This window comes from Shewanella psychromarinicola, assembly GCF_003855155.1.
GTDB lineage: Bacteria > Pseudomonadota > Gammaproteobacteria > Enterobacterales > Shewanellaceae > Shewanella > Shewanella psychromarinicola.
On the sequence record NZ_CP034073.1, the window covers coordinates 1,384,114 to 1,441,784 of the forward strand.

Annotated in this window: 43 protein-coding genes (1 of these 43 running past the window's edge); 32 read left to right on the top strand and 11 right to left on the bottom strand. The window is 43.0% G+C overall.

Annotated features, from left to right (window positions below):
* Nucleotides 1-53 precede the first annotated feature (53 nt).
* The 8 genes from ampD (at nucleotide 54) to EGC80_RS06090 (ending at nucleotide 16,343) form a co-directional block, all read left to right on the top strand.
* The gene (gene ampD / locus EGC80_RS06055; RefSeq protein WP_124013428.1) at nucleotides 54-608 is read left to right on the top strand and encodes a 1,6-anhydro-N-acetylmuramyl-L-alanine amidase AmpD; all 555 of its coding nucleotides are present in this window, start codon (nucleotides 54-56) and stop codon (nucleotides 606-608) included.
* Between the two features lie 138 nt (nucleotides 609-746).
* Nucleotides 747-1,598, top strand: coding sequence for a beta-lactamase regulator AmpE (gene ampE, locus EGC80_RS06060; protein ID WP_124013429.1), 852 nt, complete (start codon nucleotides 747-749; stop codon nucleotides 1,596-1,598).
* 452 nt (nucleotides 1,599-2,050) lie between these two features.
* The gene (gene pdhR / locus EGC80_RS06065; RefSeq protein ID WP_101033779.1) at nucleotides 2,051-2,803 is read left to right on the top strand and encodes a pyruvate dehydrogenase complex transcriptional repressor PdhR; all 753 of its coding nucleotides are present in this window, start codon (nucleotides 2,051-2,053) and stop codon (nucleotides 2,801-2,803) included.
* Nucleotides 2,804-2,872: 69 nt separating this feature from the next.
* The gene (gene aceE / locus EGC80_RS06070; protein WP_124013430.1) at nucleotides 2,873-5,539 is read left to right on the top strand and encodes a pyruvate dehydrogenase (acetyl-transferring), homodimeric type; all 2,667 of its coding nucleotides are present in this window, start codon (nucleotides 2,873-2,875) and stop codon (nucleotides 5,537-5,539) included.
* Between the two features lie 11 nt (nucleotides 5,540-5,550).
* Complete coding sequence (gene aceF / locus EGC80_RS06075; RefSeq protein WP_124013431.1) at nucleotides 5,551-7,551, top strand: dihydrolipoyllysine-residue acetyltransferase; 2,001 nt, start codon at nucleotides 5,551-5,553, stop codon at nucleotides 7,549-7,551.
* Nucleotides 7,552-7,751: 200 nt separating this feature from the next.
* A complete protein-coding gene (gene lpdA, locus EGC80_RS06080; protein WP_124013432.1) occupies nucleotides 7,752-9,182 on the top strand; it encodes a dihydrolipoyl dehydrogenase in 1,431 nt (476 codons plus the stop codon).
* Between the two features lie 328 nt (nucleotides 9,183-9,510).
* On the top strand, nucleotides 9,511-13,974 hold the full coding sequence (locus tag EGC80_RS06085; RefSeq protein WP_124013433.1) for an EAL domain-containing protein: 4,464 nt from the start codon (nucleotides 9,511-9,513) through the stop codon (nucleotides 13,972-13,974).
* Nucleotides 13,975-14,078: 104 nt separating this feature from the next.
* Nucleotides 14,079-16,343: a patatin-like phospholipase family protein gene (locus EGC80_RS06090; RefSeq protein ID WP_124013434.1), complete on the top strand. Its 2,265-nt coding sequence runs from the start codon at nucleotides 14,079-14,081 to the stop codon at nucleotides 16,341-16,343.
* 221 nt (nucleotides 16,344-16,564) lie between these two features.
* Here the strand turns inward: EGC80_RS06090 and hxpB are convergent, their stop codons facing one another.
* Entirely contained in the window at nucleotides 16,565-17,224 is a 660-nt protein-coding gene (hxpB, locus tag EGC80_RS06095; protein ID WP_124013485.1) for a hexitol phosphatase HxpB, read from the bottom strand.
* A 401-nt stretch (nucleotides 17,225-17,625) separates the two neighbouring features.
* Here hxpB and acnB point away from each other — a divergent pair, with 401 nt between their 5' ends.
* Nucleotides 17,626-20,223, top strand: coding sequence for a bifunctional aconitate hydratase 2/2-methylisocitrate dehydratase (acnB, locus tag EGC80_RS06100; protein ID WP_124013435.1), 2,598 nt, complete (start codon nucleotides 17,626-17,628; stop codon nucleotides 20,221-20,223).
* 131 nt (nucleotides 20,224-20,354) lie between these two features.
* Here acnB and EGC80_RS06105 read toward each other — a convergent pair whose 3' ends face one another.
* The 10 genes from EGC80_RS06105 to priA form a co-directional block, all read right to left on the bottom strand.
* A complete protein-coding gene (locus EGC80_RS06105) occupies nucleotides 20,355-20,660 on the bottom strand; it encodes a helix-turn-helix domain-containing protein (protein WP_124013436.1) in 306 nt (101 codons plus the stop codon).
* Entirely contained in the window at nucleotides 20,653-20,874 is a 222-nt protein-coding gene (locus EGC80_RS06110; protein WP_124013486.1) for a type II toxin-antitoxin system RelE/ParE family toxin, read from the bottom strand. Before EGC80_RS06110 ends, EGC80_RS06105 begins: the two co-directional genes overlap by 8 nt.
* Nucleotides 20,875-21,297: 423 nt before the next feature.
* Nucleotides 21,298-21,555 (bottom strand): type II toxin-antitoxin system RelE/ParE family toxin, encoded by a 258-nt coding sequence (locus EGC80_RS06115; RefSeq protein WP_233768600.1) that lies wholly within the window; start codon nucleotides 21,553-21,555, stop codon nucleotides 21,298-21,300.
* A 267-nt stretch (nucleotides 21,556-21,822) separates the two neighbouring features.
* Nucleotides 21,823-22,575: a hypothetical protein gene (locus EGC80_RS06120; RefSeq protein ID WP_206191866.1), complete on the bottom strand. Its 753-nt coding sequence runs from the start codon at nucleotides 22,573-22,575 to the stop codon at nucleotides 21,823-21,825.
* Between the two features lie 952 nt (nucleotides 22,576-23,527).
* Complete coding sequence (locus EGC80_RS06125; RefSeq protein WP_101033787.1) at nucleotides 23,528-23,914, bottom strand: gamma-butyrobetaine hydroxylase-like domain-containing protein; 387 nt, start codon at nucleotides 23,912-23,914, stop codon at nucleotides 23,528-23,530.
* A gap of 134 nt (nucleotides 23,915-24,048) precedes the next feature.
* The gene (hslU, locus tag EGC80_RS06130) at nucleotides 24,049-25,374 is read right to left on the bottom strand and encodes an ATP-dependent protease ATPase subunit HslU (RefSeq protein ID WP_124013437.1); all 1,326 of its coding nucleotides are present in this window, start codon (nucleotides 25,372-25,374) and stop codon (nucleotides 24,049-24,051) included.
* A 26-nt stretch (nucleotides 25,375-25,400) separates the two neighbouring features.
* Entirely contained in the window at nucleotides 25,401-25,925 is a 525-nt protein-coding gene (gene hslV / locus EGC80_RS06135; RefSeq protein ID WP_101033789.1) for an ATP-dependent protease subunit HslV, read from the bottom strand.
* Nucleotides 25,926-26,093: 168 nt separating this feature from the next.
* On the bottom strand, nucleotides 26,094-26,696 hold the full coding sequence (locus tag EGC80_RS06140) for an SPOR domain-containing protein (RefSeq protein ID WP_198554833.1): 603 nt from the start codon (nucleotides 26,694-26,696) through the stop codon (nucleotides 26,094-26,096).
* On the bottom strand, nucleotides 26,696-28,441 hold the full coding sequence (gene argS / locus EGC80_RS06145; RefSeq protein WP_124013438.1) for an arginine--tRNA ligase: 1,746 nt from the start codon (nucleotides 28,439-28,441) through the stop codon (nucleotides 26,696-26,698). The genes EGC80_RS06140 and argS overlap by 1 nt, the downstream gene beginning before the upstream one ends.
* A 182-nt stretch (nucleotides 28,442-28,623) precedes the next feature.
* A complete protein-coding gene (gene priA, locus EGC80_RS06150) occupies nucleotides 28,624-30,819 on the bottom strand; it encodes a primosomal protein N' (protein WP_124013439.1) in 2,196 nt (731 codons plus the stop codon).
* Nucleotides 30,820-30,901: 82 nt separating this feature from the next.
* Between priA and EGC80_RS06155 the strand changes: the two genes are divergently transcribed.
* From EGC80_RS06155 to EGC80_RS06265, 23 genes are all read left to right on the top strand, one after another.
* Nucleotides 30,902-31,699, top strand: coding sequence for a FimV/HubP family polar landmark protein (locus tag EGC80_RS06155; RefSeq protein WP_124013440.1), 798 nt, complete (start codon nucleotides 30,902-30,904; stop codon nucleotides 31,697-31,699).
* A gap of 308 nt (nucleotides 31,700-32,007) precedes the next feature.
* Entirely contained in the window at nucleotides 32,008-33,258 is a 1,251-nt protein-coding gene (locus EGC80_RS06160; protein WP_124013441.1) for a FimV/HubP family polar landmark protein, read from the top strand.
* Between the two features lie 145 nt (nucleotides 33,259-33,403).
* Nucleotides 33,404-33,616: a 50S ribosomal protein L31 gene (gene rpmE / locus EGC80_RS06165; RefSeq protein WP_101033796.1), complete on the top strand. Its 213-nt coding sequence runs from the start codon at nucleotides 33,404-33,406 to the stop codon at nucleotides 33,614-33,616.
* Between the two features lie 662 nt (nucleotides 33,617-34,278).
* Nucleotides 34,279-35,526: a malic enzyme-like NAD(P)-binding protein gene (locus tag EGC80_RS06170; RefSeq protein ID WP_101033797.1), complete on the top strand. Its 1,248-nt coding sequence runs from the start codon at nucleotides 34,279-34,281 to the stop codon at nucleotides 35,524-35,526.
* Between the two features lie 216 nt (nucleotides 35,527-35,742).
* Nucleotides 35,743-37,653: an RNase E specificity factor CsrD gene (gene csrD / locus EGC80_RS06175; RefSeq protein ID WP_124013442.1), complete on the top strand. Its 1,911-nt coding sequence runs from the start codon at nucleotides 35,743-35,745 to the stop codon at nucleotides 37,651-37,653.
* A 301-nt stretch (nucleotides 37,654-37,954) separates the two neighbouring features.
* Entirely contained in the window at nucleotides 37,955-38,836 is an 882-nt protein-coding gene (locus tag EGC80_RS06180; RefSeq protein ID WP_164839428.1) for a biogenesis protein MshI, read from the top strand.
* Nucleotides 38,833-39,453 carry a fimbrial assembly protein gene (locus EGC80_RS06185; RefSeq protein WP_124013444.1) on the top strand — a complete coding sequence of 207 codons (621 nt, stop codon included), beginning with the start codon at nucleotides 38,833-38,835 and terminating at the stop codon, nucleotides 39,451-39,453. Before EGC80_RS06180 ends, EGC80_RS06185 begins: the two co-directional genes overlap by 4 nt.
* The gene (locus EGC80_RS06190) at nucleotides 39,450-40,106 is read left to right on the top strand and encodes an MSHA biogenesis protein MshJ (protein WP_124013445.1); all 657 of its coding nucleotides are present in this window, start codon (nucleotides 39,450-39,452) and stop codon (nucleotides 40,104-40,106) included. Before EGC80_RS06185 ends, EGC80_RS06190 begins: the two co-directional genes overlap by 4 nt.
* 4 nt (nucleotides 40,107-40,110) lie before the next feature.
* The gene (locus tag EGC80_RS06195) at nucleotides 40,111-40,413 is read left to right on the top strand and encodes an MSHA biogenesis protein MshK (protein ID WP_164839429.1); all 303 of its coding nucleotides are present in this window, start codon (nucleotides 40,111-40,113) and stop codon (nucleotides 40,411-40,413) included.
* A gap of 13 nt (nucleotides 40,414-40,426) precedes the next feature.
* Nucleotides 40,427-42,097 carry a pilus (MSHA type) biogenesis protein MshL gene (mshL, locus tag EGC80_RS06200; RefSeq protein ID WP_124013447.1) on the top strand — a complete coding sequence of 557 codons (1,671 nt, stop codon included), beginning with the start codon at nucleotides 40,427-40,429 and terminating at the stop codon, nucleotides 42,095-42,097.
* Nucleotides 42,098-42,180: 83 nt separating this feature from the next.
* Entirely contained in the window at nucleotides 42,181-43,125 is a 945-nt protein-coding gene (locus EGC80_RS06205; RefSeq protein ID WP_124013448.1) for an ExeA family protein, read from the top strand.
* Nucleotides 43,122-44,558, top strand: a complete 1,437-nt coding sequence (locus EGC80_RS06210; protein ID WP_124013449.1) for a tetratricopeptide repeat protein — start codon at nucleotides 43,122-43,124, stop codon at nucleotides 44,556-44,558. The genes EGC80_RS06205 and EGC80_RS06210 overlap by 4 nt, the downstream gene beginning before the upstream one ends.
* On the top strand, nucleotides 44,555-46,315 hold the full coding sequence (locus EGC80_RS06215) for a GspE/PulE family protein (RefSeq protein ID WP_124013450.1): 1,761 nt from the start codon (nucleotides 44,555-44,557) through the stop codon (nucleotides 46,313-46,315). Before EGC80_RS06210 ends, EGC80_RS06215 begins: the two co-directional genes overlap by 4 nt.
* A gap of 2 nt (nucleotides 46,316-46,317) precedes the next feature.
* Nucleotides 46,318-47,532 carry a type II secretion system F family protein gene (locus EGC80_RS06220; RefSeq protein ID WP_124013451.1) on the top strand — a complete coding sequence of 405 codons (1,215 nt, stop codon included), beginning with the start codon at nucleotides 46,318-46,320 and terminating at the stop codon, nucleotides 47,530-47,532.
* A 32-nt stretch (nucleotides 47,533-47,564) separates the two neighbouring features.
* A complete protein-coding gene (locus tag EGC80_RS06225) occupies nucleotides 47,565-48,137 on the top strand; it encodes a hypothetical protein (protein WP_124013452.1) in 573 nt (190 codons plus the stop codon).
* 108 nt (nucleotides 48,138-48,245) lie between these two features.
* On the top strand, nucleotides 48,246-48,860 hold the full coding sequence (locus EGC80_RS06230) for a pilin (protein WP_124013453.1): 615 nt from the start codon (nucleotides 48,246-48,248) through the stop codon (nucleotides 48,858-48,860).
* Nucleotides 48,861-49,129: 269 nt separating this feature from the next.
* Nucleotides 49,130-49,645: a type II secretion system protein gene (locus tag EGC80_RS06235; RefSeq protein WP_124013488.1), complete on the top strand. Its 516-nt coding sequence runs from the start codon at nucleotides 49,130-49,132 to the stop codon at nucleotides 49,643-49,645.
* A gap of 236 nt (nucleotides 49,646-49,881) precedes the next feature.
* Entirely contained in the window at nucleotides 49,882-50,361 is a 480-nt protein-coding gene (locus tag EGC80_RS06240) for a pilus assembly FimT family protein (protein WP_124013454.1), read from the top strand.
* On the top strand, nucleotides 50,351-50,980 hold the full coding sequence (locus tag EGC80_RS06245) for a type II secretion system protein (RefSeq protein ID WP_233768601.1): 630 nt from the start codon (nucleotides 50,351-50,353) through the stop codon (nucleotides 50,978-50,980). The genes EGC80_RS06240 and EGC80_RS06245 overlap by 11 nt, the downstream gene beginning before the upstream one ends.
* Complete coding sequence (locus tag EGC80_RS06250; protein ID WP_124013455.1) at nucleotides 50,980-51,807, top strand: PulJ/GspJ family protein; 828 nt, start codon at nucleotides 50,980-50,982, stop codon at nucleotides 51,805-51,807. The genes EGC80_RS06245 and EGC80_RS06250 overlap by 1 nt, the downstream gene beginning before the upstream one ends.
* A complete protein-coding gene (locus tag EGC80_RS06255) occupies nucleotides 51,797-52,258 on the top strand; it encodes an MSHA biogenesis protein MshP (RefSeq protein ID WP_124013456.1) in 462 nt (153 codons plus the stop codon). Before EGC80_RS06250 ends, EGC80_RS06255 begins: the two co-directional genes overlap by 11 nt.
* On the top strand, nucleotides 52,248-56,525 hold the full coding sequence (locus tag EGC80_RS06260; protein WP_206191867.1) for a DUF6701 domain-containing protein: 4,278 nt from the start codon (nucleotides 52,248-52,250) through the stop codon (nucleotides 56,523-56,525). The genes EGC80_RS06255 and EGC80_RS06260 overlap by 11 nt, the downstream gene beginning before the upstream one ends.
* Before the next feature lie 192 nt (nucleotides 56,526-56,717).
* Nucleotides 56,718-57,671, top strand: partial view of a rod shape-determining protein gene (locus EGC80_RS06265; protein WP_124013457.1) — the 5' portion only. Its footprint extends 96 nt past the window's final position; only the first 954 of its 1,050 coding nucleotides appear in the window; its start codon is at nucleotides 56,718-56,720; its stop codon lies beyond the right edge, outside the window.

Genomic DNA, 57,671 nt, shown 5'->3' on the forward strand with positions numbered 1-57,671 from the left:
TTTAATACTGTTAAGTTTATTTTCTGGTTAGATAGTTATGTTTAAGGAGGCGTATGCCAAAAGGCTTATTACAACAAGGTTGGTTGGCCAGCGCGAGACCATGTATTTCGCCACATTTTAATCCACGACCCAACAATGAGGTCAGCTTGTTGGTGATCCACAATATTAGCTTGCCTGCGGGGTGTTTTGGTTTACCGCATATTGATGAACTATTTCAAGGTTGCTTGGATATTGATGCAGACGACAGTTTTGCTCAGTTGGCTGGCTTGCAAGTCTCGGCGCATTTTTTAATTAGGCGCGATGGTGAAGTGGTGCAGTATGTTGGTTGTGATGACAGAGCATGGCACGCTGGGGTTTCTGAGTTCAAGGGGCGGAAGGGCTGTAACGACTTTGCCATTGGCATCGAACTGGAAGGCACAGATAGTAGTGGCTATACCGACGAGCAATACCAGCAATTAATCCTGTTAACATTGGAGTTAATGGCGCAGTATCCTATGATTAAGGTAAATAATATTGTTGGCCATTGCGATATCGCTCCTGGGCGTAAAACAGACCCTGGTTTCAGTTTTGATTGGTCGCGATATCAACAGGCCATTGCAACTGTTTAAGTAAGCATTTGTGGCATAGCTTGTGTTACTCGTTATGTGTTTCGCTATGCGTTACAGGGTACTTGCAGGCTCCGCCCACTTACACCACAGTCCTTCAATGATGACAGCTGTAACTGAATAGAAGTAAAAAGGATATTCATGGCGTTATTTTCATTATTAGTGGCAATTTTAGTTGAACGTTTGAAGCTGCTGCCAAGTGGTTGGCAGTTCGATAGCGTTATGACGCGTTACCAAAAAAAGTTTTGGGATAGCCAATCACTTAAATCAGCATTTAGCGTTGCGATGGCGATTGTGCTGCCGGCTTTATTGGTGTTTGTGATCAGTTTTCTACTCGATGGTATATTTTTTGATATATTGAGTTTGTTATTTTGGGTACTGATATCCATTATTTGTTTTAGTCACCAATCATTACGAGGCGTGTTTAAACAGTATATCCAGGCGGCATGTCGTGGCGACGTACAAGCTTGTTATCGTTATGCCGGCGAGTTGGATTGTAGTGACTGTTTAGACGTGGTGGATGAACAGGATTTAGGCTGTAAAGTGGGGCAAACAGTTGCTTGGCTTAATTACCGCTATTACGGTGCCGTTGCATTGTATTTGATATTTTTAGGGCCGGTAGGTGCAATATTATACTGTACTGTGCGTTTTTACAGTGAGTACAACAGTAAGAATAAGCTTGAAATGCCATTGGTCGATCATTTACAGATGTTATTTGATTGGTTGCCAAGTCGGGTGTTTAGTTTTGGCTATGTATTAAGTGGCCAGTTTAGCGAAGGCTTAAGTGCGTGGCGGCAATATGGTTTAAGTGTCAATATTGATGCAAAAACCATAGTGACCAATACAGCGGTGGCGGCTGAGTCTTTACCTGAAGCAGGGGATGCGCCACTGAGTGTGCAGTCCACATTGGCATTACTGGCATTGAGTAAACGTAATTTTGTGTTGCTGCTGACGTTGGTTTCTGTATTAACCATTTTTGGTGTTGTTAGCTAGGTTTTAGGCCGCTACGCGGATAGTGCGCTGCGCTTCTAGGGCGGACTACGTCCTGCTAGGGTCGCTGCGCTTCTAGGGCGGACTACGTCCTGCTAGGGTCGCTGCGCTTCTAGAGCGGACTTCGTCCTGCTAGGACAGCTTCGCTGCTAAGATTTTATAGCCTCTAGCAGCGTAGCGCTCTAGTATCTAGGCTTTTAGCTTTTATAGCATCTAGGCTTCTTTAACGATTTATCCCAACGCTTATCCAGTATTGAGGCTAATATGGATAAATAGTCTGACCCTTAGAACAGAAATATAGGTTATGCTCTAGGCATGAGCGTTTTAAACGACGCAGCTCTCTTTTGTCAGTATTCTGATAACTAGACATGGCTTGTATGATTTGATAAAGTGCGCTCTCTCATATTAATTGGTAAGACCAATTGACAATTGCTTGTTAAGGAACTGAGCGCAAAATGGCTTATATTAAGATCAACCAGCCAAAAATTTCTGATGTGATCATGGAACAATTAGAGCGAATGATCCTCGAAGGCAGTTTGCAGCCGGGTCAAAAACTACCTCCTGAACGCGAACTCGCGGTGCAATTTGAAGTGTCTCGTCCTTCATTACGTGAAGCGATTCAAAAATTAGAAGCTAAAGGCTTGCTCATGCGTCGTCAAGGCGGTGGCACCTACGTTAAAGAACAACTTTGGCAAAGTCTTGCCGATCCTATTGTTGAATTAATGCATAACGATTCTGAAAGTCAGTATGACTTACTCGAATTTCGTCACGCCACTGAAGGCATGATGGCGTATTATGCTGCGCTGCGCGGCAATGATGCGGATATGCAAAATATCCAAAATCGCATTATTGAGCTAGAAGCGGCAACTAATGTTGAAGCGAAAGCGGCTGCTATTGTGCGTTTTTATCGCGCAGTTGCTGAGGCGTCACATAATGTTGCCATGCTGCATTTAGTATTGAGTTTAACCCCCGTGCTGCACAAAAATGTGGCACAAAATTTGGAGCTTTTAAGCAAAAGCCAAGACGCTTCCACCATGGCAAATGATCACAGACGCGCGTTACTGGCTGCGATTATACGCCGGGACCCCGACGCCGCGCGCGAAGCTTCGAATGAGCATTTAAGCTATATCGAAGAAATCATGTTGTCGGTAAGAAAAGAAGACAGTCGGTTGCAACGTAGTTTGCGCCGTTTAAAGAGCGGCGCGTAACTGAGTTGCTGTGTCAACAAGCAGCAACTAAAGCCGAAATATAACCCGTATATAGAGAAGGACTGCGATATGTCTGAAGATATGCTTCAAGATTTAGATCCATCAGAAACCCAAGAGTGGGTTGATGCTCTGCAAGCTGTACTAGAGCAAGAAGGGTCTGAACGAGCACACTTTTTACTCGAAAAATTAATCGATAAAGCGCGTCGTAACGGTACTCACTTACCTTACAATGCAACAACTGCTTACTTAAACACCATTCCTGCAGGCCAAGAGCCAAATATGCCCGGCAACCAAGAAATGGAACGCCGTATTCGGGCGATTATCCGTTGGAATGCCTTGGCGATGGTGTTACGTGGTTCTAAGAAAGATTTAGAGCTTGGTGGCCATATTTCAAGTTTTGCTTCTAGTGCGACGATTTATGATGTGTGTTTTAACCACTTCTTCCGCGCACCTAATGAGCAAGATGGTGGTGACTTGGTGTATTTCCAAGGTCATATCGCACCCGGTATTTATGCGCGTTCATTCCTTGAAGGGCGTATTACTGAAGAACAAATGGCTAATTTTCGTCAAGAAGTCGATGGCAAAGGTCTTTCTTCATACCCGCATCCTAAGTTAATGCCTACTTATTGGCAGTTCCCGACGGTATCGATGGGCCTAGGTCCTATTCAAGCGATTTACCAAGCGCGTTATTTGAAGTATTTAACTGACCGTGGTTTAAAAGATTGCTCTAAGCAAACGGTTTACTGTTTCTTAGGCGACGGTGAGTGTGATGAACCAGAAGCATTAGGTGCTATTAGTTTAGCGGCACGTGAAGAATTAGATAACTTAGTGTTTATTGTTAACTGTAACTTACAGCGTCTTGATGGCCCTGTCCGTGGTAACGGTAAAATTATCCAAGAACTTGAAGGCGAATTCCGCGGCGCAGGCTGGGAAGTCGTTAAAGTGATTTGGGGTCGTTATTGGGATCCATTATTGGCCCGTGATACCAGCGGTAAGTTATTACAGTTAATGGAAGAAACCGTAGACGGTGAATACCAAAACTGTAAAGCCAAAGGCGGCGCATGGACCCGTGAGCATTTCTTTGGTAAGTACCCTGAAACGGCCGAAATGGTGGCTAACATGTCAGATGATGACATTTGGCGCTTAAACCGTGGTGGTCATGATCCGGTTAAAGTTTACGCTGCCCTTGAACATGCACAAAAAACCAAAGGCCGTCCAACGGTTATCCTAGCCAAAACGGTTAAAGGTTACGGTTTAGGTGACGCGGGTGAAGGTAAAAACATCGCTCACAACGTCAAGAAAATGGGTGTCGATTCTATCCGTCATTTCCGTGACCGTTTCAATATTCCGATCCCGGATGACAAGTTAGAAGATCTGCCTTTTTATCATCCAGGTCCAGACTCTGAAGAAGTGAAATACTTGAAGAGTCGCCGTGAAGCGTTATTAGGTTATTTACCACAACGTCGTGAAAAATTCACTGAAGAGTTAGAGATCCCTTCATTGAAGATTTTTGATTCGATTTTGAAAGGCTCAAATGGCCGTGAAATTTCATCAACTATGGCGTTTGTTCGAGTATTAACGGCGTTATTAAAAGACAAAAAAATCGGTAAGCGCATTGTGCCGATTATTCCTGATGAAGCGCGTACTTTTGGTATGGAAGGTTTATTCCGTCAAGTGGGCATTTATGCTCATGAAGGCCAAAAATATATCCCACAAGATTCTGATCAAGTTGCTTACTACCGTGAAGATAAAACCGGTCAAGTATTGCAAGAAGGGATCAATGAATTAGGCGCGATGTCATCTTGGGTTGCTGCAGCAACAAGCTACTCTGTTAACGATATGCCAACCATTCCTTTCTACATTTATTACTCAATGTTTGGTTTCCAACGCATTGGTGATATGGCGTGGGCCGCAGGCGATATGCGTGCGCGTGGATTCTTAGTGGGTGGTACTTCAGGCCGTACAACATTGAACGGCGAAGGTTTACAGCATCAAGATGGTCACAGCCACGTGTTGGCGAACACGATTCCAAACTGTATTTCTTATGATCCTACTTATGGTTATGAAATTGCGGTGGTAGTACAAGATGGTATTCGTCGTATGTATGGCGAAAATCAAGAAGATATCTACTACTACTTAACCACCATGAACGAAAACTACGTGCAGCCAGAAATGCCAGCCGGTGCTGAAGAAGGTATTGTCAAAGGTATTTATAAGCTTGAGTCTGTTGCTGGTAGTGGTAAAGGTAAAGTTCAGTTAATGGGTTGCGGTACTATTCTTGAAGAAGTTCGCAATGCAGCACAAGCATTAGCCAAAGACTTTGGTGTCAGTGTCGACGTATTCAGTGTGACCAGCTTTAACGAGTTAACCCGTGACGGTCAAGCTGCTGAGCGTTGGAACATGTTGCACCCAACCGCAGAGCCTAAGCAAGCGTATGTCAGTCAAGTGTTATCGTCAGATGCGCCTGTAATTGCGGCTACCGACTATATGAAAATATACGGCGAGCAATTACGTGCTTTTGTACCAACAGATTATAAAGTGTTGGGTACCGATGGTTTTGGTCGCAGCGACAGCCGTGCAAACTTACGTCATCACTTTGAAGTGGATGCCAAGTTTATTGTTATTGCGGCGCTGAAGTCACTTGTTGATCGTAATGAAATGCCTGTTGATGTGTTAACGAAAACCATCGCTGAATATGGCATTGATGCTGATAAGATCAACCCACAGTTAGCGTAAGGGGATACAAAATGGCTGAATTAAAAGAAATTTTGGTTCCTAATATCGATACTGACGCCGTACAAGTTATTGAAATTTGTGCTGCAGTGGGTGATTTTCTTGAAAAAGAAGCGTCAATCATCACAGTTGAAAGCGATAAGGCAACCATGGACATTCCAGCACCTTTTGCTGGCACCTTGGCAGAATTAAAGATTGCTGTAGGTGATACTGTGTCTGAAGGCACGTTAATCGCGATGATGAGTGCTGCTGACGCCGCGCCTGTTAAAGCAGAAGCACCTAAAGCAGAAGCGCCAGTTGCCCAAGCTGCGGCTCCTGCACCTGTAACGCCAGTGGCAGCTACTCCAGTAACTGCGCCAAGTGCTGGCAGTTCAGAAGTGATTGAGGTCAAAGTACCTGATATTGGTGGTGACACCGATGTGTCTATTATTGAAGTTCTGGTTGCTGTTGGCGATAGCATTGATGTTGATACGGGTCTGATTACCTTAGAAACCGATAAAGCCACCATGGATGTACCGTCACCTAAAGCAGGTGTGGTTAAATCTGTGACAGTGGCCTTGGGCGACAAAGTGTCTGAAGGTTCATTGGTTATCACGCTAGAAGTGGCCGGTTCTGCGCCTGTTGCAGCAGCACCTGTTGAATCTGCGCCACAAGCAGCTGCACCGGTTGCTCAAGCGGCTCAGGCTCCTGCAGCACAAGCCGCAACGACAACTCAAGTACAAGAAATTCATGTACCTGACATTGGCGACGCTAGTGATGTTGATATTATCGAAGTGTTGGTTTCTATAGGTGATGACATCACTCTAGATCAAGGCTTAATTACCCTTGAAACTGACAAAGCGACCATGGAAGTACCGGCCCCATTTGCCGGTAAGTTAGTGTCGTTAACCGTTAAAGTGGGCGATAAAGTGTCTCAAGGTAGCTTAATTGCTACGATTGAAACCACAAGTACTGCGCCAGTAGCCCAAGCGGCTCCAGTGCAAGCTGAACCTGCACCCGCAGCGCCAGCGCCAACCATAGCGGCAAGTCGTCCATCAACTCCGCCAGTGCCGTATCATCCAAGTGCAGCGAAGCCTACGTCAACAGGTGTAGCACATGCATCACCTGCGGTACGTCGTTTAGCGCGTGAATTTGGTGTTGATTTAAGCCAGGTGTCTGGTACTGGCCGTAAAGCGCGTATTTTGAAAGAAGACGTACAAGCGTTTGTTAAGTACGAGTTGTCACGTCCTAAAGCTTCAGCTGTTACGGCGGTTGCTGGTGGTGCTGGCAGCTTAAACGTGATTGCTGCGCCTAAGGTTGATTTCAGTAAGTTTGGTGAAGTGGAAGAAGTGCCATTAAGCCGGATCCAGAAATTATCGGGTCCTAACTTACATCGCAACTGGGTTACCATTCCACATGTTACCCAGTTTGACGAAGCTGATATCACTGAGATGGAAGCCTTCCGTAAGCAACAAAACGAGCTTGCTGCGAAGAAAAAAGCCGATTACAAGATCACCCCATTGGTGTTCATGATGAAAGCGGTTGCCAAAGCATTGGCTGAGTTCCCTGTGTTTAACTCGAGCTTAAGCAGTGACGGTGAGTCACTTATCCAAAAGAAATATTTCCATATTGGTGTGGCTGTAGATACCCCAAATGGCTTAATGGTTCCTGTGGTTCGTGATGTCGATAAAAAAGGCATTGTAGAATTGTCGCGTGAATTAACCGATATTTCTATCCGCGCTCGTGATGGCAAGTTAAAGTCGGCTGATATGCAAGGTAGCTGTTTTACTATTTCAAGTTTAGGTGGTATTGGCGGTACGGCGTTTACGCCGATTGTTAACTACCCAGACGTGGCGATTTTAGGGGTGTCAAAATCTGAAATTAAGCCAAAGTGGAACGGTAAAGAGTTTCAACCTAAATTAATGTTGCCCTTATCCTTGTCATATGACCATCGCGTTATTGATGGGGCGATGGCTGCACGCTTTAGTGTGACCTTATCTGCAATATTATCAGACATTCGCACATTGATTTTATAACCCCAAAGGTCGCTCATAAGAGCGACCTTTTTATTGTGATCGGTTTCAAACAAATTGATTTGAGTATAAAATGCGCCCATCCCAATTTTTTAGTTAACAACTGAATGGAAATTGGACGTGAAACGTAAGTTTCAAGCTGGCGACATCGACATTTGGGCCGATCCGTCTTTCACACGGAATGAACAAGATTAGAGGAAATCATGAGTAACGAAATTAAAACTCAAGTAGTCGTACTAGGGGCAGGCCCAGCAGGTTATTCTGCGGCGTTTCGTGCTGCTGACTTAGGCTTAGACGCCATAATTGTTGAGCGTTTCAGTACCCTTGGTGGTGTGTGTCTGAACGTTGGCTGTATTCCTTCAAAAGCACTATTGCATGTAGCAAAAGTCATTGAAGAAGCCAAAGCGGTTGCTGATCATGGCATCGTTTTTGGTGAGCCAAAGATTGATTTAGACAAATTACGTGGCTTTAAAAATAAAGTTGTTGGACAGTTAACCGGCGGATTAGGCGGAATGTCTAAAATGCGTAAAGTTGATGTGGTTAATGGTTTTGGTAAATTTACTGGCCCTAATAGCTTAGAAGTCACTGCAGAAGATGGCACAGTGACAGTGGTTCAGTTTGAACAAGCCATTATTGCTGCCGGTTCACGTCCCATTAAATTACCGTTTATTCCCCATGAAGACCCACGTATTTGGGATTCGACTGATGCACTAGAACTGAAAGAAGTTCCAGGTAAGTTATTAGTGATGGGTGGCGGTATTATTGGTCTAGAAATGGCCACCGTATACGCTTCTTTAGGCAGTGAAATTGACGTGGTTGAAATGTTTGACCAAGTTATTCCCGCTGCAGACAAAGACGTTGTTCGTGTATTCACTAAGCAAATTAAGAAGAAGTTTAACCTTATTCTTGAAACGAAAGTGACTGCGGTTGAAGCCAAAGATGACGGTATTTACGTCACAATGGAAGGCAAGAAAGCGCCTGCAGAACCTGTACGTTATGATGCAGTATTAGTCGCCATTGGTCGTTCACCTAATGGTAAGTCTCTGGCTGCTGAAAAAGCCGGTGTTAATGTTGATGAGCGTGGCTTTATTAATGTTGATAAGCAGTTACGTACCAACGTACCGCATATTTATGCTATCGGTGATATCGTTGGCCAACCTATGTTGGCTCACAAAGGTGTGCATGAAGGTCATGTTGCCGCTGAAGTGATTTCGGGCTTGAAGCACTATTTCGATCCTAAAGTTATTCCATCAATTGCTTACACAGACCCTGAAGTTGCATGGGTCGGCCTCACTGAGAAAGAAGCGAAAGAGCAAGGCATTGCTTACGAAACGTCTACGTTCCCGTGGGCAGCAAGCGGCCGTGCAATCGCATCAGATTGCAGCGAAGGTATGACTAAGTTAATTTTCGAGAAAGAGACTCACCGGGTGATCGGTGGTGCTATTGTCGGCGTTAACGGTGGTGAATTATTAGGTGAAATTGGCCTAGCCATTGAAATGGGGTGTGATGCTGAAGATTTAGCATTAACGATCCATGCTCACCCGACATTACATGAATCAGTTGGCTTAGCGGCTGAAATGTATGAAGGTTCAATTACTGATTTACCTAACCCTAAAGCGGTTAAGAAGAAGTAATTAATACTTGACGACATAAGGCGCCCCTATCTAGGGGTGCTTTTTTTTACCTACAATTTGACTTTGTGGAGGAGTCTTAGCTGAAAGTATTACTTTATAAACATAATCATGTTAAAACATTAATATTGTTTATAAAAAAAAGATAGATAAACTCGCTAAAAAATAACTTGTCAGACGTTATACAGGATTATTTTTGTTTCCGTTTAAAAGATTATATTGTTTGTTCCAACTGCAGAGCCGTTAAATAATAATGCTGGCCGCGGTAGTCTCATCGGCTGATGTTGACGATGAGTACAAATATTTTCTTTTCGAGGTATAGGCTTAATTTATGATAAAAGCGGTAATCTGTTGCTTTGTTAGTGTGATTTTTTACTTATTCAGCGCTGCTCCAGCGAGTGCAGCAGATATCGTTCAGCGAGTGTTTACTGCGCGCGATGGGTTAGCCAATGCCACGATCCAAGATATAAGCTTTGACCATTATGGATTTGTTTGGTTGGCGACTCAGCAAGGTTTGTATCGGGTTAGTAATAATAAAGTTAGGCGCATCGATAAAGTCGGTTTTGATTCAGTTCTTGATGATGAGCTCATCTCTACCGTCGTTAATTCTGGCCAAGACCATTTACTTATTGGCACCAATTCCTCGTTATATTTATACAGTATTTTAGATAATCAGTTTAGCTTGTTGCTTAAGCCTAAAGACAATGATGTCACTAATATTAATAACAGTATTCGCGTGGCAGCGACTCAGCGTCAGCTCGATGGACGGCTGTTAATATTAGCTTATTCTGGCCAAGTTTATTATTTTGATGATACTTCTCAGCAATTGTATTTATCCCCTAGTCATTTATTAGATCACAATTTACCTTGGCGCAACGCGCTTGAATTAAACAACGCGCAATATTTGTTTTCCACTGATCATGTGCTGCAACTTCATCAGGCTGACGGGACCTTCATCGGCGTATTTCCATGGTCGGATAAAAACGGTTCCATTAGAAAGCTGTTTCAAGATAAACAACAGCGGGTATGGATGCTGACATCGAAAGGGTTATTTAAGGTCAATACCAATACGCTCACACTGCAATCGGTGCCTGAAATTCCTTATTATGTTGAGCAAATGGAGCAAGATCTTAATGGTGATTTATGGATTTCAAGCCGTGCAGGATTGATTTTTTGGAGCCAAGAAAACAACAAGCTAATCGTATACCGTGACGAACTTAAACAAAGAGCTAATATTGATTACATTCATGATATGGCGGTTGATGCAGAGGGGTTGTTGTGGGTTGGTGGTTCAGGTGATGGTCTTGCTGTGATTGCGGGCAAACCTGAATTTTTAATTGATGATTACTCTAAAAAACCGCCTTATCAACTTGATAATGAAATGGTGTGGTCGGTATACAGTGAAGGCGACAAGGTGTGGTTAGGTACCGATGGTGGTTTGTCTGTGGTTAATACACTTGACCAAACATCAACCATGATAATCCCAGCCGGGTTTGAACTTAATGACAGTATTTATCGGATTGGATCCCTAGACGCACAGCACCTTGTGTTAGCCACCACCAGTGGCTTATATGTGGTCAATAAATTAACCAATACCAGTACTGATTTTGCTCAGTGGAGTGGTGGCAAAGCGTCGCTGAGCGATAGGATTGTCATGGGTATTTATCGTGACGAATTGTTTAACGATATGATTTGGTTTACCACCAATAAAGGCTTGTATTATTGGCAAGAGGGTAATGATGATTTGACCTTACAAGCGCTATCAAATGGTAAGCAGTCATTAAGTAATACGCTATATAAAGCCTTATTAAGGGATGATGCGGATCATTTATGGATTAGTGGCAGTAAACATTTTGGCTATTTAACCACTGCTGATGAATATGTTTCTAAAGTGGATGTATTTGCCGATTTTACTAATCTCCCAACGATGAATAGTATTATGCAAGTGGCCCCAGGCGTTATCTGGTTAGGCACTTCCCAGCAAGGTATTTATCAATTCAATACTCAGACCGATGAGATTATTTCGCTTGATCAACAGTGGAAGATCGACTGTAAAGTGGTGTTCTTTTTTCAAGAAACGGCTACGGACCATATTATCGGTTGTGCTAGCGCCATCATTAAAGTCAATAAAGCGTCAGGTAAAGTCAGTTCATTTAGCCATAAAGATGGATTCATTTCTGATGAATTTAATGAGTCGGCAAAATTTTATGATCCTGATAAAGGATTTTATGTCGGTACGCCAGACGGCGCGATGTTAATCGATCTTGATAAACTGGCCCCACGTACTGTCAATGACAAGGTGATACTTGAATCTGTGTCAGTATATTATGAGAATAATACCGCGGTTTTTTTGATCCCAAGCCAATTGTCGCAAGTCGAACCTGGTGCCAACTTAATTAGCTTTCAAATTGCCATTCTCGATTACCTTGATAATAAGCCGATGACCTTACAGTATCGTCTGGTTAAGAATGGCGCCGACGCTGGGAATTACGTGTTATTAGAAGGGCAGTCACAAATTAATATTACCGGTTTAAGTGCAGGGGCGTATGTGCTTGAACTGTTATATAAAAGAAATGGTGTATGGTCGAGCGAACCCTTTCAGTATCCCTTTATGGTTAAGCAATTTTGGTGGCGATCGCAACAATTCAAAGGTGCATTAACCTTTAGCCTATTACTTATTGTATTAGTGATATTGGTGTTTAGGCAGCGACAGATCAATCGCTTTAAAAAAATGAACGTTGCATTGCTGCAAAGTGATGACCGTTTGCGCCAAGCGTTGAAAGGCAGCGATTCAGACTTATGGGAGTGGCACGGCAATACGCGACTTTTATCATTAGATAATCGAGGTGGTGTACTGGGTCCTATACCGTATATCGAAATGAAACTAGAAGAAATTCCCATTCATCAAGATGACATTGAGCTGATCACTAAAGCCTGGAATAAGTTGCTGTTATCTGCAACAGACATGATTGATATTGAGTACCGATATCAAAATGAACATGATCATCAATGGCATTGGCTGCGGATTAAAGGCCGCGCCATTGAGGTTGATCAAAATAGTGGAAGGTTAATTCACGCTGCAGGGATGTATACCGATATCACTCAGCAAAGAGCACTTGAAAGTGAGGTCAATTTATTAGCTCAAGCGTTTGAGAATACCTCCGAAGGCATGTTGATTTTAGACGTGAATAAAAATATCAAAATTAGTAATGCTGCTGCTAATTTAATTCTAGCGGCTAAAAAGAGTGATTTAGCTGGCAAACCTTTTTCCGACTTAGTGTTTGAGACTGTAGAGCCTTTTGACATGGATGATGTGTTTGATAAGGAGCTCTTTTGGACCGGAGAATGTGAATTTAATTGTAGTGATGGTAGCCGATGTCCTGTATGGATAAATGTGTCGACCATGTTTAATTTAAATGGCTCTGCATTACATTATGTGGTGGTATTTTCAGATATCACTGAGCGTAAACATAATGAGCTTCATCTGCGCCGCTTAGCAAACAATGACATGTTAACTGGCTTAGCTAATCGGGCGATGTTTTCGCGTCGATTAGGCCAGGTTATTGAAACGGCAAAACAACAGAACGAAACCTTAGCGCTACTGTTTTTAGACCTCGACAGATTTAAACATGTTAATGACTCATACGGTCACAGTATGGGTGACGCATTGTTAGTTGAAGCCGCAAGTCGACTGCAGTCTTGTTTGTCTGAAGAGCATTTGTTGTGTCGTTTTGGTGGTGATGAATTTGTTATTTTGCTGCGTGACGCCAAAGATGTCGATACCATTAATCACATTGCAAAACAGCTATTAAAACAAATCGAAACGCCCTTTAAATTGTACGGGCGGGAATTCTTTATTTCGACCAGTATTGGCATTAGCATTTGGTCTGGTGATGATCAAACCCCCGAGACCTTGATAAAAAATGCCGATTTAGCCATGTATCATGCAAAAGAAGAGGGCCGGGGGAATTTTCAATATTATTCCGCTGAGCGCAATGCAGAAGCATTATACCATTTGCGCTTAGAAGCTGATTTGCATCGAGCGATACTGTGCAATGAGTTTGAAGTGTATTACCAGCCCCAGATCGATGTTCACCAACAAAATAGAATCGTAGGCGTTGAAGCTTTGATCCGTTGGAAACACCCAAAAGATGGCATGGTCAGACCCGATGTGTTTATTGGTATTGCCGAATCCTGTGGCTTGATTGTTGAGATCGATCGCTGGGTGCTGACTCAAGCTTGTCTCGACGGTGCTCGATGGCATCAACAGTATCAAAGTGAGATAAAAGTGTCTGTTAACGTATCGGCAATGCATTTTAGGCAGCCAGATTTTATCGACTTTTTAACCGCAACACTGCATCAAACGGCAATGCCTGCAAGGTGTTTATCGGTAGAAATTACTGAAGGTGTATTGATGAAAGAGATCGATATTGCCAGCCAACACTTACTCGCACTTAAGCAGTTAGGTATTAATGTTGCCATAGATGATTTTGGCACCGGTTATTCATCACTTGCCTATTTGCGGTCATTCCAAGTGAACACCCTAAAAATTGATCGCTCGTTTTTAATTCATATTGATTCCAATCAAGCCGATCAAGCTATTGTGAGCAGTATTATTGAATTAGCGCGAAACCTATCCCTTGACGTTATCGCCGAAGGCGTTGAATCGGAGCAGCAATTGGATCAAGTGGTTAAGCGAGGATGCCATGTTATTCAGGGGTATTATTTTGCCAAGCCGATGCCCAAAGCCGAACTTGAACTCGACATTAAGCGAAAAATGCTGATTAATGAGTAATGTGCACTTTTGTCTGGTTGGTGTCATCTGCTGCTATCCATTAGTATGGCTATTGGTCAAATTTTGTTAGAATGAGTTGTTTTTACTTACTTTCGGAATGATTTATGCAACAAACTTTGCGCCTTAACCTGACGACTTGGTTTTTGGCTAGCTGTATTTGCTTTAGCTTAGCGGTGCAACCAGTCTATGCTGCCAAAATATCTACTAAAGAAAGACCGACCATTGGCTTGGTGCTCAGTGGTGGCGGCGCCAAAGGTACTGCCCATATTGGGGTGCTGAAAGTACTTGAAAAACATCATATCCCTGTAGATTATATCGCTGGCACCAGTATTGGCGCCTATGTCGCCGGCATGTATGCGCTTGGTTATAACGCCGACCAAATCGAAAAAATTATGCTTAATGGTGAATGGTCTAAAGGCTATTCAGATACGATTCCGCGAGATAAATTAAGCTACCGTGATAAACAGCAACGTGATCAGTTTAATATTCCACTCACTGTGGGTTATAGCAATAATAGCTTAACCTCACCCAGCGGCTTGTTGCGTGGCCAGAGTATGTCGCAGTTGCTGCGTAAATCGACAGGATTAGTTGAACAGTTTGGTGACTTTGATGAACTTGCCATTCCTTATCGGGCGGTAGCGACTGATTTAGCGACCAGCGAAGCCGTAGTGTTATCTAGCGGCAGTGTAGTACAAGCGATGCAAGCCTCTGCCACTGTACCGGGCGCGCTGCAGCCTGCGCTTATTGACGGTCGTTTACTCGTTGATGGTGGCATTGCTAACAATATGCCTGTTGATGTAGTCAAAGCTATGGGTGCCGATATTATCATCGCGGTCGATATTGGATCTGCCCTGACCAAACAAGAAAACTTAGACAGTACCCTTGCCGTATTAGAGCAACTCTCAACCATTTTGACTCAAGCGAGCACGGCGCGCCAAAAAACCTTACTGACTTCAAGCGATATTTTAATTCGTCCTGCTATTGATAGTTTGAGTACCACAGATTTTTCCATTATGCCGTTGGCACTTAAATTAGGTGAAGATGCCGCCAATTTAGCGTTGGTGAAGTTAGCGCCTCTTGGCATTAGTGAATCAGATTATTTGGCTTATCAAGCGAATAAATTACAACAAAGTCTACTTTGGTTAGATCCGCTTAAAAAACCCATTTACAAAATTGCTTTTGATAATCAATCAAAAGTCAGTGAGAAATTATTGCGTGAGCGTTTAGGGATTACCGAAGGTATTGTGCTCAGCAAAGAGGATTTAGATTCAGCCCTAAACCGAGTGTATTCGCTGAATAAATTTGAGCGTGTCGATGCGGAGTTTGAAGATGTTGAACAAGGGCGAATTTTAACCATCACCACCAAAGCCAAATCATGGGGGCCGAATTATTTCCAGGCGGGATTTAATTGGGAGGATGACTTCACCTTAGATTCAGCGATTACCCTTAGCTTAGCTTATACCATGACCGACTTGACTGAAAATGGCGGCGAGTGGCGTAATGAATTAGAACTGGGATATAGAAAGTTAGTGGCTACTGAATTTTATCAACCATTAGATCGTGACCAAACATTTTACAGCCTAGGAAGATTCCAATATGAAATGAAAGATTGGGATTTGTTTGATCAAGACAGTCGTTATGTTGAACTTGAAAATAGCGTGGCTCAAATCGTTTTAGGTGTAGGCTATAACTTTGACCCTGATGGTATTATTGAATTAGGTTTTATTACTGAAGATGGCCGCGTGAGTAGTGAGTTTGGCTCGGTTGACTCGCTTAACTATCATTCAAGCGGCGGCTATTTTAAAGTGGCCTATGATAATCTTAACAGTATTAGCTTCCCGACAGAGGGTAATCGAATCACCTTTGTCAGCTATTTAAGAGATGAGTCTTATAAGGGCTTAAGTAACGTTGGCAACACTTCTAGTGATGATTTAGCCTGGCAATTTGAGGCTGACTGGAAAGGCGCGTTAAAGCTCGGTAATCATGCCATTGTGGGTAAAATGGAATTGGCTACGGTTGAGAATGATGGTGACTTTACCTTACATGTTGCTGATTTAGGCGGGTTTTTAAACTTGTCTGGTTTTCGCAAAGATACCTTAGTCGGGGCGCATAAAGTCTTTGCGGCGGTGATCTATCAGTATGATCTCGGCCGTGATGTACTAATCACCGACTTACCTTTGTACTTAGGGACGAGCCTTGAAGCGGGTAATGTATGGTTTGAGCGAGATGATGTCGCTTTAGATGATTTGATTTTCGCCAGTAGTATGTATTTAGGTACCGATACCGATTGGGGCCCCGCGGCATTAGGCTTTGGTTTTACTGACCGCGGTGAAACGGCTTTCTATTTATTTGTCGGTAAAAACTTTTAGGCAGTCTATCTAAGCCAAAAGTCTAGAGCCTTACGAGCTAAAAAGCCTAGTGGCTAGAGCGCTTCGCTGCTAGATGCTATACAAGCTAAAAGCCTAGAAGCTAGGACGCTGCAGAGGCTATTAAATCTTAGCAGCGAAGCTGTCCCTAGCAGGACGAAGTCCGCTCTAGAAGCGCAGCGCACTATCCGCGTAGCGGTCTAGGACCTTAGCAGCGTAGTGACCTAGGCCCCTAGCAGCGCGGGTAATAATCCTGCGTGAGCTAACTGATGATGGGCAATAACCCATTTCGTTTGAGTTGCGGTATGAGGCGCAGGGATCGCTACCGTTTGCATGCTTGCTGCCCGAGCCGCAATCAAACCATTAAACGAATCTTCAATAGCGATGCATTGACTCGGCGCTATGCCCAGCCCTGTGGCACAATTTAAATACACCTCGGGATGGGGTTTGCCGTAAGCTAGATTTTCAGCAGATTCAATCGCATCAAAATAATGACCAATAGTGAGTTTATGCAAAACAGCCTCAATAATCCGTGATGACGACGAGGTGGCTAAACCGATTTTAAGCCCTAGGCGTTTACACGCGTCCAGCGACTCAATCACGCCGAGCATGGGCTCACCATTGGCGTTGATTTGGGCTATCACTTCATTGACTATTTTTGTCGCCGTGGCGGCATTATCATAATTTGGCCAAGGAAAGCGTTGATACCAATAACTGACAACATGGTCGATCCGCATGCCTGTCGTTTGCTCCACTTCTTCGCGGCTGAGGTTTAGCCCACAACCATTCAGTACAGTTTGCTCGGCTATCTGCCAAGCGGGCTCAGAATCGATTAAAATTCCATCCATATCAAAAATAACGGCTTTTACCTGGGTTGACACAATATTGGTTCCATAAAGGTGGCGATAGTCAGGGCTAATTATTGCCTTGTTGTTGATAGGGCACAATCAGAACCGTGTTTTATAAAAAATATTTAATCGACAGCGTGGAATATAACTTTGTGGATAGTTTAATCATTGGTTCATTGTAAGTTCATGTATCTAATGAAATTTAAGGCTGTTTAAAACTATTGTCTAATTTTATTTTAGTAAACTTGTCGGTAAATTGATTTCTGGGCTGATAAATCGCGTTGATTTCATCTCGCTAATAGTGTGAGCTGATTCATACTTTTACAAAGCTGTAGTATACTGGAGGTCGGATTTCAAGCCCGAACCAGTGGAATTATCAGCGTATCATAATGACGCTGAGTTTTGCCGTTAGGCGTCAAACAAAGAGGAATGTTGCCGTGCTAGAAGCATATCGTAAACACGTCGCAGAACGTGCTGCAGAGGGCGTAGTCCCTAAGCCATTAAATGCACAACAAGTGGCTGAACTGGTTAAGTTAGTTGAAACACCTCCAGCAGGTGAAGAGGCATTCGTCCTCGATTTGCTAGAACATCGTATTCCACCTGGAGTAGACGAAGCTGCTTATGTTAAAGCCGCTTTCCTTGATGCCGTAGCTAAAGGCACTGTGTCATCTCCGATCTTAAGCGCTGAACATGCTGTTAAACTACTTGGCACTATGCAAGGTGGTTACAACATTGACCCGTTAATTGACCAATTAGATAATGCCGCATTAGCACCTCTATCTGTTAAAGCACTCTCCAATACATTGTTGATGTTTGATTCATACCACGATGTTGTTGAAAAAATGCAAGCGGGCAATGAATCGGCTAAACAAGTGGTTGAAGCTTGGGCCAATGCCGATTGGTTTTTAAACCGTCCTAAATTGACTGAAAAAGTCACATTAACCGTATTTAAAGTGTCTGGTGAAACCAACACTGATGATTTGTCGCCTGCGCCAGATGCATGGTCTCGCCCTGATATTCCACTGCATGCATTAGCGATGTTGAAAAATGCTCGTGACGGTATTGTGCCTGATGAATCAGGTGTTGTGGGACCCATCAAAGAAATCGAAGCGTTGAAAGGCAAAGGTCATCCATTAGTTTATGTGGGTGATGTTGTTGGTACCGGTTCTTCACGTAAATCTGCCACTAACTCAGTGTTATGGTTCATGGGCGATGATATTCCTTATGTGCCGAACAAGCGTGCTGGTGGCTTCTGTTTAGGCAATAAGATTGCGCCGATCTTTTTCAACACCATGGAAGATGCGGGTGCATTACCGATCGAACTCAACGTTGATCAGATGGACACTGGTGATGTCATTGATATCTACCCTTATCAAGGTGTCGTTAAGCGTCATGGCACAGATGAAGTGATTTCAACATTTGAATTAAAAACCGAGGTGTTATTAGACGAAGTCCGTGCTGGTGGTCGTATTCCGTTGATTATTGGCCGTGGTCTTACTGACCGTGCGCGTGAGACTTTAGGTCTTGAAGCATCGACAGTATTCGTTCGCCCACAAGACATTGCCGCGTCTGACAAAGGTTATACTTTAGCTCAGAAAATGGTCGGTAAAGCGTGTGGTGTTGATGGGGTGCGTCCTGGTCAATACTGTGAACCTAAGATGACTTCAGTGGGTTCACAAGATACCACTGGCCCTATGACACGTGACGAGTTGAAAGATTTAGCCTGTTTAGGCTTTAGTGCTGATTTAACTATGCAGTCTTTCTGCCATACAGCGGCTTATCCAAAGCCTGTTGACGTGACAACTCATCACACATTACCGGATTTCATTATGAACCGCGGTGGTGTGTCATTACGTCCAGGTGACGGGGTTATTCACTCGTGGTTAAACCGGATGTTATTACCCGATACCGTTGGTACGGGTGGTGATTCACATACTCGTTTCCCTATTGGTATTTCGTTCCCTGCAGGTTCTGGCTTAGTGGCATTTGCTGCGGCAACAGGTGTGATGCCGCTTGATATGCCTGAGTCAGTGTTAGTACGCTTTAAAGGCAAAATGCAACCCGGTATCACCTTACGTGATTTAGTCCATGCTATCCCATTAAAAGCCATTGAAATGGGTCTGCTAACGGTTGAGAAAAAAGGCAAAATTAACGCTTTCTCTGGCCGGGTATTAGAAATCGAAGGTCTTGAAAAGCTTAAAGTTGAGCAAGCATTCGAATTATCTGATGCCTCTGCTGAGCGTTCCGCTGCAGGTTGTAGCATTAAGCTAGACAAAGAGCCGATCATTGAATATCTCACCTCTAACATCGTGATGTTAAAGTGGATGATTGCTGAAGGTTATGGCGATCGTCGTACGATTGAACGTCGTATCGTTGCAATGCAAGAGTGGATTGCTAATCCTGAGTTGATGCAAGCGGACAGTGATGCTGAATACGCAGAAGTGATCGAAATCGACTTAAACGACATCAAAGAGCCAATTCTTTGTGCACCAAACGATCCTGATGATGCAGTATTATTATCAAGCGTTGCCCAAACTAAGATTGACGAAGTGTTTGTCGGTTCTTGTATGACCAACATCGGTCACTTCCGTGCGACCGGTAAGATGCTAGAAAAGTTTGCTACCACGCTACCAACCCGTTTATGGATTGCACCACCGACTAAGATGGATCGCGATCAATTAACGGAAGAGGGTTACTACGCCATCTTCGGCCGTGTTGGTGCTCGCATTGAGATCCCTGGTTGTTCTTTGTGTATGGGTAACCAAGCACGTGTAGAGGCAGGTGCAACGGTTGTATCAACCTCTACGCGTAACTTCCCTAACCGTTTAGGTACGGGGGCAAACGTTTACTTAGCCTCTGCAGAGCTTGCGGCAGTAGCGGCGTTATTAGGCCGTTTACCTTCACCTGAAGAGTATCAAGATTACGCTAAAGAATTAGATGCCTCTGCAGCTGATACTTATCGTTACTTGAACTTCGACCAAATCGATTCTTACACTAAGAAAGCTGACAGCGTGATTTTCCAAGCCGCGCTTTAAGCTTTAACTAGTTAATTGTTGAACAAAAAATGCCAGCAGAAATGCTGGCATTTTTATTGGTGGTTTAGTTATGTAGGATTAGATATTGCTTTGTTAGGACAACGTTAAGCTTATCTTGTCTCAAGTAGTCGCTATGCTTTAAGTAAATCAAAACCATTTTTTTGCACGAGATTTAGCAGTTTTAAAGCGGGCCCTTCTGGATGCCGTTTTCCTTGCTCCCATTTTTGCACACTCGATACCGAGACATTAAGACCTCTAGCAAATACGGGTTGGCTAAGCCTATTTGAGACACGGATATGTTTAATTTCAGCAGCAGATAATACGTTAACTTCAGGCAAGCATAGTTCATCAAGCTCACGCATGGTGGCTGTTTTCATGATCCCTGCATCATGTAAGCCTTGTGCTGTGTTATGAAGTGATTTTAATAATCTACTCATCTCGTATTACCTCAAATAGTGCTTTGTGTTTCAATGCTTTTGCTAATTGCTTATTATCGTAAGCGAGTAACTCTTTGGCCATAATCTTTAATGCAGTCTTTTCTTTTGTCGAAATATTCGCTTTTTCATTCTTAGAAAAACCAAATATAAAAAATGATTTATCATCGACTTTAAAAGCAATAATGGTTCTAAAACCGCCACTTTTACCTTGAATTTACTAAATTGGCACTATTTCAGTTTATAACTTATGGCCTGCGGCCACTAACGTCGTGGCGCTTCACCCACACCAGACCAAGAGGAAACCAACGGCAGCTCCCTCTTTACTCTTTTTAAAAGAATTGGCCCAGCCGCCCCGCAACATTTTCAAACAGCGAAAACGTCGCCACGGGGATTTATCCAGCTTTTGACTTCATCTGTAACCGTCTTCGGCCCATCTTGTAATAAAGAGTGAAAATGCTAACACTTCCGATGGTACATCCTGTACCGCGAAAGCTAGCGGGCCATCCATGGCCAGCTCACGCTATTTTCTTCAACGGCCTCAAGTTCAGAGTTGAATTTAGGCATTTTCAAGCAGAAACTAGCTCGTTTTTGGACAAAAGTGCGTTAGAGCTTCGGATTTAGTGCAATGACATAAAGTTTACACTGACCCCACTAAATTTTTATCATCGACTTTAAAAGCAATAATGGTTCTAAAACCGCCACTTTTACCTTGGCCAGTACGGGCAACACGTTTTTTAATGACATTGCCACCAAGTTTGGCATCTATTAGCCCACCTTCAATTTCTTTAATCGCAGTCAATAAGGCCGAATCATCTAAATTTTCATCTTTAGCCCAAGATGCAAAGTCAGGTGTTTTAAATATTCTGCCCCACTTAGCATCCTTTAAGTGTATCACTGTGTCCTATAGAACATGTTAGCATTTGAGTGTTTTCTAATCAAGAATAGGGTTGTTCAGAACAAGCTTAGGTTTTGTACTGTAGTAAACGTTAGGTGAGTGAAGCCTTAAAAAGTGATAGCTAACGAGGCTTTCTAAGCAGCCGTTTAGGCTTGATCTCGAGAATTATTGACCGAAATGTCAGCATTTCTATTGGATTAAATTATTCTGTCGTCGTTTGCTTTATCTGAATAAAGCGTGAGTTCGGCCTTTGCTTTGTTATACGCATTAGTAATGAGGAGCAATATTTGGACTTCCTTCCCATTTAAAGCTTGCTAACAAATGATTTGTAATTTGCACCAATACATCTAAAACGGGCTGACTTATTTCAACACGTTGATAACTACCGTCGTCGATTGTGTAACAAAGCTGATTGTTTTCAAGGTTACTCAAACCAAGAAAGCCTTCTGTTTCCATTTTTTTACCTTTTTTCTTGTCTTGCCAAGTTCCATATCCTCTTGAACGATCTTCAATATGTAATGCGGAATTTCTAATTTTCCTGACAGAAGGAAGTAAACGATTAAATTCATCACGACAGTGCTGTACCTGTTCAGGCATACCATCATAAATACAGAGTTCTTCTAAAAATTTACCAAAAGAGTCAACCGCAAAAACAAATGTATGGGCATGTATAAATGGAATTTTATGGATATAGGATCTAGGCAGTATTCCCAGTTCAGCTTTTTTAAATCTTAATTGCTTTTCAGAGAGTATTCGATATTTATCGAAATCTTGGTAATAGTCTTCACCTGCCTCTTGGCGAATTCTTTCATCTATTTCTCGCCTCAGTTCAGCATCTCTTTCCCATTCATTCTTGGTGTTAGGCCTTTCATTTCTACACGCTTCAAACATTGATAGTGAAATTGCAGCTTCTGTAACAATCCCCTCAATACTTCTAAACATACTTTCAATTTCACGTTTGATTTCTTCATCTTCAAATTGAAGCCAAGTGCCTGGATAATTTAACTCGAAAATGTACATTTTCATCCTTGCGTAGAACGTCTATTGAACGGCTCGCCAAATAAAGTCGGCCGCTTAAGTTATTGATTAATATCATCCTACATTTGCTATGTCGTTGATGTAAAGTGATAAGTTATTCGCAAAACCCAAAACAAACCGAGGTGGCCAAAATAAAGTGTTCATAAAATCGCCGTAGAAATTTATTTATTCAAATATCAACAAGTTAAGCTTAATCGCATAATTGACACTTACTACTTTAGACTTACTTATTGGGTTGTTTGATTTAAATTAAGCTAAAACTCATTATAACTGTATATAAAACCAGCTCATTAGATTAAGCAATCTAGCCAGTAAAAAATGGTCTCTTTAGAAGAGCAATATCGATTAACTTTTGTATGGAAAACGAAGGCAAGCATTGTTAAATAGAGCTTTGGTTCTAACAAACTTTGGGCAAAATGAGTTAGTTTGCTTGATTTGGAAATGGACAAATTCAACATTTAAATTGAGGACGTTGAAGAAAATGACGTGAGCTGGCCATGGACGGCCAGCTAGCTTTCGCGGGGAAGGGACGCCCCATCGGAAGCGTTAGCATTTTCGAATAAGTCCGAAGACGGTTACAAATGAAGTTAAAAGCTGGATCAATCCCCATGGCGACCTTTTCGCTGCTGTTATTTAAGCCAATAGGAAAAATGTTGCGGGGCGGCTGGGCCAATTCTTTAACAAAGAACCAAGAGGGAATAGCCGTTGATTTCCTCTTGGTCTGGTGTGGGTGAAGCGCCACGACGTTAGTGGCCGCAGGCCATATCTTAAAAAGGCTTTGGGGCAGAAGTGTGCCAGCCATACTAGCTTAAAGGGACTAATTCAACTCTGAACTTGATCCCCTTTTGGTCCCGTGCAGGGTGGAACCTTGCGATGTTAATTCAAACGAAGTTTGAAAAAGCAGGTGTGGCCGTAGGCCATTGTTAAAACAAGGCTATGAATACTTAATATTCATATCAATCATTGGTTCTCGAGAACCTTTCTCAGCCCGCAATCTGGCTAAATACTGTTGCCATAATTCAGTTTGATTACTGCATAAGTTATGTAGCACCTTCCAAGAATACAAGCCTGTATCATGACCATCATCAAAGATGATTTTAACGGCGTAATGTCCAACCGGTTCGAGGGTTGTGATATTGACGGCTTTCTTATGGGTAACCAATATTGGGTTGCCATGACGCTGCACTTCTGCTGAGGGTGAGAATACCCGTAGCATTTCACAGCTGATGTTGTAGGTTTGGCTGTTATCGAAAGTGACTTCTAATAACTTGGATTGACGTTTAAGCTTAATGCCGGTCACAGTGGGCGTTGATTGAGTCATGGTATTTCCTGCACAAAAAAAATGATTAGTCCATTGTGGCACTAATCACTCAATAGTTGCTATGGCAAGAGGGTGATAACAGGCAAATATAGCGTGATTTATCACACTTACTGACGGTTAACTATGGGCCATCTCTATAAAATGAAGCGGCTTAAGTCTTCATCTTGTATCAAGGTATCAAGATGGTCATTAACATACTTAGCGTCAATGACAAACGTCGAACCTGATTTTTCAGAGGCATCATAAGAAATCTCTTCCATCAATTTTTCCATCACGGTATGCAAACGCCGAGCACCAATATTTTCAGTGCGCTCATTGACCTGCCATGCGGCTTCTGCGATTCGTTCAATACCCGACGCTTCAAACGTAACGGTTACACCTTCCGTCGCCATTAAGGCAATATATTGCTCCGTAAGCGAAGCATAAGGTTCGGTTAAAATACGCTTGAAATCAGCAGCGGTAAGGGCGTCCAATTCAACTCGAATCGGTAAACGGCCCTGAAGTTCTGGGATTAAATCAGACGGTTTTGACATCTGGAATGCACCAGAAGCAATAAACAAAATATGGTCAGTTTTTACCATGCCATGCTTAGTGTTAACAGTGCAGCCTTCCACTAATGGCAGTAAGTCACGTTGTACCCCTTCACGTGATACATCGGGGCCAGTGCTTTCGCCGCGCCGACAAATCTTGTCGATTTCGTCTAAAAACACAATGCCGTTTTGCTCAACAAGCTCGATGGCTTGCTCTTTTAAGTCTTCTTGATTGACCAGCTTAGCGGCTTCATCTTCAACTAACTGTTTGTAAGCATCTTTAATTTTAAGCTTTTTATGCTTAGAAGTACTTTGACCAAGATTTTGAAATAAGCCTTGTAACTGATTGGTCATTTCTTCCATGCCTGGCGGTGCCATAATTTCAACTCCAACTTGAGGAGCCGCAATTTCTATTTCAATTTCTTTGTCGTCGAGTTGACCTTCGCGTAGTTTTTTACGGAAAACCTGACGGGTGGTAGAGTTATCTTTTTTGTCAGTATCCCAGTCATCTTTTACCTTAGGTAATAGCGCATCTAGAATACGTTCTTCGGCCATTTCTTCGGCGCGATGACGGCATTTTTTCATTTGTCGTTCGCGGGTCATTTTCACTGCGGAGTCAGTCAAATCTCGGATGATTTGTTCAACTTCTTTACCGACATAGCCGACTTCAGTAAATTTTGTGGCTTCAACTTTAATAAAGGGTGCGTTAGCCAACTTTGCTAAACGACGGGCGATTTCAGTTTTACCTACGCCTGTAGGGCCAATCATTAAAATATTTTTTGGGGTCACTTCATGACGAAGCGCCGGTTCTAATTGCATACGGCGCCAGCGATTACGAAGAGCGACTGCAACCGAGCGTTTGGCATTTTGTTGGCCGATGATATGCGAGTCTAGTTCGTGAACAATTTCACGAGGTGTCATTTCAGACATAACGGTTCCTTATCTTTACGCTCGAATTAGTAGTCTAACTTTTCGATGGTTTTAAATTGGTTGGTGAATACACAAATGTCGCCTGCAATCGTCAGGGATTTTTCTGCGATTTCTTCGGCGCTTAACTCGGTATTTTGCAGTAATGCTAAAGCTGATGCATGGGCATAGTTTCCGCCAGAGCCAATTGCAATCAAATCATGTTCAGGTTCAACAACGTCGCCATTACCGGTAATAATTAATGATGATTCAGTGTCAGCCACTACCAGCATGGCTTCGAGTTTGCGCAGCATTTTGTCGGTGCGCCAATCTTTGGCCAATTCGACAGCAGACTTTAATAAATGGCCTTGATGCATTTCAAGCTTGGCTTCAAATCGCTCAAAAAGCGTAAATGCATCGGCAGTGCCGCCAGCAAAACCGGCTAAGACTTTATTGTGGTATAGGCGGCGCACTTTACGTGCATTACCTTTCATCACGGTATTGCCTAGAGACACTTGGCCATCACCAGCGATGACAACTTGATTATTGCGGCGTACGGATACGATAGTAGTCACGTTAAATCCTCTTTACTAATACATCAACGGGTGATTAGGGTGAATGCAATTGTTGATTGATAAAATGGATATGGGGACAAAATGACAGATATCAAGAGATACGTAATAAAAAGCCCTGTTCGAGTGGACAGGGCTAGGAGATTTATGCTTTATAACCGATCGCTAGCGTTAGTCCAACGACAAAAGTATGCAGCCATTTAAACCCGCTCGTTGCATTTTGTGGCGGTTATTTTCTGCATCGCGTTTGTTAGGAAAAGGCCCTAATACCACGCGAAACCACAATCCGTTGCTTCCCTCACTGCGGCGCACTTGTGCCTCTACGCCTTGGAAGGCTATTCTGGCTTTCATTTCATTTGCTTGCGACTCTTTCCTAAATGATCCACATTGCATTTGATAGATGCCGCTGGACACAACGCCTGACTGCGGCAAGTCTATTTCAACTTGTTTGTTTTCAAGTTCTTCCAGATAAGTCCACTCTTCCTGTGGCTTAGGTGGCAGTGCATTGGGATCTGTCTTGATGACTTTTTTAGGATCTTCTGCAGTCGAAGTTTGCACCGTTTTCGTTTTCGGTTGCTGAACGGGCTCGGTCACGACGGATGAGTCGGAGCTGCCATTAATGGACCATAAGAAATAGCCAAAACCGATGAGTAATGTGAGTATCACAAAAAAAGTCAAATAGGGAAAAGGGCCCTTAGGTGCTTTTTTTCGTTGTGGCGCGCGGGCTTTAGTGCCCGCACGAGGTTTGCGATTTGCGTAGTCACGACTCATAATTACATCCGCTCTAGGGTTTCAATGCCAAGTAGCGATAAGCCCGTTTTTAACGTTTTTGCGGTTAATTGTGAAAGTAATAAACGGCTCTGTTTTTCAGTCTCGGTTTCGGCAGCAAGCACAGGACAAGCTTCATAAAAACTCGAAAACTCGCTCGCAAGCTCATAAAGATAACCGCACAATACATGCGGTAAACCTTTGTCGGTCATGCGGGCTAATACTTCACCAAACTGCGCCAGTTTAGTGCCTAAGTCTTTTTCTTTTTGATGCTCAAGCACAATCTTAGCTTGGCTAAGATCAATATCTTCAGCACGCTTGAAAATACCGGCGACACGGGTGTAGGCATATAATAGATAAGGTGCGGTATTACCTTCAAAGCTGAGCATTTGCTCGAAACTGAAAATGTAATCACTGCTACGGTTTTTGGACAAATCTGCATATTTGACTGAGCTTATCCCCACTACGCGTGCAATTTCAGTCAGTGTGGCTTCATCCATATCTGGATTTTTGCTGCGAACCAGCTCAAGTGCGCGGACATCGGCTTCGTCAAGTAAATCAACTAATTTAACCACACCACCAGAACGGGTTTTAAAAGGGCGTCCATCTGCGCCATTCATGGTGCCAAAGCCCGTGTGCTCGAGTGACATTTCTGGGCGAACAAATTTGGCTAACTTAGCAAGACTAAACACTTGTTGAAAATGTAATGCTTGGCGTAAGTCGACAAAGTACAAGGCGCGATCGGCTTTTAGTACGTTTGAGCGATAACGCATGGCGGCAAGATCTGAGGTGGCATATAAATAACCCCCATCCGCTTTTTGGATAATAACAGGCAGAGGTTCACCCTCTTTGGTGCGAAAGGCTTCTTGGAAGACCACTTTAGCGCCATTGCTTTCGACTAATAAACCTTGTGCATCAAGATCGTGAACCACTTGAGCTAAGTCTGCATTATAGGCACTTTCGCCGTGTACATCGGCACGGGTTAAGCTAACCCCTAAACGCTTATATACATCATGGCAGTGGCTTAATGATATGTCGTTAAACTCGCGCCATAATTTATTGCAGTATTCATCACCCGATTGAAGCGCGACGACCAGTTGGCGTGCCCGGGTGGCAAATTCAGTTGATTCATCAAAACGTACCTTGGCCGCACGATAAAAACTTTCTAAGTCAGACAATTCCATTTTGGCTTGTTCGCCATTGGCTGCGCGTAACTCTTCCATTAACGCCAGTAGCATACCGAATTGGGTGCCCCAGTCGCCTACGTGGTTTTGGCGAATGACGTTATGACCTAAATACTCGAGCGCACGCACCACGCTGTCACCAATAATGGTAGAACGTAAGTGACCTACGTGCATTTCTTTGGCTAAGTTTGGCGATGAGTAGTCAACAACGATGGTTTGCTTGGCCGGCAGTGTGATGCCTAAATGCGCATCATCCAATGCATTTTGCAGTTGGTTGGCGAGGGCATTATCATCAATGAAAAAGTTAATAAAACCTGGGCCAGCAATTTCCACTTTGGCCACATAAGATGATGCCGGCAAGGTGTCAATAATCAGTCGTGCTAATTCGCGAGGGTTCTTCTTAGCCACTTTGGTCAGCATCATTGCAAGGTTAGTCGCTAAGTCACCATGACTTTTATCTTTAGTGCGATCGACCTGAATGCGAGCTTGAAAATCAGCTGGCACAATTCCTTGTTGTTTGAAGGATTCGATGGTTTGTTCTAGTAAAGATTCAATATGTGATTTCATGGGCGTTTGCTTGCACTAATTCGTTAAATGAATGACATGACGGAACCGCATATTTTAGCCGTTTATGGGGTGTGATTGCTATCTGCTTTAACGGAAATATGGGTTTTTTTGTATTGAATACTAACCTAAGTGAAGTTTATGTCATATATAAGGTCGGTTAACTCGGTAATGTTGCTGTTTTATTACATCAAATCCTGCGGATCACGATCGATACTCCAACGACAACGCTTACTTTCAGGTATTTGTTCAATTTGGGCTAATACCCGTTCAAATTCAGTTTGTAAACGCTGCCTACTCTTGGCTTGCAGTATTAATTGGCGTCGATATTTGCCTGCTTTGCGATCAAGGGGGGCCGGAATTGGGCCAATGATTTCAAAGTCCTTATCTTGTGGTAATAGTTCACTGGTTCGGGCTAAAAAAGCATCAGCATCTTCTGCTAAATGCGCTTCTGCACGAATTAATACCATGTGCCATGCGGGTGGTAATAATGCTTGTTGGCGTTCTTTTAGCTGACTGCGAGCGAACTCACCATAACCGCGTTTCAATAAATCACGTAAAATGGGGTTATCACTTTGATGGGTTTGCAGTAGCACTTTGCCGGGTTTGTCTGCGCGGCCAGCACGGCCCGATACTTGAGTATATAGCTGGCCAAAACGTTCTGGTGCACGAAAGTCAGCACTGAATAATGCGCCGTCAACATCAAGTAAACCGACTAAGGTCACATCTGGGAAATGATGGCCTTTTGCGAGCATCTGCGTGCCGACCAGGATTTTATATTTTCCCATATAGATTCCCTTCAACTGCTGCTCTAGCGAGCCCTTTCTTCGCGTGGTGTCTCGGTCAATACGCACAACGGGGTGTTTGGGAAACAGTTTGATTAATTCTTGTTCTAGTTGTTCGGTGCCTAAGCCGTGACCCATTAGCATGGTGCTACCACATTGATGGCATTGACGTGGAATAGCGTATTGATTGCCGCAGTGATGACAACATATTTCATTTAAGCCTTGATGGACGGTAAAAAAGGCATCACAGCGATCGCATTCATGTAAGTGACCACATTCATGGCACAGCAAGGCGGGAGCAAATCCACGGCGGTTTAAAAACAGAAGCACCTGATTACCCGCGTCAAGGTGCATACGCATTTCATTAATCAATGATGTAGACATGCCGGCTTTTAGTGGCTGCGAAGTAATATCGACAATACCTTGCTTGACCTTTTGGGCCGCACCGGCGCGTTCGCTCAGTTCAAGGTGATGATAGCGTCCTGATAATGCATTTTGTAAGGTTTCTAACGATGGTGTCGCCGACCCCAAAACCACCTGGATATCTTCAAGGTGTCCGCGCATTACCGCTAAGTCACGGGCGTGATAGCGCACTCCTTCCTGTTGTTTAAAGCTACTATCATGCTCTTCATCCAGAATAATTAATCCAGGGTAGGCCATCGGCGTAAAGAGTGCTGAGCGAGTACCAATGATAATTGCCGCTTCGCCCACACGCGCTTGCCGCCAAGCCTCAAGTCGTTGATTATCGGTTAGTCCTGAGTGGATCACCGCAACATTGACTTCGAAACGGCGTTTAAAGCGATTAATGGTTTGCGGGGTTAAGCCGATTTCCGGAACAAGAATAAGTGCTTGTTTGCCTTGTTGTAAAATAGTCTCAAGCAAGGTTAGGTAGACTTCGGTTTTACCTGAGCCGGTAATCCCTTCTAATAAGGTGCAATGAAACCCTTGTTGTTGCGTTAGCACCGACACCGCGACGGCTTGTTGCTTGTTAAGCTTATGGGGTGATTCATTCATGACCAGCTGTTGACGCCAACTTAAATCATGGCTGAGCACTTTTTGCTGCCGTTCAATCCACTCTCTTTGTTCTAATGCCTTTAGCGCAGGTTTGCTTAATTGTTGGGTGATGAATTCATCGTGGCTAATTGAGTTGGCCAGCAATAACTCATACAGTTTTTTTTGTGCTGGGGCACGTTTTAATACGCTAGAATCAGCATTGCGTCCTTGTTGGCTTAAATGATATTCAATCACCGCCTGCGGTGCAGCGTTTAGGCCTTTTCGCAATGCAACCGGCAGCGCTTGGCTGAGCATTTGTCCTTGAGTGGTAAAGTAATACCGGGCGGCCCATAGGGTTAATTTATAGAGCGAATCAGGTAACAATGGGGCATCATCAAGTACTGCAGTGACAGATTTAATTTGTTGCGGTGCCAAGTCACAGCTATCATTAATAGCGGTAATTAGGCCGATGAGTTGTTGAGGGCCAAAAGGGACTTTAACTCTAAGACCTATTTGCAATCCCGCTTGATGTTGCTCTTTTACGCGATAACTAAAGTTTCTGCGCAAGGGGACGGGTAAGGCGACTTCAACAAACACGGGCATAAGACTTCATCATTTTTCAATTGTATAGTGGATTGTTGATCAGTTTACCTCTAAGTGTCATCAAAGAGATAGGGCAACATATATGCGTAAAGGACTTATTGAGGTCGGTATCATAGTCTTTGGATTATTAGGTAATATTGCTGCAGTAACGGCTCAAGTGGATCATGTCAGTATCAATAGTCGTCAATTTGAATTGAATAAAGTAGCCAGATTAAGAGTCAATATGGTGGCTCAAAATGATGATGTGTCGCGGCTAAGCTTTTATATTCGTCAGTTAGATGATGGTAACGTTCAGCAGCAGAAGTTAACGGTACAAGGGATTAATCACTTCTTATTTCAGCTTAGTGGCACTGACGTTGTCAGTGATCCAAATGCGCAGTTAATGATTACTCAAGACACTGCGGCAGGAGTGGCGACGTTAGCGATAATGGCCGTTTTTGATGCACCGTATTCGGTTAATAGTGCAACCTTAGTCTCTAATCTTGATAATCAGCAAACATCACCAGTTGCGACCCCCCCCGTTATGAGAGCCTCCAAAACTCGGCAAGTTGACCATCGCTTGGCTCAAGAGCCATCACTACCAGCACCATCAAGCGTTAAATCAGCTCAACAGGTGAGATGTTTGATTGAACGGGATAATAGTGACACATTATGGCGAATCGCTAACCGTTATAAAGAACAATGGCATACGAGTGTTTATGGTGCGATGCTAGCTATTTTTGAGACTAATTTACTGGCTTTTTCCAAGCAAAAAATTCACTTATTAGTGAAAGATGTTCCATTGAATTGCCCATCAACGGCTATTTTAGCGGAATACAATAATAAAGCATTCGACAAGAAAGTCTTTGAGATGATTGAAGCGAAACATGGCGAGAAATAAGTTTTCTGACCATAAAGAGTGATAATCAGCATCACCCATCGAGTATTTACTCTTGTTTGTCAGTAATGGGTTGCAGCTGATTATGTTAATTTATATAGTTGTCCGTATTAAGACTTGTGATTTCGATCGGTCTTAAGGTTAAAAAGTAAACAATAATAATAAATTACAACCAGATAAGCTTAGTGTAAGAACATTATTAGTCAGTGCTGTTAGTCAGCGAAGTAGTGTATAAGGACATTAAATATCATGGTTTTACAGCGTAATTTTGCGCTGTGTTGAAGCGATTTATAATCAAAAGGATTGATTTAATGAGAAGCTTTAAGGTGCTAGCAATATTAGCATTACTGGCTGTTGATAGTATTTCAACGGTTATTGCACAAGTCAGTCATATCAGTATTGATACCATTCCATTTGAAAGTGGACAATCTCCTAACCTAACCGTGCAAATCATAACCGATCAACATGATTTATCGCGGCTGACTTTTTATTTACGTCAAATTTATCAAAATAATATAGTGTTAGAAAAGCTTACTGTAGAACGACGCGATGGTGATGTATTTGTGTTAAACGGTGCTGAAAAAATACACGATCCGGATGCGGCACTTATTGTATCTGAATACCGTAATGCTAAATGGCTGCAATATTCGCCGGTATCTATATTCTCTCAAGCTATTGTTCAGGATCAGTACCAGCCAGTTGCCATAAAAACAATGAAGTCTCCTTCGGCATTGCCGACATCGATACCTAAGTCAATAAATACCAAGGCCATCGCATCACCTCAAGACGCGCCAATGCAAAAGAGAGTGGATCAATGTCAGATCACTTTGTTAGCAGATGATACCTTATGGGAAATTGCTGTGCGTTATCGCAAGCAATGGAATTCAAACCTCTATGGCGCAATGCTTGCCCTTTATCAAACTAATCCATCAGCATTTCATCAAAATAATATTAGCCAACTGCGATTAGGAAACTCATTACGCTGCCCATCAGTGGAGACGCTTTCGCACTATCAAGATATCGCAGTAGATAAAGTGACATTTGATAGTTTAGTGGCTACTCAAGGTGGTCAGTCTCAAGTGGTACCAACGCCGGTGTTACCCGTTAGTACATCGATTGTCGCGACTCAGCCGGTATCAACAAATGGCTCAATCAATTCAATCGACAGTAAAACATCTGAAAGTAATCAACAATTAGCGATTATTGATAAAACGCAAATAGTGCCTCAGCCAACACCCGTCAATAAAGTAGCCAAGACATCAGCCCCTGCAAAAAAAGACATGCAGACCGATGGGCAGGATAAAATCTGTGTAATTGATAAATCTCCACAAGATACGTTATGGCGTGTTGCCGATCGTTACTATCGACAATGGCAAATCAGTGTCTTCGGGGCAATGCTGGCGATTTATGATGCAAATCCGAATGCGTTTGCAGATGATAAAATTTACTTACTGATGGCAGATAGCCGTTTAAAATGTCCCTCTAGGGTGATATTGAACCAATATCAAAATTCGTCGGAGGCCCAAGTTACCTACGAGGCTCTAGCACGCAGGTATAGGTAGTCATAGTATCGTTTAGAAATTCTACTTGTTTGTGTACATGAGACACTGTATTATCTTGCGCCTAAAACATATTGTTATTAACTGCATGTGGTGCTCAACTTCGGGTTGGGAGAGCGACATGGCCTTCAATTTAAGGTAACCCCAAATGAAAACAGGTATCCACCCAAATTACGCTGAAATTACTGCAACTTGTAGTTGTGGTAACATCATCAAAGTGAACTCAACTGCAGGTAAAAACCTACACTTGGACGTATGTGGTGCATGTCACCCATTCTACACTGGTACTCAGAAAGTTGTTGATACTGGCGGACGTATTGATAAGTTCAACAAGCGTTTTGGTATGCTTGGCAAAAAATAATTGCATTGCAATTATTTTTAATAAGGCGCCTTTGGCGCCTTTTTTATTGCTTATCGTTAACAAATCCCATCTCTTAACTCGAGTTGAGGATAAATAACCTCAATTCTGGCGAATAAACGGTTATCAACCAGCCCTTTGTTACGCTCTACGTGTTGTATCGACTTACCATAGGCCAGTTATTGCCGCGTCAATACGCCTTGTTAGCAAAACAAATGCAAGTTTGATATTGCAGACTTGAAATAAACCTATTTTTTACACGTTACTCCATCTCTTATCCCGAATTGAGGTTAACCAGTATTGTGCTGAGGCGAAAACTAATTTTTTAGTGACAAACAATATAAAAAAAATAAAGGCTACTTTATTGTTATTTAGACAAAATAAACTGCAAATATCAACCTCTATATCCGATTGTTATGGTAAATCTTGTTATTTTCCTACATTTTTAACTTATTGATTTATATATATTCATATTCGAAGAGTTAGATTAATAAAACATACCCTCTGTTTTGGCCCACAACACCTCCTATGATTAAGTTTTTGATTTATATCGTCCTTGTATTAGCGTATTGTGATTAAAATTTTCGATGGTTAGCAAGCTCACTGTAAGTGTGTACTGCGGATCATACTTTCCTTCATAGATAGCGCATTTCAGGATGTATAAAATGTCAGATATTCGTCAACAAGCCCTCGATTATCATGAATTCCCCATACCAGGTAAAACAGCTGTTTGCCTGACAAAACCCGCTCAATCGAGCCACGATCTTGCTTTGGCATATAGTCCTGGCGTGGCAGAGCCGGTTAGAGAGATCGCATCGAATCCTGAAAATGCCTATCGATATACTAATAAAGGCAACACTGTCGCGGTGATCACCAACGGGACCGCTATTTTAGGACTGGGTAATTTAGGTCCATTAGCTTCAAAACCTGTTATGGAAGGCAAATCTCTGCTCTTTAAACGTTTTGCTAATATTGACTCGATTGATATTGAAGTGAAACACCGCACCACTGAAGATTTTATCAATACCGTCGAGTCTATTGCCGATACTTTTGGTGGGATTAACTTAGAAGACATTAAGGCGCCAGAATGCTTTGAAATTGAACGCGAGCTTATTAAGCGTTGTAATATTCCGGTGTTTCATGACGATCAACATGGCACTGCAATTGTCACGGCTGCCGGCATGTTAAACGCGCTCGAAATTCAGGGTAAAAAAATTGATGATGCAGTATTTGTCTGTTTAGGTGCTGGTGCAGCTGCGATTGCGTGTATGACCATGATAGTAAAATGTGGTGCATTACGAGAAAATGTCTACATGCTCGACAGACAAGGCGTTATCCATACTCGTCGTGACGATATCAATGAATACAAAGCATTATTTGCTAACAATACTGACAAACGCACCTTGCAAGATGTGATGAAGGATGCCGATGTATTTTTAGGATTGTCAGGCGCGAACCTTTTGGCTGCTGATGATATCGCCTTAATGGCACCAAACCCGGTTATTTTTGCTTGTTCAAATCCTGATCCAGAAATTAAACCTGAATTAGCCCATAGCATCCGTAAAGACTTAATTATGGGTACGGGTCGTAGTGACTATCCAAATCAAGTAAACAATGTATTGTGCTTCCCGTTTATTTTTCGAGGCGCGCTCGATGTCCGCGCGGCTGTGATTAACGACGAAATGAAGCTGGCTGCAGTGTATGCTATTGCTAACCTCGCCAAGGAGCCTGTCCCTGCTGAGGTATTAGCCGCTTATCCAAACGTGTCATCATTGAGTTTTGGTTCACAATATGTGTTGCCTAAACCAATGGACCCAAGATTACTGCCGCTAGTTGCTCGAGCAGTATCACAAGCGGCAATCGATTCTGGGGTGGCTAAAATCATCACCTTGCCGACTGAATATCAGGTATAGACAGTTAGCTATAAATAATCAGCGATAGATGATCTGCTATAAGTCATCGCATGATGGTAAAAAAATATCGTTAATTAAAGGGGCTTTTGCCCCTTTTTATTGGCTATTGCAAAAGCATGATTAAAAACGAATAGTGAACTTGCCGAGCACAATCGTTATACTGGACAAAATTTGAGTTATTAATAAAATAAATAAATCCAGCAGGATAGCGGATAAATGAAACTCACCAAGATCCTTACCAAAAAACTGACCAGCTTTTGGCTGCTTTCATTAGTCGCAGTGGCTTTTGTGTTTTTACTGTGTGCGGTGATGGGCTTTACTCAATTAACCTACACTTTTCAGCAACAGAAAGTCGCTGAATTAGAAACCATGTTAGCTGCTGACTATCAACAACATGGCAATAATCAATTTTCTACTTGGTTACCCCCTTTGCTAACGGCTTATAACGCGGTTGATTTTTCTCTGTCGCAAGGCAGCCAATTAGTTTATCAATTTCATCGCAGTAAAGCCGACACGCCCAGCAGTAGTTTGACCCTATATCAGACCCAGTTAAGTCATGGAAAATTATCGATGACGATAACCTTACCTCCACCATTTTCTTTACATGATCTTGGCTGGCATGAGCTGATTATGCTCGTCATTGGTTTTATCAGCATAGGTATTTTTGTGCGTTTTGGTTATGGTTGGTATTCCAGAGAGTTAGATGGGATTGAACAACTCGCTCTGCGCAGTAAGCTCATTTTAGACGGTCACTTAAAGCAAGCTGCCGATATGCCGACTAATGGTAAGCCAAGGATGATAAACCGTGCGATCAGTCAATTGCTTGCCGAGCTCGATGATGCCCGCAAAGAACGTGGCCGCTTAGATCAATTTATTCGTAAAGATACTTTCCTTGATAAACAAACTCAGATTGGCAACCCGATATTCTTTCAAAACCGTCTTGATGGATTGAGCCATAATCAAAAAATGATTGTTCATGGCGTACTGATGTTGATTGAGTTTGATGATGTTGATTTAGTCGAAGACCAATACGGTGAGAGCGGTGTGAAGACCATGCTTTCATTAACAACCCAAGCCATTACTGCTGCATTAGTCCAATATGAGGACAGTATTTTTGCGCGGCGTAGTTACTCACAATTAGCCATAGTCGTACCACAATTATCCCAGGTAGAAGCGGATCAGTTAGCCCAGCGAATACTCAAAATCTGCCTTGCATTACCTTTTTCTGGCATAGGTAATCCTGATAATTTTCTACATTTAGGCTGTGCGTTTTTTAAAATTGCAGATTTACAAGTTCAACTTGTTGAAGAAGCAGAGATGGCACTTCGAGCAGCACAATTACAACGGGTTAATAACTGGTTTATGTACGACAAAGGCGCGTTAGATGAACAAATTGCTAAAGGTTCTGTGCGTTGGCGTAGTTTCATTGAAAATGCACTGGTTTCAAAACGATTTTTTACCTTACAGCAAGTTATTGTCGATAGCGATAATCAGATTTTACATTATGAAATATTCAGTCGTGCTCGTGATTTACACGGTAATGATGTGCGCGCAACACTGTTTATTCCGATGGCCAATAAATGTGGATTGATGCCACAGATTGAACGCCAAATGTTGGAACAAGTACTCTTCAGGTTAATGTCCGAAAATACATCAACCTACAGTATCAACTTAAGTCTATATAGTTTGACCAGCAGAGCGTTTGTTCGTTGGTTACAATCGACGTTATTGGAACATCGCCCTTTAGCGGCACGACTTATTTTTGAAGTGTCGGAAGACATCATTGTTAAAAACCAGAAAAATACTTCACTGCTTAAAACGCTCGATATGTTAAGAAAAATGGGCGCTAAATTAGCGGTAGATCATGTTGGCCAATATGTTGTGGGGACTCACTATATTCAGGAGTACCACTTTGATTTAGTGAAATTACATCGTTCGATCGTGCGACGAGTACATCAACGTTCAGAAAACCAATTGTTTATACGCAGTCTAATTGGTGGCCTTTATCGCGCCGAAGTGAAAGTTATTGCTGAAGGTGTTGAATGTTTCGAAGAATGGCAAACGTTAAAAATTCTAGGCGTGAGTGCTGCTCAGGGAGAGTTTTTGGGGCAAAGATCTGAAGTTTAAGTATTATAGTGCTATGTTTGCGGTAATTCATTCACGTTAGATCTTGTTTATCAATAGATTGCACCTTATTGTAAGTAGATATGTGGCATATTTATGATGATTTATAGCATTAACGCAATAATAACAAACTGTAATCGTGATAAAATTGCCCGGTAATACTAGAAAACACCATATATCTTAATCGAATTGTATCGATGTTACGTGTTGTTGTATTAGATTTATAATGTCGTTTTTGGATGTTGTACCTCTGCTCAGTAATCTTAACTAACTAATTAATATGTTAGTGAATATGGACTACCCAATGGACAATGGTTTTTTGAGTAAACTAGCTTTTTGGCAGACATCGCAATTGATGGGTAATGTAGGCGTATTTATCACTGGTAATTCGCTGTGGGTGTGTCATCCCCAACAAGGTCAAATCGCGCCAGTTATCAATCAAATTTTAGTACAAAAAAACAATTTGCTTCAAGCCTTTGAAACACTAAAGAGCCAGTTTGGCCGTGTTCGGGTGCAATTAGTACTGTCGCAGCAGTATTATCAATTATTACAAGCTGACAAACCCAATGTCGAACCTGGCGAAGTGACTCAGGCGTTGATCTGGTCTGTTAAAGATATGGTGTCAGAGCCTGTCACTAATATTTATCTGGATTATTTTGAGTCCAGTCTTATCTCCAGTTCAAAAGTGAATGTGGTGGTTAGTAGCCGTCAGTTTTTAACTCAAGTGGCAAGTGCTTGTGATGCTAACGGATTAGATGTTGCCGGGATAAGCATTGAAGAATTCGCATTAAGCCATCTATTAACCCACGATAATATGGCACATATGTTGGTAGCCCACTTGCCACAACAAGAGTTGTTGTTGTTGGTTGTTAAAGCGGGTGAAGTGTTAATGCAACGTCGAGTGAGAGGGTTTAATCAGCTTAACAAAGCGACTTTAGAAGAGTTAAAGCTGGGCTTAGCCGATAATCTCAGTTTAGAAATTCAACGGTCTATGGACTATTTTGAAAGCCAATTACGTCAAGCTCCAGTGGGATCGATTAGTATCTTGGCTGAAGGTGATAGTTCATCATTAGCCAATCTTGTCGGCGCTAACTTTAATCAAAAAGTGGTTGCCGTGACTCACGATGGCGTACCGAGTTTACTTGCTCAGTTAGCGTTGCAGGAATTAGCTCGAGGTGAAGCGTGATAAAAACCGCCGTTAATTTATATTCCACAGATTTGTTGCCGAAAAAACAAAGACTGACCTTTATAAGGCTGATGCTTGCATTGGCCTTTCTGTGCGGATGCAGCGCGGTACTTTATGCAGTAGGACTGTGGCATGCCGATGAGTTGCAAACCCTAAACCAGCAGGCAAGCACTGAGAAAAATAGTTTAAAAAACCAGAAAAGTCAGCTTGAACAACAAATTGCTGCCCGTAAGCCCAATGGGGACTTAGTGGCAAAGGTTGAGCTTGAACAGCAGCGTTTAGATCTAAAAAAACTGTTAAAAGATGAGCTTAGCCAACGCAATACTCTGATTAGCCAAGGTTACTCGCCAATGCTGACTGACTTGGCCGCCGTGGCGGATAGCAGTGTGTGGTTGAGTCATATCACCATTGAACAGCAAAAAAACGATGCTCAACGCATTGAGTTTGAAGGTTACGGTCGTCATCCGCAAAGTATTCCATTATGGATAGATAAACTCAAAACCACTTCAACATTAAAGGGTTATGCGTTTTCAGCAATGACGATGGATCGCGGCGAAGCACAACCGTTGGCGTTTAAATTAATAAGCCAACCCATTGCTAAGGAGTCAGCACAATGAAGCAGCAATGGCTGGTGTGGTCGTCAAAATTTGATGCGTTAAGCCCTCGAGAGCGGATATTGATTACGTTTGCTCTGCTAGTTCTGGCAGGGATGTTGCTGTTTATGCCATTAGAATCGCAATGGAAACAGCACCAAAGCTTACAAAATCAGCTTAAGGGGCTAGAACAAGAAAATTCGATTTCCTTACAGCAAGTGGCACTCTATGAAGAGCGTTTACAACTTGACCCTAATAAAGATTATCAGCAACGGTTACAAATCATTACCGAGCAGATGCAATTGATTGATGCCGATCTCACCGATCAAATGGTTGATATGGTTCCTGCGGATTACATGCCAACAGTATTAGCCAACTTGTTGGGTAATGTGAAAGGCGTGACATTAATCTCGTTTGCCTCCATTGCACCCAAAGCCTTACTGCAAGTGGGTGATGGCAGTAAAGTTAACCTTTACAGTCATGGTATTAAGCTGATGTTACAAGGCGATTATTTTTCTATTTTAGCGTTTATTAAAGCCGTTGAAACGATGCCAGATAAATTGTATTGGAAGCGTTTAGATTACCGTGTTGAATCTCATCCCGAAGCGTTAGTTGAATTAGAACTTTACACACTGAGTGTGAATAAGGACTTTATCAGTGTTGCGAAACAAGATTAATCCCATGGCGTATGCATCCTGCCTAATGATGCTGTTAGTGTTTGCTGCAAACGCACAGACATTACGTGATCCAACCTTACCGGGTCAGGGCTTTATTGCCGTTAAGGCCAAAGCCGATAACCCATCTTTGGTGTTAAACAGTATTGTTAACGGCCAACATAGCTATGCGGTCATTAATAATATTATTCTTTCGGTGGGTGACGCAATTAGCGGCAGTGGATTACGTGTATCAAAGATTAGCCAAGACTATGTCACCTTGTCAGATGGAAGAAAACTTCAGCTATTTCAGTCGATAACAGAGCGGTAGGATAAGAATAAAAATGAATGTAATTAAATATGTTACTCCTCTGATGTCGCTGTGCCTAGTTGCTTGCCAAACGACAGATAGACCCGATCCACAAACCGCAAAAGCGGCTTTGAATGAGTCAAGGCAACAAGCTGAGACCCGTCAAGCCACTGTGCCACCACCAGCGGTTATGCCAGAAGATGTTCAACGTGAGCTTAATGGTAATAATGTGTTGAGCTCATCAGCAAGGGCCTTACCTGCAGAGCGTCGTTTTGATGTGTCAGCAAATGACGTTGATGCGAGAGTGTTCTTTCCAAGCTTAGTCAAAGACACGCCCTTAAGTGTTGCGGTACATCCTGATGTGCAAGGTAACATTTCGTTATCATTAAAAGCGGTCACCTTGGCAGAAACCATTCAGGTTGTTGAAGACATTTACGGTTACCAAGTTAAGCGCGAAGGTCGTATTTTACGGGTTTACCCGTCGGGTATGAGAACCGAAACGTTCCCATTAAATTATATCTATATGCAACGAGAAGGTTTGTCATTAACTTCGGTGAGCTCTGGTCGTATTTCCGATCAAAATAGTAACTCAAACAGCAGTGGTAATAGCAGTTCGAGCAGCAACAGTAGTTCGAGTAACAGTAACAATAGTAGCAATGGTAATGCCAACAGCAGTGACAATACCAATGGTACGTTTATTCGTTCAACGACCAAGACGGATTTTTGGGGTGAGTTAGAAGCCACCTTAATGTCAATTATGGGTGAAACCGGTGGCGGGCGACAAGTGGTGGTGACACCTCAAGCAGGGCTGGTAACCGTTCGGGCTTTCCCTGATGAATTACGTCAAATTCGTAGCTTCTTACAAATAGCAGAAAGCCATTTACAGCGCCAAGTGATTTTAGAAGCAAAAATTATAGAAGTAACCTTATCTGATGGTTACCAGCAAGGGATCCAGTGGGAGAATGTTTTAGGCCATGCCGGCAATACCAACATTGATTTCAGTACCTCAGCAGGACAAGGTTTAAGTAATGCCATTACATCTGCCATTGGCGGTGTCACCTCGATTAATTTCACCGGAAGCGATTTTAGTAGCATTATTAGTTTGCTGGATACTCAAGGTGATGTAGATGTGCTTTCAAGTCCTCGTGTTACGGCTTCTAATAACCAAAAAGCGGTTATTAAAGTGGGTAATGACGAATACTTTGTCACTGATGTGTCATCAACGACAGTGGCTGGCACCACTCCAGTGACGACGCCACAGGTTGAACTAACGCCATTTTTCTCCGGCATTGCCTTAGATGTAACGCCTCAGATTGACGAAGATGGCAATGTAATATTGCATGTTCATCCTTCCGTGATAGATGTGAAAGAACAAACTAAAGAGATAAAAATCAGTGATTCAACCTTAGAGTTACCGTTAGCGCAAAGTGAGATCCGTGAGTCGGATACGGTTATCCGCGCCGCTTCTGGCGATGTCGTGGTGATTGGTGGATTAATGAAGAGCGAAAACATTGAAACCGTGTCAAAAGTACCGTTATTGGGTGATATTCCTTTTCTGGGCGAAGCTTTCACCAGCCGCACTAAATCTAAAAAGAAAACCGAATTGATTATTATGTTGAAACCAACGGTTGTCGGTGGTGATACATGGAAGGATGAGTTAAAGCGCTCACAAGATTTAATAGAGCGTTGGTATCCTTCTAAGTAGTGGCGGTTGGTGATTGATAGATAAGTTGCCGTAGGCGGTTGATAAGTGTGGCGGTTGAAATTGATAAGGGATAGCCAGTAATTATGTATTTGCAGCACTTTGGCTTAAGTCAGTTGCCCTTTACGCTTACCCCAAATACGGGTTTCTTTTTTGGCTTGTCGCCGCATGTGGAAGCCTTACAAGTACTCCAAACCGCATTGCAGACAGGTGAAGGTTTTATCAAGGTCACTGGTGAAGTGGGCACAGGTAAAACCTTGGTTTGTCGTAAGCTGATAAATGATTTACCGGCTCAATACCATTGCGCTTACTTACCTAATCCCTATTTAACCCCTAAAGAATTACGCTGGGCTGTGGCGGGTGAACTTGGCTTGGCATTACCGAACAAATTAGATCAGCAACAGCTAACAAGGCTAATCCATGAGCGTTTGTTAGCGTTAAATCACCAAGGCTTTCACGTAGTGTTAGTGTTGGACGAAGCACAATCATTACCTGATGACAGTATTGAAGCGTTACGCTTATTTACTAACTTAGAAACCGAAAGTCGCAAGTTGCTGCAAGTCGTGCTGTTTGGTCAACCAGAATTAGACGAACGTTTGGCGCAAGCTAAATTTAGACAATTAAGACAACGTATTACCTTTAGCTACGATCTGCGTCCGTTAACATGGGATGAAATACAAGCTTATATTCATCACCGACTTGCTGTTGCGGGTTATCAAGGGCCGGAATTGTTTAGTACCGTCGATATTAAGCGTATTGCCAAAGCCGCTCGAGGCATCCCGCGTTTAGTGAATATATTGGCGCATAAGAGTTTATTGCTGTGTTATGGCCAAGGTGAAAAAAAGGTACTGTCGCGGCATTGTCTCGCGGCAATAATGGATACCGAAGATGTTAATTTACAACACAAAGTAACGTTCTCTCGTGTCAGTATGCTGCTCATTATATTGTTTGGGGTATTGCTGTTGTTTATCGGATTGAATGGCCCAAATTGTTGTGGTGAATGGATGACACAAATAAGCGAAATTAAATGAGTGTGATTATCAAAATGCTCAAAGATTTAGAGCAGGGTCAGCAGCCCGGAATAGACAACCCATCGGCACCACCGGTGGGAGAATTCGTGCGTCCTGAAATTCAGTATCAATCCGTCGCTAAATCTCGCTCAGCATCTATTGGTCTTTTTATTGTTGCGGCACTATTGATCCCCACGTTGTGGTTTGGTGTGTCGATGTACCGCCAAGCCAATATTCAAATGGTCAGTGAGCCAGTCGCTGTCAGCGCTTCTGCGAGTAAAGAAACCCAATCATTGCTGAGTCAGCCACAAGATAATGATGGTGTTGCTACTGAGTCGCCTAAGTTGTTAGTTGTAAGCTCAACAGCGACATCGATTCAAGCTCCTATTGAAGCATCAACTCAGGCGAACACTGTCGCAATAACTCAAGACAGTACTCAAGTCAGTCAGACAACGGATACCTCAGCAGTGGGCACTGCATTAGAGACTCATCAAAGCATTGACATGACAGCACCTGAAACGCCACAAACTAGGGGGCAAGTCGCTGAAACAGTCAAAACACCCGCGCAAATAGCGGCAGCCTTAGTCACAGAAATAGTCACAGAAACAGTCACAGATAAGCCCAGTGTTTTAGGCTCGAATAAGACAGCCCTAAATAACATCGGAACAAATCAGACTGTATCGAATAACGCGGTATCAAGTAAGACTATATCGAATAACACTACATCGAATAAGATTGCACCTAATAACAGTGCATCTAATAACATTGCCCCCACGCAAGCCTTAACCACAGCGCCATCGTCTGGTTTGCCTGCACAAGCTCCAATTGTGATACAAAAGCCGGTGGAAATGACGGTTAAAGAAGTGGTTCTCACTAAGACGCAAATGGCGCAATTGCAATATCAAAAAGCGATGAATGCAGAGCAAGCGCAGCGCCTTGATGATGCAGCAGGTTACTATTTAGAAGCGATTATTTTACAGCCGAGTTTACATAAAGCCCGTAAGCAATTGGCCAAAATTTATTATGTGCAAAGTAATCTTACGGCGGCAATGCTATTACTCGAAAGTGGAGTCAGTTTATTTCCGCAGCAATGGGAGTTTTATGTGATTCTGTCGCAAATTCAAACTCAAATGAAGGCTTATGATGCCGCATTGTCGACAGTGGCCATGATCCCCGATAACTCTTTATGGGCTCGTGATAAATGGATAGCCCAAACCGATTTAGCCCAAAAATCGAAAAATTTTGCTTTAGCCGAGGCTGCTTATCGTCACTTATTGTTATCCGAATCGACTAAACCTCGCTGGTGGATGGGCTTAGGTTATTCACTCGATTCGCAGAAAAAATATCCCCAAGCCGCTCAAGCTTACCGATCAGCATTAAGCTATGAAGGATTATCAACTTCAGCCATGACATTTATTGAAAAGCGTTTAGATCAGTTAGGAGCAAACCGATGAAGCCTAAGTTAAAGATGCGGTTAGGAGATCTTCTTGTTCAAGAGCTGATTATCACCGACGAGCAATTACAGCAAGCATTAACAGAGCAACGTAGCTCAGGTAAAAAGCTGGGTCGGACATTAATTGATTTGAACTGTATCACTGAAGATCAGTTACTTAAGTTTTTATCTCAGCAGCTTAATTTACCGTACCTTGATATTAGTCGTCGTCCGATTGCCGCCGAAGTGGTCAATATTCTCCCCGAAGTACAAGCGCGACGTTTTCGTGCTTTAGTGGTGGAAAGTCATTCCGACCATGTGTTAGTTGCTATGAGTGATCCTGCTGATTTGCAAGCTATCGACAACATTGAAGTATTAGTTGCCCCTAAGCAGTTAATGATCGCGGTGGCGCCAGAACAACAATTACTCGATGCGTTTGACAACCTTTACCGCCGTACCGATCAAATTGCAGCGATTGCCGGTAAGCTTGATGAAGAATATGCCGCTGATGACATGTTCGATTTGGCTAATTTAACGCAAAGCGACAGTGATAACGAAACCACAGTGGTGAAGTTATTACAGTCTATTTTTGAGGATGCGGTTCAAATGCGTGCCTCAGATATTCACATTGAACCCGGCGATAAAGTCTTGCGGATCCGCCAGCGTATTGATGGTCAATTGCATGAAAACATTCTCAGTGAGGTTAATATTGCCTCGGCCCTGGTATTACGGCTTAAATTGATGGCGGGATTGGATATTTCAGAAAAGCGTATGCCACAAGATGGCCGTTTTCATATGGAAATAAAAGGTCATCAAATCGACGTGCGGATGTCGACCATGCCGATTTATCATGGCGAATCTGTGGTGATGCGTTTATTAGATCAAACCACCGGCCTGCGCACCTTAGATGAAACCGGCATGCCAGCGCATATTGTGGCGCGTATTCGTAAACAGATTAAACGTCCTCACGGTATGTTGTTAGTTACTGGGCCAACAGGTAGCGGTAAAACGACCACCTTGTACGGTATTTTAAGTGAGCTTAACACTGCAGATAGAAAGATTATCACCGTAGAAGATCCGGTTGAATATCAATTACCGCGAATTAACCAAGTCCAGGTTAATCATAAGATTGGTTTAGACTTTTCTAACGTGCTGCGTACCACGCTTCGTCAAGATCCCGACATCATCATGGTGGGAGAAATGCGTGACCAAGAAACCGTGGAAATTGGTTTACGAGGTGCATTAACCGGTCACTTCGTGTTATCGACGTTACATACTAATGATGCTGTTACCAGTGCGTTGCGATTACTCGATATGGGCGCGGCAAGTTATTTGGTTGCCAGTGCGCTACGGGTCATTATCGCTCAGCGTCTGGTTCGACGTGTTTGCCATAATTGTGCGATAGATTATCAGCCCACAGCGGCTGAACGTAGCTGGCTTAACAGTGTGACTAAAAGAGATATTAGCAGCGCCACGTTTAAAGTGGGCAGCGGTTGTCAAACCTGTAACGGCTCAGGCTATCGCGGCCGAATTGGTATTTTTGAAATACTCGAACTCGATGAGAACATGATAGATGCCATGCGCACCGGTAATCCGCAAGATTTCGCTCGTGCAGCCCTGCGCAGTCCTAACTTTATCCCACTGGCACATTCCGCGATGGAGTATTTATTCTTAGGCACGACCACACTCGAAGAGGTGTCAAAACTGGTTGAAGATGTCAGTGAATCGAAAGTGGCCTTGTCGGAAGATTTGATTAGCCAACAAGATATTGGATTGTAATAATGCCAACATATCAATATCGAGGACGTAATTCACAAGGGCAGGCTGTTAGTTCACAGCTTGAGTCCGCCAATGAAAGCGCGGCGGCCGATGCGTTGCTTTCTCGTGGGATAATTCCACTAGAATTACGTGAAGTGAAAACCAAGCAATCTTTTTCAATGAGCTTGTTTCAAAGCAAAGTGTCGCTGGAAGAATTGCAAATATTTAGTCGGCAAATGTATTCACTGACCCGTTCAGGTATTCCCATTTTAAGGGCGATTGCAGGCTTATCAGAAACCACTCATTCTGATCGGATGAAACAAGCCTTAGATGATATTTCACAACAGCTCACTTCGGGCCGACCGTTATCTTCGGCGATGAATCAACATCCGGAGATATTCGATTCGTTGTTTGTGTCGATGATCCATGTGGGTGAAAATACCGGTAAGTTGGAAGATGCCTTTATCCAGTTGTCAGGTTATATCGAGCGAGAACAAGAAACTCGTCGGCGGATTAAAGCGGCAATGCGTTATCCCATGTTTGTATTGATCGCCATTACCATTGCGATGGTTATTTTGAATATTATGGTTATCCCTAAGTTTGCCGATATGTTCTCTCGTTTTGGTGCCGAACTACCATGGGCGACAAAAATATTAATTGGCACCTCTAGCCTGTTTGTTAATTTCTGGCCCCACATGATAGTGCTATTGATTGGCGTTGTAGTGGGTATTCGATATTGGCATCATAGTGCAAAAGGTGAAAAACAGTGGGACTTATGGAAGCTGCATATTCCTGTTATAGGCTCCATTATTGAGCGTTCAACCTTGTCGCGTTATTGCCGCAGTTTTTCGATGATGATCAGTGCGGGTGTTCCCATGACCCAAGCATTAAGTTTGGTGGCGGATGCAGTGGATAATGCCTATATGCATGACAAGATTGTCGGCATGCGCCATGGCATTGAATCGGGAGAATCAATGCTAAGGGTATCCAATAGCAGTCAACTGTTTACGCCGTTAGTACTGCAAATGGTGGCCGTGGGTGAAGAGACGGGCCAAATCGATCAGCTATTAAATGATGCCGCTGATTTTTATGAAGCCGAAGTCGATTACGATTTAAAAAATCTGACGGCAAAACTCGAACCTATTTTAATCGGCTTTGTTGCTGGCATTGTATTGATACTGGCACTGGGCATTTATCTTCCTATGTGGGATATGCTTAATGTGGTCAAAGGCGGTTAACGCATAATGCACATTATTGATGGGATAGCGGTATGCTGAGCCAGCAAAAAGCGGATCATGAACTGCTTAGCATTTATGGCAAGGTCATTGCTATTGTGGTGTTGTTAGTGTTGCTGGCTATTTTCGGTATACGTTATCTCAATACCGCGTCAAATATAGGTGGACGGGGTCTAGAGCTTGAACAAAATCGTTTTTTGAATGTGTTAGCTATGGTGCGCAGTCAATGGTTAGCTTCTGGTCGGCCGGATAAAATGCAGTTGTCATGGCATAATCTGGCATCAAATGTGCTTACCTCACAGAGCAATAAGACAGCGTCAAAAAACGGTCGAACCAACACCGACGAGATTAACGACGATGCTGATCTCGTTGGCACCGATAATTGGATTTCTTTATCTGATCAAGGTTGGCCAATCATAGACACTAATAATGTTCAAGGTTGCGAGCGACTATGGGGCCAATTACTGGCCACTAATCTTCAACAGTTGCATATTACGGTAGATTATCAGTCTGATACTAATATTTGCCGCTACTCTTCAGATAATAAAGCCAATTTAAGTTATCAATTGCAAACGGGTAGAGTGATATTTTTAATTAATGACCGATAGAGAGTGTTCCATTAGTGTTAAAGTGTTAATAAGCTGATAATATTAGCTAAGTTAGAGCTGAACCAATATTATTTCTGTTTTAGGCGCAATATAGAAGAGTAAAATATTATGAAATTGAAACAACAAGGTTTTTCATTGATCGAGTTGGTCATTGTTATTGTTATCCTCGGTTTATTGGCCGCCACAGCGATCCCGCGTTTTTTAAATGTGACCGATGATGCAGAAGACGCCAGTGTAGACGGTGTAGCGGGCGGCTTAGCCACTGCGGTGAGTTTTGTGCGTGCCCAATGGGAAGTCGATGGTCGTCGTAATGATACCGTGATTTTAGACGGCACGAGTGTGTCACTCGATACGCGTTTTGGTTATCCAACAGGCACCACAAACACCAGTGCAACAGGCATGACTAATGCTACCTGCAAGGAAGTCTTTGATTCGGTGTTACAAAATGCACCAAGAAACCTTATATATAATCTAGATGCAAGGCAGCAGCGTTATACCGTAAGAATGCTAAATGGTGTCGGCGGCTCATCTACCAGTATTGACGGTCTAAACATTAACAATCTTGATTTATGTGTTTATCATCAAGTGGCCTCACTAGCACTCAATCAGAATGGTGTGCCTTCACCTGCACCTGACTTAACGACTGCGGATGCAAAAGGCGTGACATATAATCCAGGTACAGGGCAAGTATTAAGCTTTACCCAAACACCCTTCACGCCATAAGTCATAGTTTATAGTTTATAGTTTAAGGCGTTTGTCATTGAAATGATTAATAAAATATGCTGTTATTAGCTTAAGTGTTAAACAGTCACCGTGTTAAGCCGTCATTGCCACTAAAGGTGATAGTCGTTTCAAACAATAGCTAGAAGTTCAGCTCGTGCCATGTTTTACCAAGGTTTTATAAGGTTTTATAAGGTTTAATACGGTTCAACGAGATGAGATATTAAATATCTGATTTTATTATATAAAAGGTAAGTTAAATGCAAATTAACATGCAAAAACAACAAGGTTTTACCCTAATCGAATTAGTGGTTGTGATCATTATTCTCGGTATTTTAGCGGTAACTGCGGCACCTAAGTTTATTAACCTGCAAGGCGATGCGCGTGCTTCTGCTTTATCGGGAATGAAAGCGGCAATTCAAGGTGCAAATACCCTTGTTTATTCGAAGGCGGCTTTAGCAGGTAAAGAAAAAGCAGCTACACAAACTGTAACTATTGGTGGTACTACTACAACACCAGTAACAATTGTGACTCAGTATGGATATGTTAATGCACTTAAAGTTGATTTAGAAAAAGCACTTGACGTTACTTTTGATGTAGGTGCTGATGGTGCTCCGACAGCAACTACCGGAACAGCAGACTGGATTATTAAAGCGAATTCAGCTACGCCTAAAACTGTTGAAATTTGGCAAAAAGGTGCTCCAGCTGCATGTAAGCTCACATATACCGAAGCAACGACTACAACAATTCCAACTTATGTTGCTGAGACTGATGCTTCTAAGTGTTAATAAATATTTAGATTATAAAACCTGCTTAGGCAGGTTTTTTTTTGAGTTGTTTAATTGTATCGAAGATAAAATCAACTCAATTGATTTTACTATCAGGCCAGTTTACCTATCAAATAAACAGACAATATCGGCTGTTTTTACCATACTGAATAAGCTAATATAAGTCTCTGACACTATTATAGTTTACCCTGTTAAGTGTCGAAATATGCATCGAGTCAAATGAGGACATCATTACAGTGAGTCGACAACGCAATATTCAACTTGGGTTTACCTTGGTTGAATTGGTTACCACCATCATTTTGATGGGTATTATTGCCGTGGCGGTATTACCACGTCTGTTGTCGGACTCATCTTACAGTGCGTATACCTTACGTAATGAGTTTATCAGCGAGCTCAGGTTAGTGCAGCTTAAAGCGATGCAAAATACCGATCAGTGTTATCAAATTGATGTCACATCAAGCGGTTATACTTTGCGCCATTTTAGTGGTAGAAGCGCGGGCACATGTACCAACCAAGTGCGTATCGAACAACCACAAGCCTTTAGCGGTGGCGCCCATATTGCCTTAGCCAGTAATGCCAATCAGGCTTTTTCAATTACCTTTGATGATCAGGGCCATATAGTATCGCCAGGGTGTGCAGGCCATTGTTTTAATGCCGTGGCAGATGAAACCTTAGCCATTGCGGTAGAGTCTGAGGGGTATATTTATGCTCTCTAAACCACAAATGCAAATGCAAATGCAAACGCAATCTCGACTTAAGCATGTAAAAAGGCCTGTAAAAGGGCTTAGGCAAGGGCTTCGAAAAGGGCCGCAACAGCGGCAACTGTCTCAATTTAATCGTGGCTTTACCTTAATCGAACTCGTCGTTGGTATGATGGTGATCGGTATTGCGATAGTGATGCTCACCAGCATGCTATTTCCCCAAGCTGATAGAGCCGCTGCTACGCTACAAAGAGTGCGCTCGGCCGAGTTGGCCCATTCGGTAATGAATGAGATTTGGGGCAAGCGCTATGATCAAAATACTAATCCCAATGGCGGTGTACCGGCGTGTAATGCACCTAGTGGCCTTGCTTGTTCTGCAGTAGGTTTACTCGGCACTGATAACAGCGAAAGCCGCGACGCTTTCAATGATGTTGATGATTATAATGGCTTAATTGAATCTGATAATATGCTCGACTCAAGCCAAACGTATGCCCAAGCCTATCCTCGTTATAAGTTGCAGGTAACTGTGGCATATCTTGACTCGGCGACGAAAGCGCAAAAATTAATTACCGTAGCGGTGACAACGCCTGCCAATGAAGTGATCACTTACCAAGCGCTAAGGAGTAACTACTAATGCCTTGTCGCCGCCGATCAAAAACTGCTGGTTTTACCTTAATTGAAATGGTTACGGTTATTTTAATCTTAGGGATTATTGTGGTCGGGATCAGTAGCTTTGTTATTTTTGGCACCCGAATTTTTGTGGAATCCAGTGCGGTTGATCAAGTGCTCAGTCAAAGCCGTTTTGGCATTGAGCGGATGACTCGGGATATCCGTGGTGCCGTGCCTAATAGCATGCGAGTGCTAACCGCGACAGATGGCAGTTATCAATGCCTCGAATTATTACCCATTAGCGCCAGTACATCGTATCTTGATGCGCCGTTTGTGCCGCAAGCTGCACAAAATATCTTAACGGCGATTAAAAGTATTGGTACCATTAGTGCTGCTCAATCGTTGCTGATTTATCCATTAACTAATAGCGACATTTATAATCCTCAAGGCACAACCGCCAAGCGATTTATGGTGCAAAGTTTGGCAGAATCGGGCGACCAGCTGACTATTACTTTAACTCAAAGCGTGCGCTTTACTGAGGCTTCGCCTTTAAAACGCTTATACGTTGCTAACAATCCATTAAGTTACTGCTTTATTAACACCGCCAGCAATGTCGATCTGCGCTTATACCAAAACTATGGTTACAAGCCCAATCAGCCATCACCTGCCGTGATGGGTAATGGGGTATTAATGGCGCAAAATATCACCAATGCCTTAACGGTTAATCCGGCGGTGATCCTTACCCCATCAACGTTAATGACCAATGCCATTGTGCATTTACAGCCAGTATTTAGCGTCAATGGTGAAACGTTCAATTATCAACATCAAGTGCAGGTGATGAATGTACCCTAAACTGAGATTAAGCCAACATTCGCAGCAAGGTAGTGCACTGATTATTGGTATTTTTGTGCTGACGGTGATGTTTCTTATTGCGGCGAGTCTGATCCGCATTGTTAGTGATGCTGATGAGTCAGTTAATCAAGAAGTGTGGGGCACTCGGGCATTATTTAGTGCTAACAGTGGTGCCGATGCCGCGTTAGCTCAGCTGTTTCCTGTCGATGGCACTGCCACAAGCTGTACTGATGTCAGTTCAACATGGATACCGCCAATAGGGCTAGGCTTCAATGGGTTCCATAACTGCACTGTGTCGATTAGCTGCAATACTGCCACTGTGGGCAGTGTGAGCCAATATCGAATTAACAGCTTAGCGGTATGCGAAACGGGTAACTGTGCAGGAAACTCAAACAATTCAGCGTGTTTGCGAGTCAGTCGCCAAGTGGAGGTAGAAGCCCGTGCGCAATAATCTTGGTTTTATTTTATTGGCTTGTTGGTTGCTATTACCTTGGCAGGTTTTTGCCGCGCCACAATGCGACAGCATATTTACCGACCCCGCTTCAGGTAACCATTCTTCTTATGGGTTAGTGATACCGTCAGGTATTTTAGCCTCTCCATTATCAGATTTAAACTGCGACTCAAAGACCTGTGACAGAGTAGGTGGCAATCAATTTACGCCGGGAGATTATGCTTACGATAACGGTAACTTTGGCAATAAAGCCGTTATTACAACTACGGGCACCACAGCGCGTTTATATTTTAATAACTTAAATTTGACCAACGCCAACATCAATTTAGATGAGGCCCCGGAAAACCTGATTATTTATGTGGCAGGGTCATTAACTATCTCTGGCAACACTAATATTAATGCTATCGTGTATGTGGCAGATTATGTTTCTATGTCTGGAAATAGTAGCATTTCTGGCGCACTTGGGGCTGGTGGCGCCTTGACTCTTTCTGGTAACAGTAGCGTTGATTTTAAACCCATTAATAATGCAAATTTTAATGGTATGTGCGATGTGGAACCAGCGGTTTTTCATATCCAATATGGTAAAGCGACGACAAATAGTATTACTTTTGACAAACAATTTCCTACAGGGGTGACCCCTTTAGTATTTTTAATGCCAACAGTTGAGAGCAGTAATAATGATGGCCCACAAAGTGCTTTTTTATCTTTAATCAGTGAGAGTGGCTTTACGTGGACGAGAACCTCGCCTCCCAATAATCAAGTCGCTGCGGCAGAGATGCCAGAGGTTCACTGGATTGCTGTCACACCAGGGACCTATGATTTAAGTAACGGGACTCGATTAATTGCAGGCAGTGTGTTGCAAAATAAAGCATTAATTGGCTCAAAAGATCAATACGTAGATGTTGCCTTGCCTATTACTCAAGATGTGGCGCTTAGTCAATTGCAAACCCAAAACAATAATTGTTGGTTAACCAGTACCTCAAAGTTTCTAAGTGGTCGTCTCCAGTTAGCGATGGATGCGTCGGAAGTGCGTAATAACTCAGGCCAATGTGAACCGGGTAAGCTTGACAACAATAGCCTGCAAAATGAGCAGATTGCTTACTTATCAGTACAGTCTGGCAGTGGATCTCTGGTGTTAGACGGCAACAATGTTAATTATCACTTTGGTCAAGCACAAACGTTTACTGATGGTGGTACTAAGGATATTACCGATCAATGTGCTGAAACGACCGAATTAAAGGGTTTTACGAATGCTCCTATGCTGGTGGCAGGTAAAAACAGCCGCTTAGGTGGCGATGGCGGCTGGCTTCGTCGTTGTCAGTTGACTAACGACAAAGTGAGTATGGTCGTTGACGAAGATACTTTTAGAGATAGCGACCGTAAGCATCGTTGGGAAAATTACAGTTTTGTTGCACTAGAAACACTCAAGCCCGTCCGTCAGTGTTTTACGGACAAATTTGATCGTGCAGACTTAGGAACTGATTGGGTTACAGCAAGAAGTTCAGGAAGCTTTACGCCTTCTATTGTCAGTGGTCGCTTAAGACAAACTGAAGCGAAGACTAATCAAGCAACTTCAACTACTTATCAACGTTTGTTTCCTGCAAAAAATAATAAAGTCGAAATTGAATTTGACCATTATGCCTATGGTGGTAATGGGGCTGATGGTATTGCCTTTGTATTGTCTGATGCATCTATTACCCCACAACCTGGTGCAGCAGGTGGTCCTATGGGTTACGGCGCTCGTTCAAATGTGAATGGATTTGCCGGAGGTTGGTTAGGTTTTGGTATTGATGAGTATGGTAACTTTTCTGCTGAAGGTGGACCAAATGGTCCTGGGCGGCGTCCTCAATCTGTATCTATTCGGGGTTCAGGCGCTGGCACTTCAGGTTATCCTTATTTACGCGGTACTTGTAATAATGGCACATCCAATACCGGCAGTTGTTTATCCCCTACAGTTGATAAAAATAATGTCAATCCGGCACACCGTTACCGTATTACCGTAGACTCATTGGTAGCTAATCAATCAATAGTTAAGGTCGAGCGAAATACCGGAAGTGGTTTTATTGAACTTATCCCCGCATTTGATGCAGCCGCTCAGTCAGGGCAAAAGGCTATTCCAGAAAATTTTTTGTTATCACTAACAGGTTCGACAGGTGGCTCTACCAACAATCATGAAATTGATAATGTGGAGATTTGTGCGCTCGACTCAAATCCAATAGGTGTCCAAATAGATCACTTTGAATATTCATATTCTGGCCAAGGGATTACCTGTACACCTAAAACATTGTCGATTAAAGCGTGTGCCAATGTGGATTGTACGCAGACAGTGGCCGATACCGTTACAGCAACTTTAAGCCCTGCAACGGTTACTGGTGGTGGAAGTTGGGTTGGTGGTAACGTGATCACGTTTACTGGTGGGCAAAAATCAGATTTACAATTAAGACGTAATACCCCCGGTACCGTTAACTTAGGCGTTACAGGGTCTACACCAAGTACTAAAGCATTTAGTAAAACCTTATGCCGTGTTAATGGTGGTGCAGCAAGTGAGGCTAACTGTGATTTAGTGTTCGCAGACAGCGGGTTTATTTTTGATGTACCAGATAAGTTAGCTAACAAACCAACAGGTAATATATCCATAAGTGCAGTGAAAAAATCAGATAGTACCCTGCAATGTGTGCCTACTTTTGCCAGTACAACCAAAAATGTCGGTTTTTGGAGTACTTATATCGACCCCTCCACACCAATTAGTGGCCAGTCATTAACAGTAAATAATATAGTGGTAGGTACGCAGAGTAGTGCAGCAACCACGCTTGCGTTGGCATTTGATGCACAAGGAAAAGCAAATATTAACGTCAACTATCCTGATGCGGGCAAAGTGCAGCTAGATGCAAAATATACCGGCACAGGCGATGAACAAGGCTTGGTGATGGTTGGTTCAGATCAGTTTGTTAGTTTCCCTGTGGGCTTATGCGTTACCCCCAAAGATAGTGTTGCAGAGTGCTCTGCAAATATTAGCAGTACTTGTAATCGATATAAAAAAGCTGGCGAGTCATTTGATTTAATTATTCAAGGTAAAGCATGGCAAGTGGATGGTGACACAAATTACTGCGATAATGTAAATACTCCTAATTATGCCCATACTAACATTGTATTAGGTCATCAGTTGGTTGCTCCAGCCGGAGGTGTGTTAGGTGCAGTGGGTTCATCGCTATACAATCATGTCGCACAAACCACTAACAGTAATACCGTGTCTCAATCCGTCAGTGAAGTCGGCGTATTTAAATTCAGCGCTAATCCACCCAGTCCTTATTTAGGTTCGAGCTTTTACGATATTCCGCTGGCGACATCGCCTAATATAGGGCGCTTTGTACCCGACCGCTTTGTGGTGAGTAGCTCAAGTGTGCTGCCATCTTGCGGTAGCTTTACCTACATGGATCAACCTTTTGGTCTGACGTTAACTTTAAGCGCTTTGAATACCGGTACTTATATCACCAAAAATTATCAAGGAGCCTTTGCTAAAGGTAGTGCAAGCCTTGTGGGTGAAAACATTAACAATGGTGTGGATTTGAGTAGCAGATTAAGCACTCTGCCTATCAATGCAGGGACTTGGGCTTTAGGTGAAGCGAATGTAGGATTATCTTATCAAGCTAATTTTAGTCGTGCAGTAGCCCCTGGTGTGGATGGCCCATTTAGCCAGTTAGCTATCGGCGTACAAGTATTTGATAACGATGGGGCGGTGTCTTTTGTTGCCTCTGCTGATATGCGAACCGACAGCAGTGGTAACTGTGCCGCCAGCAACGACTGCACTGCAACGTTATTATCGACGCAAGACTTACGCCACGGCAGGGTCGTGATGGACAATACCTATGGCCCTGAAAATGAAGTATTAGACATGCCAACCTATGCCCAGTATTGGGATGGCAGTAGCTGGGTAACGAATACTGACGATAGCTGTACTCACGTTATCGATGCGCTTGATGGCAGCGAAATATACGCGCCATCTTTAACCGCTGGTCAAACCGTGACTCGCCGTGATGGTGGCAGTTCAGTTAGCAGTGGCCGATTAAGCTTATTATGGCAAAATAGCGGCTCTGCAGCATATCGAGGTCAGGTGACTGCCCCGTTAAAAGTAGAGCCCTGGCTTCAGTGGTATTGGAATTGGGACCAAGCAAGTCCGGCCCAGCGTTATGACCCAAGAGCAAGTGCCTTCTTTGGTCGTTACCGAGGCCATGATAGGATCATTTATTGGCGTGAGGTGGGACTATAATATGCATGAAAAAGCATCAAATTAGGGCTTTTTTGATTTAAAACTGCGCGGATGTTGATTTTTTAACAGCTTTTACAAAAAAAAACGCTAGATTAGCAATTGTTAACCTGTTCGGTATTGTAGAATGGGGGTGTCATTGATAAAGTTAGCTGATTTTTCTTCTTCTGACTCAACAGAATACAGGCCTGATACATGTTCAAAAAGTTGCGCGGCATTTTTTCTAACGACCTATCGATCGATTTAGGTACGGCAAACACTCTTATTTATGTTCGCGATGAAGGTATCGTGTTGAACGAACCCTCAGTGGTTGCCATTCGTGGCGACCGCAATAGCAATGGGCCAAAGTCAGTTGCTGCAGTTGGCAGAGAAGCAAAACAAATGCTAGGCCGAACACCTGGTAATATTCAAGCTATTCGGCCGATGAAAGACGGCGTAATTGCTGATTTCTATGTGACTGAAAAAATGCTTCAGCACTTTATCAAGCAAGTGCATAACAACAGTTTCTTTCGCCCCAGTCCTCGCGTATTAGTGTGTGTACCCGTAGGCGCAACTCAAGTTGAACGTCGCGCGATTCGCGAATCAGCAATGGGTGCAGGCGCTCGTGAAGTGTACCTAATCGAAGAGCCAATGGCTGCAGCGATTGGTGCTGGTTTACCAGTATCAGAAGCGACCGGCTCTATGGTTGTCGATATTGGTGGTGGTACTACCGAAGTGGCGATTATTTCGTTAAATGGCGTGGTGTATTCTTCATCAGTACGTATTGGTGGTGATAAGTTTGACGATGCGATTATTAATTATGTCCGTCGTAACTACGGTAGCTTAATTGGTGAAGCAACGGCTGAGCGTATTAAGCATACCATTGGCACCGCATACCCTGGTGACGAAGTACTTGAAATTGAAGTGCGCGGTCGTAACCTCGCAGAAGGTGTGCCAAGAAGCTTCACCTTAAACAGCAATGAAATATTAGAAGCATTACAAGAGCCGTTATCTGGCATAGTGAGTGCGGTGATGGTTGCCCTTGAGCAGTCGCCACCAGAGCTGGCGTCCGATATTGCTGAGCGTGGCATGGTCTTAACCGGCGGTGGTGCATTATTGCGTGACTTAGACCGTTTATTAATGCAAGAAACGGGCATTCCGGTGATGGTC

Coding starts and splice junctions, on each gene's coding strand:
- ampD (WP_124013428.1), top strand. CDS start 54: ATGCCAAAAGGCTTATTACAACAAGGTTGGTTGGCCAGCGCGAGACCA.
- ampE (WP_124013429.1), top strand. CDS start 747: ATGGCGTTATTTTCATTATTAGTGGCAATTTTAGTTGAACGTTTGAAG.
- pdhR (WP_101033779.1), top strand. CDS start 2,051: ATGGCTTATATTAAGATCAACCAGCCAAAAATTTCTGATGTGATCATG.
- aceE (WP_124013430.1), top strand. CDS start 2,873: ATGTCTGAAGATATGCTTCAAGATTTAGATCCATCAGAAACCCAAGAG.
- aceF (WP_124013431.1), top strand. CDS start 5,551: ATGGCTGAATTAAAAGAAATTTTGGTTCCTAATATCGATACTGACGCC.
- lpdA (WP_124013432.1), top strand. CDS start 7,752: ATGAGTAACGAAATTAAAACTCAAGTAGTCGTACTAGGGGCAGGCCCA.
- EGC80_RS06085 (WP_124013433.1), top strand. CDS start 9,511: ATGATAAAAGCGGTAATCTGTTGCTTTGTTAGTGTGATTTTTTACTTA.
- EGC80_RS06090 (WP_124013434.1), top strand. CDS start 14,079: ATGCAACAAACTTTGCGCCTTAACCTGACGACTTGGTTTTTGGCTAGC.
- EGC80_RS06105 (WP_124013436.1), bottom strand. CDS start 20,660: ATGAGTAGATTATTAAAATCACTTCATAACACAGCACAAGGCTTACAT.
- EGC80_RS06120 (WP_206191866.1), bottom strand. CDS start 22,575: ATGTACATTTTCGAGTTAAATTATCCAGGCACTTGGCTTCAATTTGAA.
- EGC80_RS06125 (WP_101033787.1), bottom strand. CDS start 23,914: ATGACTCAATCAACGCCCACTGTGACCGGCATTAAGCTTAAACGTCAA.
- hslU (WP_124013437.1), bottom strand. CDS start 25,374: ATGTCTGAAATGACACCTCGTGAAATTGTTCACGAACTAGACTCGCAT.
- argS (WP_124013438.1), bottom strand. CDS start 28,441: ATGAAATCACATATTGAATCTTTACTAGAACAAACCATCGAATCCTTC.
- priA (WP_124013439.1), bottom strand. CDS start 30,819: ATGCCCGTGTTTGTTGAAGTCGCCTTACCCGTCCCCTTGCGCAGAAAC.
- EGC80_RS06155 (WP_124013440.1), top strand. CDS start 30,902: ATGCGTAAAGGACTTATTGAGGTCGGTATCATAGTCTTTGGATTATTA.
- EGC80_RS06160 (WP_124013441.1), top strand. CDS start 32,008: ATGAGAAGCTTTAAGGTGCTAGCAATATTAGCATTACTGGCTGTTGAT.
- rpmE (WP_101033796.1), top strand. CDS start 33,404: ATGAAAACAGGTATCCACCCAAATTACGCTGAAATTACTGCAACTTGT.
- EGC80_RS06170 (WP_101033797.1), top strand. CDS start 34,279: ATGTCAGATATTCGTCAACAAGCCCTCGATTATCATGAATTCCCCATA.
- csrD (WP_124013442.1), top strand. CDS start 35,743: ATGAAACTCACCAAGATCCTTACCAAAAAACTGACCAGCTTTTGGCTG.
- EGC80_RS06180 (WP_164839428.1), top strand. CDS start 37,955: ATGGACAATGGTTTTTTGAGTAAACTAGCTTTTTGGCAGACATCGCAA.
- EGC80_RS06190 (WP_124013445.1), top strand. CDS start 39,450: ATGAAGCAGCAATGGCTGGTGTGGTCGTCAAAATTTGATGCGTTAAGC.
- EGC80_RS06195 (WP_164839429.1), top strand. CDS start 40,111: ATGGCGTATGCATCCTGCCTAATGATGCTGTTAGTGTTTGCTGCAAAC.
- mshL (WP_124013447.1), top strand. CDS start 40,427: ATGAATGTAATTAAATATGTTACTCCTCTGATGTCGCTGTGCCTAGTT.
- EGC80_RS06205 (WP_124013448.1), top strand. CDS start 42,181: ATGTATTTGCAGCACTTTGGCTTAAGTCAGTTGCCCTTTACGCTTACC.
- EGC80_RS06210 (WP_124013449.1), top strand. CDS start 43,122: ATGAGTGTGATTATCAAAATGCTCAAAGATTTAGAGCAGGGTCAGCAG.
- EGC80_RS06215 (WP_124013450.1), top strand. CDS start 44,555: ATGAAGCCTAAGTTAAAGATGCGGTTAGGAGATCTTCTTGTTCAAGAG.
- EGC80_RS06220 (WP_124013451.1), top strand. CDS start 46,318: ATGCCAACATATCAATATCGAGGACGTAATTCACAAGGGCAGGCTGTT.
- EGC80_RS06225 (WP_124013452.1), top strand. CDS start 47,565: ATGCTGAGCCAGCAAAAAGCGGATCATGAACTGCTTAGCATTTATGGC.
- EGC80_RS06230 (WP_124013453.1), top strand. CDS start 48,246: ATGAAATTGAAACAACAAGGTTTTTCATTGATCGAGTTGGTCATTGTT.
- EGC80_RS06235 (WP_124013488.1), top strand. CDS start 49,130: ATGCAAAAACAACAAGGTTTTACCCTAATCGAATTAGTGGTTGTGATC.
- EGC80_RS06245 (WP_233768601.1), top strand. CDS start 50,351: ATGCTCTCTAAACCACAAATGCAAATGCAAATGCAAACGCAATCTCGA.
- EGC80_RS06250 (WP_124013455.1), top strand. CDS start 50,980: ATGCCTTGTCGCCGCCGATCAAAAACTGCTGGTTTTACCTTAATTGAA.
- EGC80_RS06255 (WP_124013456.1), top strand. CDS start 51,797: ATGTACCCTAAACTGAGATTAAGCCAACATTCGCAGCAAGGTAGTGCA.